At 64.7% G+C, this 56,157-nt stretch carries 54 protein-coding genes (2 of these 54 only partly in view); 28 read left to right on the top strand and 26 right to left on the bottom strand.

Features of this window, described 5'->3' with window-relative positions; translation table 11 throughout:
* The 5 genes in view from O3299_RS27110 to O3299_RS27090 are tightly spaced (at most 27 nt apart) and all read right to left on the bottom strand, a layout consistent with a single transcriptional unit that may run on beyond the window.
* Positions 1-197, bottom strand: partial view of an ABC transporter ATP-binding protein gene (locus tag O3299_RS27110; RefSeq protein ID WP_305063614.1) — the 5' portion only. Its footprint begins 844 nt before the window's first position; only the first 197 of its 1,041 coding nucleotides appear in the window; the start codon lies at positions 195-197; the stop codon falls past the left edge of the window.
* A gap of 1 nt (position 198) precedes the next feature.
* Complete coding sequence (locus O3299_RS27105) at positions 199-1,572, bottom strand: GH1 family beta-glucosidase (protein ID WP_305063613.1); 1,374 nt, start codon at positions 1,570-1,572, stop codon at positions 199-201.
* A gap of 27 nt (positions 1,573-1,599) precedes the next feature.
* The gene (locus O3299_RS27100; RefSeq protein WP_305054455.1) at positions 1,600-2,418 is read right to left on the bottom strand and encodes a carbohydrate ABC transporter permease; all 819 of its coding nucleotides are present in this window, start codon (positions 2,416-2,418) and stop codon (positions 1,600-1,602) included.
* Positions 2,415-3,404, bottom strand: a complete 990-nt coding sequence (locus O3299_RS27095) for a carbohydrate ABC transporter permease (RefSeq protein WP_305063612.1) — start codon at positions 3,402-3,404, stop codon at positions 2,415-2,417. Before O3299_RS27095 ends, O3299_RS27100 begins: the two co-directional genes overlap by 4 nt.
* A 7-nt stretch (positions 3,405-3,411) precedes the next feature.
* Positions 3,412-4,701 (bottom strand): extracellular solute-binding protein, encoded by a 1,290-nt coding sequence (locus tag O3299_RS27090; RefSeq protein WP_305063611.1) that lies wholly within the window; start codon positions 4,699-4,701, stop codon positions 3,412-3,414.
* Between the two features lie 420 nt (positions 4,702-5,121).
* Between O3299_RS27090 and O3299_RS27085 the strand changes: the two genes are divergently transcribed.
* From O3299_RS27085 to O3299_RS27065, 5 genes are all read left to right on the top strand, one after another.
* On the top strand, positions 5,122-6,141 hold the full coding sequence (locus tag O3299_RS27085) for a LacI family DNA-binding transcriptional regulator (RefSeq protein ID WP_034751748.1): 1,020 nt from the start codon (positions 5,122-5,124) through the stop codon (positions 6,139-6,141).
* Positions 6,142-6,353: 212 nt separating this feature from the next.
* On the top strand, positions 6,354-6,932 hold the full coding sequence (locus tag O3299_RS27080) for a superoxide dismutase (RefSeq protein ID WP_099665109.1): 579 nt from the start codon (positions 6,354-6,356) through the stop codon (positions 6,930-6,932).
* Between the two features lie 119 nt (positions 6,933-7,051).
* Positions 7,052-10,024 carry a sensor histidine kinase gene (locus O3299_RS27075; RefSeq protein ID WP_305063610.1) on the top strand — a complete coding sequence of 991 codons (2,973 nt, stop codon included), beginning with the start codon at positions 7,052-7,054 and terminating at the stop codon, positions 10,022-10,024.
* A gap of 116 nt (positions 10,025-10,140) precedes the next feature.
* Positions 10,141-10,512 carry a lysozyme inhibitor LprI family protein gene (locus tag O3299_RS27070; RefSeq protein ID WP_305063609.1) on the top strand — a complete coding sequence of 124 codons (372 nt, stop codon included), beginning with the start codon at positions 10,141-10,143 and terminating at the stop codon, positions 10,510-10,512.
* 78 nt (positions 10,513-10,590) lie between these two features.
* The gene (locus tag O3299_RS27065; protein ID WP_305054450.1) at positions 10,591-11,466 is read left to right on the top strand and encodes a Kdo hydroxylase family protein; all 876 of its coding nucleotides are present in this window, start codon (positions 10,591-10,593) and stop codon (positions 11,464-11,466) included.
* A gap of 48 nt (positions 11,467-11,514) precedes the next feature.
* On the opposite strand, the gene O3299_RS27060 is transcribed toward O3299_RS27065, so the two are convergent.
* Positions 11,515-13,095 carry a CYTH and CHAD domain-containing protein gene (locus O3299_RS27060; protein ID WP_305063608.1) on the bottom strand — a complete coding sequence of 527 codons (1,581 nt, stop codon included), beginning with the start codon at positions 13,093-13,095 and terminating at the stop codon, positions 11,515-11,517.
* Between the two features lie 121 nt (positions 13,096-13,216).
* On the opposite strand from O3299_RS27060, the gene mgrA reads away from it, so the two are divergent.
* Together mgrA and O3299_RS27050 are read left to right on the top strand one after the other, a co-directional pair.
* Positions 13,217-14,257, top strand: a complete 1,041-nt coding sequence (gene mgrA / locus O3299_RS27055) for an L-glyceraldehyde 3-phosphate reductase (RefSeq protein WP_305054448.1) — start codon at positions 13,217-13,219, stop codon at positions 14,255-14,257.
* An 84-nt stretch (positions 14,258-14,341) separates the two neighbouring features.
* Entirely contained in the window at positions 14,342-14,824 is a 483-nt protein-coding gene (locus tag O3299_RS27050) for a hypothetical protein (protein WP_305063607.1), read from the top strand.
* Positions 14,825-14,837: 13 nt separating this feature from the next.
* Here the strand turns inward: O3299_RS27050 and O3299_RS27045 are convergent, their stop codons facing one another.
* The 3 genes from O3299_RS27045 to O3299_RS27035 form a co-directional block, all read right to left on the bottom strand.
* On the bottom strand, positions 14,838-15,302 hold the full coding sequence (locus tag O3299_RS27045; protein ID WP_305063606.1) for a DUF2244 domain-containing protein: 465 nt from the start codon (positions 15,300-15,302) through the stop codon (positions 14,838-14,840).
* A 74-nt stretch (positions 15,303-15,376) separates the two neighbouring features.
* Positions 15,377-15,694 carry a hypothetical protein gene (locus O3299_RS27040; RefSeq protein ID WP_077400845.1) on the bottom strand — a complete coding sequence of 106 codons (318 nt, stop codon included), beginning with the start codon at positions 15,692-15,694 and terminating at the stop codon, positions 15,377-15,379.
* A gap of 96 nt (positions 15,695-15,790) precedes the next feature.
* The gene (locus O3299_RS27035; protein WP_305063605.1) at positions 15,791-16,096 is read right to left on the bottom strand and encodes a hypothetical protein; all 306 of its coding nucleotides are present in this window, start codon (positions 16,094-16,096) and stop codon (positions 15,791-15,793) included.
* Between the two features lie 284 nt (positions 16,097-16,380).
* Between O3299_RS27035 and O3299_RS27030 the strand changes: the two genes are divergently transcribed.
* The 7 genes from O3299_RS27030 (at position 16,381) to O3299_RS27000 (ending at position 23,025) form a co-directional block, all read left to right on the top strand.
* Positions 16,381-16,698, top strand: a complete 318-nt coding sequence (locus tag O3299_RS27030) for a DUF4148 domain-containing protein (RefSeq protein WP_305063604.1) — start codon at positions 16,381-16,383, stop codon at positions 16,696-16,698.
* Positions 16,699-16,829: 131 nt separating this feature from the next.
* A complete protein-coding gene (locus tag O3299_RS27025) occupies positions 16,830-18,242 on the top strand; it encodes an efflux transporter outer membrane subunit (protein WP_289918331.1) in 1,413 nt (470 codons plus the stop codon).
* Between the two features lie 73 nt (positions 18,243-18,315).
* On the top strand, positions 18,316-18,822 hold the full coding sequence (locus O3299_RS27020) for a MarR family winged helix-turn-helix transcriptional regulator (RefSeq protein ID WP_034782299.1): 507 nt from the start codon (positions 18,316-18,318) through the stop codon (positions 18,820-18,822).
* Between the two features lie 10 nt (positions 18,823-18,832).
* The gene (locus O3299_RS27015; RefSeq protein ID WP_305063603.1) at positions 18,833-20,977 is read left to right on the top strand and encodes an FUSC family protein; all 2,145 of its coding nucleotides are present in this window, start codon (positions 18,833-18,835) and stop codon (positions 20,975-20,977) included.
* A complete protein-coding gene (locus tag O3299_RS27010) occupies positions 20,967-21,167 on the top strand; it encodes a DUF1656 domain-containing protein (protein WP_070224633.1) in 201 nt (66 codons plus the stop codon). Before O3299_RS27015 ends, O3299_RS27010 begins: the two co-directional genes overlap by 11 nt.
* Before the next feature lie 38 nt (positions 21,168-21,205).
* The gene (locus tag O3299_RS27005; RefSeq protein WP_251349973.1) at positions 21,206-22,111 is read left to right on the top strand and encodes an efflux RND transporter periplasmic adaptor subunit; all 906 of its coding nucleotides are present in this window, start codon (positions 21,206-21,208) and stop codon (positions 22,109-22,111) included.
* Positions 22,108-23,025, top strand: a complete 918-nt coding sequence (locus tag O3299_RS27000) for a LysR substrate-binding domain-containing protein (RefSeq protein WP_305063602.1) — start codon at positions 22,108-22,110, stop codon at positions 23,023-23,025. The genes O3299_RS27005 and O3299_RS27000 overlap by 4 nt, the downstream gene beginning before the upstream one ends.
* Before the next feature lie 10 nt (positions 23,026-23,035).
* Here the strand turns inward: O3299_RS27000 and O3299_RS26995 are convergent, their stop codons facing one another.
* From O3299_RS26995 to O3299_RS26975, 5 genes are all read right to left on the bottom strand, one after another.
* The gene (locus O3299_RS26995; protein ID WP_305063601.1) at positions 23,036-23,572 is read right to left on the bottom strand and encodes an ester cyclase; all 537 of its coding nucleotides are present in this window, start codon (positions 23,570-23,572) and stop codon (positions 23,036-23,038) included.
* 121 nt (positions 23,573-23,693) lie between these two features.
* Positions 23,694-24,440 (bottom strand): SDR family oxidoreductase, encoded by a 747-nt coding sequence (locus O3299_RS26990; RefSeq protein ID WP_305063600.1) that lies wholly within the window; start codon positions 24,438-24,440, stop codon positions 23,694-23,696.
* Positions 24,441-24,674: 234 nt separating this feature from the next.
* On the bottom strand, positions 24,675-24,899 hold the full coding sequence (locus O3299_RS26985) for a hypothetical protein (RefSeq protein ID WP_305063599.1): 225 nt from the start codon (positions 24,897-24,899) through the stop codon (positions 24,675-24,677).
* A 14-nt stretch (positions 24,900-24,913) separates the two neighbouring features.
* Complete coding sequence (locus O3299_RS26980) at positions 24,914-25,585, bottom strand: thiol:disulfide interchange protein DsbA/DsbL (RefSeq protein WP_289913469.1); 672 nt, start codon at positions 25,583-25,585, stop codon at positions 24,914-24,916.
* 147 nt (positions 25,586-25,732) lie between these two features.
* Entirely contained in the window at positions 25,733-27,268 is a 1,536-nt protein-coding gene (locus tag O3299_RS26975; protein WP_305063598.1) for a TonB-dependent receptor, read from the bottom strand.
* A gap of 245 nt (positions 27,269-27,513) precedes the next feature.
* Here O3299_RS26975 and O3299_RS26970 point away from each other — a divergent pair, with 245 nt between their 5' ends.
* Both O3299_RS26970 and O3299_RS26965 read left to right on the top strand, forming a co-directional pair.
* A complete protein-coding gene (locus tag O3299_RS26970) occupies positions 27,514-29,802 on the top strand; it encodes a M1 family metallopeptidase (protein ID WP_305063597.1) in 2,289 nt (762 codons plus the stop codon).
* The gene (locus O3299_RS26965; protein WP_305063596.1) at positions 29,799-30,683 is read left to right on the top strand and encodes a hypothetical protein; all 885 of its coding nucleotides are present in this window, start codon (positions 29,799-29,801) and stop codon (positions 30,681-30,683) included. The genes O3299_RS26970 and O3299_RS26965 overlap by 4 nt, the downstream gene beginning before the upstream one ends.
* Here O3299_RS26965 and O3299_RS26960 read toward each other — a convergent pair whose 3' ends face one another.
* Positions 30,684-31,574, bottom strand: a complete 891-nt coding sequence (locus O3299_RS26960; RefSeq protein ID WP_305063595.1) for a LysR family transcriptional regulator — start codon at positions 31,572-31,574, stop codon at positions 30,684-30,686.
* A gap of 114 nt (positions 31,575-31,688) precedes the next feature.
* On the opposite strand from O3299_RS26960, the gene O3299_RS26955 reads away from it, so the two are divergent.
* Complete coding sequence (locus O3299_RS26955) at positions 31,689-32,492, top strand: class III extradiol ring-cleavage dioxygenase (protein WP_305063594.1); 804 nt, start codon at positions 31,689-31,691, stop codon at positions 32,490-32,492.
* 69 nt (positions 32,493-32,561) lie between these two features.
* On the opposite strand, the gene ylqF is transcribed toward O3299_RS26955, so the two are convergent.
* Positions 32,562-33,482: a ribosome biogenesis GTPase YlqF gene (ylqF, locus tag O3299_RS26950; RefSeq protein ID WP_071324898.1), complete on the bottom strand. Its 921-nt coding sequence runs from the start codon at positions 33,480-33,482 to the stop codon at positions 32,562-32,564.
* Between the two features lie 227 nt (positions 33,483-33,709).
* Between ylqF and O3299_RS26945 the strand changes: the two genes are divergently transcribed.
* Both O3299_RS26945 and O3299_RS26940 read left to right on the top strand, forming a co-directional pair.
* The gene (locus O3299_RS26945; RefSeq protein WP_099665133.1) at positions 33,710-34,507 is read left to right on the top strand and encodes a hypothetical protein; all 798 of its coding nucleotides are present in this window, start codon (positions 33,710-33,712) and stop codon (positions 34,505-34,507) included.
* Positions 34,508-34,676: 169 nt separating this feature from the next.
* Positions 34,677-35,063 (top strand): hypothetical protein, encoded by a 387-nt coding sequence (locus O3299_RS26940; RefSeq protein WP_305063593.1) that lies wholly within the window; start codon positions 34,677-34,679, stop codon positions 35,061-35,063.
* A gap of 14 nt (positions 35,064-35,077) precedes the next feature.
* On the opposite strand, the gene O3299_RS26935 is transcribed toward O3299_RS26940, so the two are convergent.
* Positions 35,078-36,004: a histone deacetylase family protein gene (locus tag O3299_RS26935; protein WP_099665135.1), complete on the bottom strand. Its 927-nt coding sequence runs from the start codon at positions 36,002-36,004 to the stop codon at positions 35,078-35,080.
* Between the two features lie 244 nt (positions 36,005-36,248).
* Between O3299_RS26935 and O3299_RS26930 the strand changes: the two genes are divergently transcribed.
* The 5 genes from O3299_RS26930 to O3299_RS26910 all read left to right on the top strand — a co-directional run bounded on the left by O3299_RS26930 (position 36,249) and on the right by O3299_RS26910 (position 42,131).
* A complete protein-coding gene (locus O3299_RS26930) occupies positions 36,249-37,157 on the top strand; it encodes a MoxR family ATPase (protein WP_099665136.1) in 909 nt (302 codons plus the stop codon).
* A gap of 5 nt (positions 37,158-37,162) precedes the next feature.
* Positions 37,163-38,173 carry a DUF58 domain-containing protein gene (locus O3299_RS26925; RefSeq protein WP_305054435.1) on the top strand — a complete coding sequence of 337 codons (1,011 nt, stop codon included), beginning with the start codon at positions 37,163-37,165 and terminating at the stop codon, positions 38,171-38,173.
* Entirely contained in the window at positions 38,170-40,191 is a 2,022-nt protein-coding gene (locus tag O3299_RS26920) for a DUF3488 and transglutaminase-like domain-containing protein (RefSeq protein WP_305063592.1), read from the top strand. The genes O3299_RS26925 and O3299_RS26920 overlap by 4 nt, the downstream gene beginning before the upstream one ends.
* Complete coding sequence (gene mltB, locus O3299_RS26915; protein WP_370385316.1) at positions 40,182-41,360, top strand: lytic murein transglycosylase B; 1,179 nt, start codon at positions 40,182-40,184, stop codon at positions 41,358-41,360. The genes O3299_RS26920 and mltB overlap by 10 nt, the downstream gene beginning before the upstream one ends.
* Positions 41,361-41,798: 438 nt before the next feature.
* Entirely contained in the window at positions 41,799-42,131 is a 333-nt protein-coding gene (locus tag O3299_RS26910) for a hypothetical protein (RefSeq protein WP_034751784.1), read from the top strand.
* A 100-nt stretch (positions 42,132-42,231) separates the two neighbouring features.
* Here O3299_RS26910 and cysM read toward each other — a convergent pair whose 3' ends face one another.
* A complete protein-coding gene (gene cysM / locus O3299_RS26905; protein WP_035825682.1) occupies positions 42,232-43,134 on the bottom strand; it encodes a cysteine synthase CysM in 903 nt (300 codons plus the stop codon).
* A gap of 252 nt (positions 43,135-43,386) precedes the next feature.
* Between cysM and O3299_RS26900 the strand changes: the two genes are divergently transcribed.
* The 4 genes from O3299_RS26900 to O3299_RS26885 all read left to right on the top strand — a co-directional run bounded on the left by O3299_RS26900 (position 43,387) and on the right by O3299_RS26885 (position 48,761).
* Positions 43,387-45,156 carry an FAD-dependent oxidoreductase gene (locus O3299_RS26900; RefSeq protein WP_305063590.1) on the top strand — a complete coding sequence of 590 codons (1,770 nt, stop codon included), beginning with the start codon at positions 43,387-43,389 and terminating at the stop codon, positions 45,154-45,156.
* A gap of 125 nt (positions 45,157-45,281) precedes the next feature.
* Positions 45,282-46,847: a phospholipase D family protein gene (locus tag O3299_RS26895; RefSeq protein WP_305063589.1), complete on the top strand. Its 1,566-nt coding sequence runs from the start codon at positions 45,282-45,284 to the stop codon at positions 46,845-46,847.
* A 232-nt stretch (positions 46,848-47,079) separates the two neighbouring features.
* Complete coding sequence (locus tag O3299_RS26890) at positions 47,080-47,838, top strand: PEPxxWA-CTERM sorting domain-containing protein (RefSeq protein WP_305054430.1); 759 nt, start codon at positions 47,080-47,082, stop codon at positions 47,836-47,838.
* A gap of 77 nt (positions 47,839-47,915) precedes the next feature.
* Entirely contained in the window at positions 47,916-48,761 is an 846-nt protein-coding gene (locus O3299_RS26885; RefSeq protein ID WP_305054429.1) for a sterol desaturase family protein, read from the top strand.
* Positions 48,762-48,847: 86 nt separating this feature from the next.
* Here O3299_RS26885 and O3299_RS26880 read toward each other — a convergent pair whose 3' ends face one another.
* The 8 genes from O3299_RS26880 to cmk all read right to left on the bottom strand — a co-directional run.
* Positions 48,848-49,558 (bottom strand): helix-hairpin-helix domain-containing protein, encoded by a 711-nt coding sequence (locus O3299_RS26880; protein WP_305054428.1) that lies wholly within the window; start codon positions 49,556-49,558, stop codon positions 48,848-48,850.
* A 164-nt stretch (positions 49,559-49,722) separates the two neighbouring features.
* The gene (gene rfaE1 / locus O3299_RS26875) at positions 49,723-50,676 is read right to left on the bottom strand and encodes a D-glycero-beta-D-manno-heptose-7-phosphate kinase (RefSeq protein WP_251349952.1); all 954 of its coding nucleotides are present in this window, start codon (positions 50,674-50,676) and stop codon (positions 49,723-49,725) included.
* A complete protein-coding gene (locus tag O3299_RS26870) occupies positions 50,673-52,040 on the bottom strand; it encodes a UDP-glucose/GDP-mannose dehydrogenase family protein (RefSeq protein WP_099665144.1) in 1,368 nt (455 codons plus the stop codon). Before O3299_RS26870 ends, rfaE1 begins: the two co-directional genes overlap by 4 nt.
* Positions 52,041-52,142: 102 nt before the next feature.
* A complete protein-coding gene (gene lapB, locus O3299_RS26865) occupies positions 52,143-53,318 on the bottom strand; it encodes a lipopolysaccharide assembly protein LapB (protein WP_077400762.1) in 1,176 nt (391 codons plus the stop codon).
* A 46-nt stretch (positions 53,319-53,364) separates the two neighbouring features.
* Entirely contained in the window at positions 53,365-53,667 is a 303-nt protein-coding gene (locus O3299_RS26860; RefSeq protein WP_077400759.1) for a lipopolysaccharide assembly LapA domain-containing protein, read from the bottom strand.
* Between the two features lie 248 nt (positions 53,668-53,915).
* Complete coding sequence (locus O3299_RS26855) at positions 53,916-54,221, bottom strand: integration host factor subunit beta (RefSeq protein ID WP_008446215.1); 306 nt, start codon at positions 54,219-54,221, stop codon at positions 53,916-53,918.
* Positions 54,222-54,238: 17 nt separating this feature from the next.
* Positions 54,239-55,951: a 30S ribosomal protein S1 gene (rpsA, locus tag O3299_RS26850; RefSeq protein ID WP_071650172.1), complete on the bottom strand. Its 1,713-nt coding sequence runs from the start codon at positions 55,949-55,951 to the stop codon at positions 54,239-54,241.
* Between the two features lie 141 nt (positions 55,952-56,092).
* Positions 56,093-56,157 carry the 3' portion of a (d)CMP kinase gene (gene cmk / locus O3299_RS26845; RefSeq protein ID WP_305063588.1) on the bottom strand. 604 nt of this gene lie beyond the right edge of the window, so 65 of the gene's 669 nt are visible here — the last part of the coding sequence; the start codon falls outside the window, past its right edge; it ends in the stop codon at positions 56,093-56,095.

Below are 56,157 nucleotides of genomic sequence, written 5' to 3'. Positions count from 1 at the left end.
AAGTCGCCGATGCGCAGCTGGCCCGCGCTGATGTCTTCCAGTCCCGCGATCATGCGCAACAGGGTCGACTTGCCGCAGCCGGACGGTCCGACGAAGACCATGAATTCGCCGTCATGGATATCGAGGTCCAGGCCCTTGACGATTTCCGGGCCGTCGCCGTAGGTCTTGCGGATGCCGCGCAGGGAGATGGCGGCCATGTCAGTGCTCCCCGGCCAGGACGGCCGCATCGGCATGCGCGGCGCGCTGGGCGGCGATGAAGTCGCGGTACCACAGGGCGCTGTCCTTGAAGCTGCGCTGCTGCGTGGCGTAATCGACGTACAACATGCCGAAACGCTTGGCGTAGCCCGAATTCCACTCGAAGTTGTCCATCAAACTCCAGTAGAAATAGCCGCGCACATCGATGCCCTGCGCGATCACGGCGCGCAAGGCGTCCAAGTGCAGCTGCACGTATTCGATGCGCGCCTCATCGTGGATCTTGCCGCCGACGGGCTTGTCGGCGACGGCCATGCCGTTTTCCGTGATGTAGATCGGCGGCAGACGGTATTCGCGGTGCAGGCCGACCAGCAGCTCCGTCAAGCCTTGCGGATAGGTTTCCCAGCCCATGTCGTTGACGCCAAGCTTGCATTCGGGCTTGCGCGGCGGCGTCTCGGCGCTCATGAAGGCGCGCGTGTAATAGTTCACGCCGAGGAAATCGATGGGCTGCTTGATATCTATGAAATCGTTTTCAAAGATGGATAAAGCGGAAGCGTCGGCGTGTTTCAGGGCCAGGGCCGGATAGCGGCCCTTGAAGATGGCGTCCATATACCACTGCACCGAGCGCGCATATTCGAGTTCGGCCAGCTCGCGGTCCTGGGCGCTGTCGGTGGCCGGCGTGGCCGTCCACTGATTGAGCACGATGCCCAGCTTGGCCGGTGCATTCACCGTGCGCATGGTCTGCATGGCCAGGCCGTGCGACAGCAGCAGATGGTGCGACACCTGCACGGCGGCGGCCGGATCGGCCATGCCGGGCGCAAACTGGCCCGTGCCGTGGCCCAGCACGGCCGTGCACCACGGTTCGTTGTGGGTGGCGATGCTGGCGACCTTGTGGCCGAAGCGGCGCGCCACCTCGGCCGCATAGGCGGCGAAGTGGTAGCAGGTGGCGCGATTGAGCCAGCCGCCCTCGTCCTGCAAGGCTTGCGGCAAGTCCCAGTGGTACAGGGTCAGGTGAGCGTCGAGGCCCTTGGCGGCCAGGGCGTCGAGCAGGCGCGCATAGAAGGCAAAGCCGGCCTCGTTCCAGGCGCCGGAACCCGTGGGCTGCACGCGCGACCAGGACATGGAAAAGCGGTAGGCGTTCACGCCCAGGTTGGCGATCAGCTCCACGTCCTCGGCATAGCGGTGATAGTGGTCGCAGGCCACGTCGCCATTGCTGCCGTCGATGATCTTGCCATCCGTGTGGCTGAAGGTATCCCAGATGGATGGGCCGCGGCCATCGATGGTGGCGGCGCCCTCGATCTGGTAGGCGCTGGTGGCCACGCCCCAGGTGAAAGTGGCGGGAAAGTTGATATCAATGTCGTCGTTATGCATGGTGGTCATGTCAGTGTGAGTGGATTAAAGAGAGTGCTAGCCTTTGACGGCGCCTTGCGTGAGGCCCTCGATCAGGCGCTTCGAGGCGACAAAGAACATCAGCAGCAGCGGCAGCACGGCAATGGCGGCGCCCGTCATCAGCGCGCCCCACTCCGTGTTGTTCGGCGCCTGCATGCTGCGCAGGGCCAGCGGGATCGTGTAGTTCTCGACCGAACGCATGACGACCAGCGGCGTGATGAAATTGTTCCACGAGTTGATGAAGGTGATCAGGCCCAGGGTGCCCATGGCGGGGCCGATCAGCGGCAGCACGACCCGCCAGTAGATGGCGAATTCACCGCAGCCGTCGATGCGCGCCGCCTCGATCAAATCCTTCGGAATCGCCGTGCCGATGTACTGGCGCATGAGGAAAATCCCCAGCGCGCCGGCCGCTCCCGGCACGTACAGGGCGCGCGGCTGGTCCAGCCATCCGAGGAAATCCATCAGCATGAAGGTGGGAATCATGTTCATGAAGGACGGGATGATCATCGACGCCATCACCAGCGTAAACAGGGGCCGCTTGAAGCGGAATTCGTACATGGCGAAGGCATAGCCGCCCAGCGAGCAAAAGAACAAAGTCAGCGCTGTGGTCATCAGGGCCACGTACAGGCTGATGCCGATATTGCGCCAGAACGGCAGGCGCTCCTGCAGCAATTCCAGGTTGTTGAGCAGGGCCGTGCCGAACCAGCGTGGCGGCGGCAGGCTGTAGATCTCGGCGCTCGTGTGCGTGGCGAAGACGAACATGAAGTAGAACGGCGCGACCATGATCAGGGCGCCGGTGGCCACCATGGCGTAGGCCGTCCAGCGGGTGGTTTTCATCGGACCTCCTTGCGTTCATTGCGGCTGAAGATGCGGTTGTTGACCCAGGTGGTGCTGGCGATGATGAGGAACAGCAGCCAGGAAATGGCCGACGCCGTGCCGAAGTCGCCCGAGGAAAACGCCGTCTTGTAGACGAAGATGGCCGTCGTCATCACGGACTGGCTCACGCCGCTCGATTCGGCCACCAGCACGAACGGTTCCTCGAACAGCTGCAAATTACCCATGATGGTCAAGGTGACGGCCAGGTAGATCATGGGGCGCAGCTGTGGCAGGGTGATGTACCAGAATTGCTGGCGTTTCGAGGCGCCGTCGATGGTGGCCGCTTCATACAAATCCTTCGGAATCACCTGCAGCGCGGACAGGTACAGCACCAGGTTCCAGCCCAGGTAGCGCCAGAAGATGACGAAGGCGACGGCCGGCTTGATGAACAGCGAGCTGCCCAGCCAGTCGATCGACTCCGCAGGGAACAAGCCGCCGACCAGCGGCAGGCTGGTGCACCATCCGATCAGCACATTGATCTGCCCATAGTCGCGCGAAAACAGGGTGTTGAACACCATGGCGATGGCCACGCTGGAGGTGATGAACGGTAAAAAGTAAATGCCGATCACGAGGTTGCGCGAGCGCTTGAAGCTGTTGTGGATGAAGGCAGCCAGCGGAATGGCCACCAGGTGCTGCGGCACGCCCGAAGCCAGCGCCAGCCAGACCGTATTGCCCAACGAGCGCAAGAACCACGGGTCGCTCAAGGCGTACTTGTAGTTATCCAGCCCCACCCACTGCATGGCTTCCACGCCGCTGGCCGCTTCCCACTGGTTGAACGACAAATAGATGGAAAACAGCAGCGGGAACAGGCTGAAGACGGCGAACAGGATGAAGAAGGGGCTGATGAAAATGTACGGCGCCCACTTCTTCATGTTGAAGCGTTTCCTGGCGGGCCGCGCTGCAGCGGCAGCGGGCGCGCCCTCGGTACAAGGCATGGAGGTAGTCATGCTGCTCCTAGCGCCGCGCGCGGTGGGTGATCAGGGCCTTGGCGTCGGCCAGCGCCGTCTTGATATCCTTGTTTTGCGCCAGCACGCTTTCCAGTTCCATGTTGACGATGTCGCGCGCCACGGCGTCGAACTTGTCGACGCGGATGACGGGGATCTTCGCCGCCGTGTCGCGCGCCAGCAAGCGCGTCTTCTGGCCGCCGAAGTACGGCTGCGGCTCGTCCATCATGGGGTCCGCATAGGCTGCCTTCAGGGCCGGGAAGGCACCGATTTCCTTCAGCGAGTGCAGCTGGATATCCTTGTTGACGGTCATGAACTTGATGAATTCCCAGGCCTGGGCTTTGTTCGTCGCCTTTTTCGGGATGCCGTAGAAGGAGCCGCCGTACGACGCCAGCGCACCGGCCGGCAGGTTCGCCGCGCGCCACTGGCCTTTCGAATCGGGCGCCAGCCACTTGGCCAGGTGGCCGCTGAGCCATGAACCCATCATCTGGCTGGCCACCTTGTCACGTTTGAAGCCTTCGGCCCACTCGCCCGTCCAGGCCACGGTGCGCGCATCGATGCCGGCCACCCGCGCCGCCTTGGCCAGCTCGAACGCCTTGACGAAGCGGGGCGAATCGACCAGCACCTGGCCCTTGTCGCCAAAGTAAATGCCTTCGCCATCTTTCAAATTGGCGCGGATGACGATGTCGGCCAGGTCGCTGGCACCGGCCAGCAGATAGGTGCCGGTGGCGGCCTTGAGCTTCTTGCCGGCGGCGATGTACGATTCCCACGATTGCGTCAGGTCGGCTTCCTTGATGCCCGCCTTGTCCATCAGGTCCTTGCGGTAGAACAAGGTGCCCGGTCCCAGGTCGGCCGGCATGGCGCCCAGGGTGCCGCGCGAACTGGTGGCCTGCACGAAGGTGAACGGCACGAACTGGGCGCGGTACTGCCCTGCCCCGTACGGCGGCTGCAAGAGGTCTTCCATGCCCTTCGATTCGGCGAAGCTGCCGACATAGCGGAAGTCGATGGCCATCACGTCGGGCAGGCGCGCACCGGCCGCCAGCGCCGTCGTCATCGAGTTATGGTGGTCGTCGATCTGCAGGCTGACCAGCTTGACCTTCACTTGCGGATACAGTTTTTCCCACAGGGGCAAGGCCGTCTTGACGGCGCGGTCCAAGTCGGGGAACGAGGCGACGGTGATCGTGGCGGGGGCCAGCGTCGGCAGGGCTGCAGCCGGCGGAGCGGCTGCGGGCGCGGCGGCCACGCCACAGGCCAGGGTCAGCGCTGCCAGCGGGGCGGCGCCAAGGATGCTTGACTTCATTATTTCATCTCCGATTATTGAGCGTCTTCTATCTTGAAAACGTTTTCACAACATGTGTCCATTTAACACCGCAAAGAAAATCAAGTCAACCGAAAAAGTTGTCATTTTTATTGAGGGAAGCGTCGCAAGCGGCATGCCGCGGCGCCTGTTCCCCTATGACAGAGGCGAAAATACGGGTTGTCTCGGCCGCTGTTGTTTTTTGTGAAAACGTTTTCAAGCAATGTACTATCAGCAGGCCCGCCCAGGTGCGCCGGCATCATCCGACGTGCACGGCCCAGAATCTGTCGGCTTGCGCCCTGCGGGCCAAGCCGCGCTGCGCCCGACCCGCTGCGCTATCAGCTATGGCCATTTATGGTAATCTTTCGATGAAAAGGTTTTCAGAGCACTGACAACCAGCCATCTTGATACCCAGGAATCACCTTGAACGATAGCGCCCACGCTGCTCCCCCTTCCACCCTGCTCGACGTGGCCCGCCAGGCCGGCGTGTCGCCCAGCACCGTCTCGCGCATCCTGAATGGCACGGCCAGGGTCTCCGACGACAAGCGCGACGCCGTGCTAGCCGCGATCGCGCACATGAAATTCGCGCCCAACCAGATGGCACAGGGGCTGAAGAAGGGCCGCTCGATGACCATCGGCATCGTGGTGCAGGATATTTCCAGCCCCTTCTTCGACGAAAGCCTGCGCGGCGTGGACGATGGCTTGAAGGACACGGGCTATGCCTCCGTCATCGTCAGCGGGCACTGGAATGCGCAGGAAGAGGCGGATCGCATCCGCCTGCTGCTGGCAAGAAAGGTTGACGGCATCATTTTGCTGTCGGGGCGCATCTCGGACGAGAGCGTGCTTGATTTCTCGCAGCAGCGGCCCATCGTCTCGACGGGCCGCCTGCTGGCCACGAAAAGCGCCATCGGCTTCAAGCTCGACAACGAATACGGCGCCTACCTGGCCGTGCGCCACCTGGTGGAACTGGGCCACCGCCGCATCGCCTTCGTGGCCGGCCCCGCCAACAACACGGATGCGGCCGAGCGCCTGACGGGCTACCAGCGCGCACTGCGCGAAGCGGACATCGCCATCGACCCGAAGCTGATGGTGGAAGGTGATTTCCACGAGGCAAGCGGGATGCTGGCCATGAACCATTTGTTCGATACGCAGCAGCAGTTCAGCGCCGTCTTCGCCGCCAACGACCTGTCCGCCTACGGCGTGCGCCTGTGCCTCTACCGCAAGGGGATCCGCGTGCCCGACGATATCTCGCTCGTCGGCTTCGATGACTTGCCCGGCTCGTCCTACACGACGCCGCCGCTGACCACCATCCACCAGCCCCTGTACGACATCGGCCGCATCGCCACCGAAGCGCTGCTGGGGCTGATCAATGGCGAAGCCGTGCAGGCGGCCATTCCGCCTTTGGAACTGATCGTCAGGGAAACCACCCGACGCATCCGCTGAGGCTTGCGGCTGGGAACTTTTCCGCCCGATTTAGGCTGAACGAGAATCACTACGCAAACGGCATCCGCAACGCGTGCCGGAATCTGCAGCAATGGCGCATCCGCTTTACAATAGTGGCTCGTTCAGCAAGAATGCCTGCTTCAAGCAAGCTTGGCTCAACCCTCCGGCCGCAGGCTGGAAGACTCCGAACATTCACCACAAAGGGACATCACATGGAACATACTCTGCCACCACTGCCGTATGAAATGGACGCTCTGGCGCCGCATATTTCGAAAGAAACCCTGGAATACCACTATGCCAAGCATCACCAGGCGTATGTCACCAACTTGAACAACCTGATCAAGGGTACCGAGTTCGAGAACCTGTCGCTGGAAGACATCATCAAGAAATCGTCGGGCGGCATCTTCAACAATGCAGCGCAAGTATGGAACCACACCTTCTACTGGAACGGCATGAAGCCGGCCGGCGGCGGCGCGCCTGCGGGTGCCGTGGCTGACGCGATCAACGCCAAATGGTCGTCGTTCGACAAGTTCAAGGAAGAATTCACCAAGTCGTGCGTGGGCAACTTCGGTTCGGGCTGGACCTGGCTGGTGCAAAAAGCCGACGGCTCCGTCGACATCGTCAACACCTCGAACGCCGGCTGCCCGCTGACCACCGGCGACAAGCCGCTGCTGACCTGCGACGTCTGGGAACACGCCTACTACATCGACTACCGCAACCTGCGCGCCAAGTACGTGGAAACGTTCTGGGGCCTGGTCAACTGGGACTTCGTTGCCAAGAACTTCGCGTAAGCAATTCTTGTCAACGTAGGGCGAAAAGAAGCCTGCGCCACTCGCGCAGGCTTTTTTTTGCCTGCTGAAAAGCAAGGCGCTGCGCTACAATCAGCGTCCCGCCACCCCACCCTGCCCCGATGTCCGCTCGCCTGCTGCGCCGCCTGTCGATTTTGCCCCTGCTGGCGCTGCACCTGCACGCATACGCTGCAGCCCCATCGCCCCTGCTGTCCGACTACACGCATAACGCCTGGGGCGCCCTGCAAGGCGCGCCCGTCGACGTGCTGAAATTCGCCCAGGGCCAGGATGGCTGGCTGTGGATCGCCACGGCCACCGGCTTGTACCGCTACGATGGCGTGCGCTTCGACCGCGTCGACAGCGTGTACGGCCACCGTCTGCCGTCGAGCAATGTGCTGGGCCTGGCCACGCCGCCGGATGGCGCCGTGTGGGTCGGCTACCGCTTGGGCGGCGTCACCGTCTTTCGCCAGGGTGGCGCGCGCACCTACCGGGAAGCGGACGGCTTGCCGTCAGGCGCCGTGTTCCATATCGAGGCGGCGCCCGACGGCGCCATCTGGGTCGGCACGCGCGATGGCGCGGCGCGCCTGGCGCCGGGCGCGGACCGCTTCGAAGCGCAGGCCGCCAACGTGGGCCTGCCCGACAAGCGCGTGTACCAGATCCTGTTCGGGCGCGATGGCACGCAGTGGATGGGCACCATGCATGGCGTGTTTTTCCGCAAGCCGGGCCAGGCGCGCTTTTCCCATGCCTGGCCGCGCACCATGCTCACCAGTATGGATGAAGCACCAGATGGCGCCATCTGGGCCGTCGACAACCAGAGCAATTACTACCGCGTGCGCACCAGCGCGCCGCACGGCGATGCGCCCATCCGTCCCGACGCCACGGGCAACGGCATCCGCTTCGACCGCGCCGGCACCATGTGGCTGATGCAGCCCGATGGCCTTGAGCGCAAGTTCGCCCCTTCCGGCCCCAGCCTGCCGGCCCAGCGCCTGACGCGCCAGAACGGCATCAGCGGCCCGCTGCCGCAATCGTCGTTCCAGGACCGCGAAGGCAATCTGTGGTTCGGCACGTCGACGGGCCTGGACCGGCTGCGGCCGAACCGCCTGCAGACCCTGCCCGTCGCCGTGCCCTTCGACCATCCCGGCATGCTGCCGGGACCCGATGGCGACGTGTGGATCGGCGACTATGTGGGCGACGTGCGCAGCTTTACCGCCGACGGCGTCAAAAAAGTGGTATTCAAAGGAGCGCTGGCGGCCAGCCACTGGGCGCCCGACGGCACGCTGTGGCTGGGCAACGAACAGGAACTGCAGCATCGCGCGCGCAACGGCGCCATGACGCGCGTGGTGCCGCCCGTGCTGGGACTCGACCCGCAGGCGCTGCTGCAGGACCGCTCCGGCGCCCTGTGGGCCTCGTTTTCCGGCGGCGGCCTGTTTCGCCTGAGCGAAGGGAAATGGATCGCCAATGGCGGCCTGTCCGGCCTGCCGGCGGTGCTGACCACGGCCATGGCGATCGATGGCGCCGGCACCATCTGGCTGGGCCATGCCGACAATACAGTCAGCCTGGTGGCCGATGGCCAGCGCGCGGGCGCCGTCAGGCGGCTCGGCGCGCCCGAGGGCCTGCAGGTGGGCACGGTGCTGCAGCTGTACCGCGATGGCGACATGATGTGGGCCGGCGGCGAAAACGGCGTGGCCCTGTACCGCGCCGGACGCTTCCAGATGCTGCGCGGCGCGCGCGGCGCGGCGTTTCGCGGCGTGTCGGGCATCGTGCGCCTGCCGGACGGCGACCTGTGGCTGCATGGCGCGGACGGCATCGAGCATATCGCCGCCGCCAGCCTGGCCGCGTGGATGCGCGACGGCAGCGCCGTCGTCTCGGAACGCTTCGACGCGCTCGACGGCTTGCAGGGCCATGCCTCGCAGCTGCGCCCCGTGCCGTCGCTGATCCATGCGCCCGATGGCAAGCTGTGGTTCTCCACCTCGGCCACCATCGCCATGCTCGACCCGCTGCATATCCGCCGCAATCGCCTGCCGCCGCCCGTGCAGATCCACAGCTTGCTGGCCGATGGCGTGCGTTACACGCTGGACGACGGCAAGCCGCTGCACCTGCCGCAGGGCAGCCGGAACCTGCAGATCGGCTTCACGGCCCTTAGCCTGTCGATGCCGGAACGCGTGCGCCTGCGCTACCGGCTGGCGGGCGTGGACGCCGGCTGGCAGGAGGCGGTGGGTCGCCGCGAAGCGTACTACACCAACCTGGCGCCCGGCAGCTACCGCTTCGACGTCACGGCCGCCAACGAAGACGGCGTGTGGAACACGCAGGGGACAGGGCTCGACATCGTCATCGCGCCCGCCTTCGTGCAAACGCCGTGGTTCGTGCTGCTGCTGGCGCTGGGCGCCGCGCTGCTGCTGTATGGCGGCTATGTGCTGCGCATCCGCCACCTGACGCGCAATATGCAGGAACGGCTGCAGGAACGCTTGCAGGAGCGCCTGGCCGAACGCTCGCGCATCGCCCGTTCGCTGCACGACACCCTGCTGCAAAGCGTGCAGGGCCTGATCCTGTCGTTCCATGCGCATGCGGACATGCTGCCCAAGGGTACGCGCGAACGGGCGCGCCTCGATGGCACGCTCAACCTGGCCGACCAGTTGCTGATCGAAGGCCGCGACCAGATCATGGACTTGCGCGCCTCGGCCGAACCCGACGAACTGCGGCTGGCGCTGCAGCAATTCGGCAAAGGCCTGGCCGAACACCGCGCGCACGCCTTCACGGTGCATGTCAGCGGCATCTGCCGGCGCCTGCAGCCGCGCGTGCATGACGAAATCTACGCCATCGCGCGCGAAGCGCTGTTCAACGCCTCGCGCTATGCCGAAGCGGCAAACATCGTGCTGGAACTCGACTATGCGGAGCAGGCCTTCACCCTGCGCGTGCGCGACGACGGCTGCGGCCTCGATGACGCCGTGGCGCAAACGGGCCAGCGGCCCGGCCACTGGGGCCTGGTCGGCATGCGCGAGCGCGCCGCCGCCATCGATGCCAGCCTGCGCATCGACAGCCGCCCCGGCGCCGGCACGCAGATCGAAGTGAGCGTGCCGGGCCGCCTGGCCTATTGACGGCACGGCGCCGGCGGACGGGCAAGCGTCTGCGGCCTCGATGAAAAATGTTATACGATACGCAAGAGCGCTGCCTGGCTCGCCTATCCCGCCACACCACTTCCTGAAAGCACTCCATGAAAAAATGCCTGCTCGCCCTGCTGCTCTGCGCCTCCGCTTCCGCCTTCGCCAACTCGGCCTGCGACACGCCCCGCAACGACTTCGACGGCCTGTATTGCCTCAACAAGGTGTACCAGGAAGCGGACAAGGAACTCAACGCCAACTACAAGAAACTGAGCTCCCAGCTCGATGCCGGCGGCAAGCAAAAGCTGAAAACGGGCCAGCTGGCGTGGATCAGCGCACGCAACCAGAATTGCTCGAAACGCGAATCGTCGGGCTTCTATGTGAACCTCGATTGCGCCACCCAGACCACCATCGAACGCGCGAAATTCCTGCAGGACCGCGTGCGCGAATGCGTGAGCGCCGGCTGCCAGAACAGCAAACTGTGAGCTGAAGCTGCGCCAGCGCAAACGCGAGCGGGCGGTAATCACCCATACTGGCCACTCGGAGGTCTTTCCGTTTATGCCATGAGCAAACTCATCGATATTTCCCTGGATCAATGGGACGCCAGCGGCAGCGCCACGCAGCAGGCGGCGGCGCTGCAAGCCCTCGAAGACGGGCAAGTACTGCTGCTGCCCCGCCTGGGATTCTCGCTGCACCCGGAAGAGCATGGGCTGCTGAACGGCGCGGCGGGTAACGCCAGCGGCGCCAAGAACATCAGCTGGGAACCGGTACGCGGCGTGCGCGGCCAGGGTGACGCCTGCGATGCGGCCCTGCTGGCGGCGCTGATGCAGCGTTATGCGCGGCACACGCGCAGCCTGCTGGCCGGCCTGCTGCCCAGCTACCAGGCGCATCTGCAGCAAGGCAAGGGCAGCTTTCGCCCCGTGGAAATCGCCGGCAGGGTAACGTCCTGGCGCAAGGACGATACGCGCCTGCATATCGACAGTTTCCCCTCCTCGCCCACGCAGGGCCGGCGCATCCTGCGCGTCTTCACCAACATCCATCCGCGCGACGCGCCCCGCGTGTGGAAACTGGGCCCGCCCTTCGAGCAGGTGGCGCAGCATTTTTTACCCGTCGCGCAGCGTCCGCAACCCGTGCTGGCGGCCCTGCTGCAGTGGCTGCACGTCACCAAGTCGCGGCGCACAGCCTACGATCACTACATGCTGCAGCTGCACGACGCCATGAAGGCCGACCTGGCCTACCAGGCGCAGGTGGAACAGCACACGCATGCCTTCGCGCCGGGCCAGACGTGGATCATCTTCAGCGACGCCGTATCGCACGCGGCCCTGCGGGGACAGCATGCGCTGGAGCAAACCTGGCTGCTGCCCGTGCGCGCCATGGCCGCCCCCGACAAGTCGCCGCTGGCCATCCTCGAGCGCCAGTTGCAACGCCCGCTGGCCTAGCCTGGCCAGGCACTGCGCCCCGGCAAAGCCAGGCTCAGGCAAACCGCCTCAGGCCGGCAAACGGGCCGCCTTGAAGCGCCGCCAGGCCTTGTGCATGCGGCCATCGCTGCCCTGCGCCTGCGCGCGCGCCGCCAGGTAGCCGCGCACGAAGGCCGCGTGCTGCCGCAACCCGTCCTGGGCGGACTGGTCAGCCTGGCCAGTCTGAACATCGGGCAATTGCTGCAACAGCCGGTCCGCCACCTGCACATCGTTGAGCCAGCCCAGTTCATCCTGCAGCACCGACAGCCGCCCCACATACGGTTGCACGGCGCGCGCGGCAAACAGCGAGGCAAAAAATTCCGTCGCATAGCGCGTCTTCTTGGCCGCGATGCGCACCCGGTGGCGCTGCAGCGGCGTGGCATGCAGCAGGCGCTTGCCGCGCTTCACCAGGCGGCGCTGGTCCTTGCGCAGGGTGGCGCGGGCAAACGGCGGGACGTGCGCATCCAGGCGCCGCACCTGGCGCGCGGAGCAACTGTCGCGCCAGGCGCGCGCCTGCAGCCAGCGCTGCAAGCCCAGCATGCAAGCCGTGTAGCGCGCCGATGTAACGGCCTGGGCCGCTTGTGCATGCTTGAGGCGCGCCTGCGCGTGCGCCGCCTCTGCCAGCGCCGCCGCATCCGCCTGCGCCTCGCCATCGAGCTGCGCCAGGGTATTGCCAGCCAACACATCCCAGTCGCGCGCCTCGCCCAGCGCGCCGCCCAGCCAGTCGAGTTCGGCCTTCAAGGCCTCGGGCAGCGCCAGCAAGGACTTGAACATGCCCAGCGCCGAGCGCAGACGGCGCAGGCCCACGCGCATCTGGTGCACGCTTTCCACATCCTCGCCCGCCGCCACGCCATCCTGGTTGCCGCTGACCTGCTCCAGGCAATTGCCAGCGATGGCCAGGAACACTTGCTCCACCGACATCGCCGCGTCCAGCGCCAGGGGCTGCGCCTTGACCGCCTGCAGAGGCTGTGACGCCGCGAGGCGGTAGCCACGTTCCGCCTTGCTCATGTGGCCCAGCTGCAGCGGCACGTCCTGCAGCAGGGCCAGCGCCACGTCGAACAGGCTGGCCGCTTGCCCCTGCTTCAATTCCAGTTCGATCTCGCTGACGGGCACGCTGCGGACGGCGCCATTCGCCCCATCCGCGCCGCTTTCGATGACACCCTGGTCCAGCACGCATTCGATCTCGTCGCCCTGCGGCGTGCGCAGCTGCCATACGGTGCGCTCCATGCGCGTGGTAAACACGGGCTGCAAGGCGTCGCGGACGGCGTCCTGGCGCAGCAGCGCGCGGATGGGCTGCTTGCGGCCGATGGCCGAGTCCAGCGCGGCGAGGTCCGGTTGCGGACCGGAAACTTCGCCCTCCCATTCGTGGCGGCTGTGCAAGCCGCTGTTGACGCTGCCACCGGCCTTCAGGGTCTGCACCCAGCGCCCGTCCACCTGGCGCACGCGCAAGCCCGCCTGGTGGCGGCACAGCTGCAAATCGGGCGTATCGACATAGATATCGTGCATCTGCAGCAACTGCACCTCTCCTTGCGCCTGTTGCGCCAGCAACGGGTGCGCGCGCAGGCGCGCTACATCTTGCTGCGCCAGCAACAATTTCAATTCGATTTCCATGACCGCTCCTCGCGAGACTCCTGAACGCCCATTGTAAGGCGCGTCCAGCCACATACAAGGAGCACGCGCACCGACCTTGATTTTGCGCGAAAATAGGCGCTTCATTCAACCAGGAGATGCCATGACCTACCACGCCGCCGAAAACCGCTACGACACCATGCAATACCGCACGTGCGGGCGCAGCGGGCTGAAACTGCCGCTGTTGTCCCTGGGACTGTGGCACAATTTTGGCGACAGCAACAGCCTGGCCTCGCAGCGCGACATGCTGCGCACGGCCTTCGACCTGGGCATCACGCATTTCGACCTGGCAAACAACTACGGCCCGCCGTATGGCAGCGCGGAAAGCAATTTCGGCAAGCTGCTGCGCGACGATTTCTTACCGTACCGCGATGAACTGATCATTTCCACCAAGGCAGGCTGGGACATGTGGCCGGGCCCGTACGGCCAGGGCGGCGGCTCGCGCAAATACGTGCTGGCCAGCCTGGACCAGAGCTTGCAGCGCCTGGGCCTCGACTACGTCGACATCTTTTACTCGCACCGCTACGACGCCGACACGCCGCTGGAAGAAACCATGGGCGCGCTGGCCACCGCCGTGCAGCAGGGCAAGGCGCTGTACGTGGGCCTGTCCTCGTATTCGCCGCAAAAGACGGCTGAGGCGGCCAAACTGCTGAAAGAGTGGAAAGTGCCGTGTCTGATCCACCAGCCAGCCTACAATATGCTCAACCGCTGGATCGAGGAAGACGGCTTGCTCGATACCCTGCAGCAAGAAGGCATGGGCTGCATCACGTTCACGGCGCTGGCGCAGGGCTTGCTTAGCGACAAATACCTCGATGGCGTGCCGCAGGATGCCCGCGTCAACCGCCCCGGCGGCGGCTCGCTGCTGCAAAAACACCTGAGCGCGGAAAACCTGGCCCGCGTGCGCGCGCTGAACCAGATCGCCGCGCAGCGGGGACAAACCCTGGCGCAGATGGCGCTGGCCTGGGTGCTGCGCGATCCGCGCGTCACCTCGACCCTGATCGGCGCCAGCAGCAGCGCGCAAATCCGCGAAAACGTGGCCGCGCTGCAGCAATTGTCGTTCACGGCCGACGAGCTGGCCGCCATCGACGTGCAGGCGCGCGAAGGCCATATCAATCTGTGGGAAGGTCCGTCGCGGGCCGTCTGAGCACGCGCTCCCCGGTGCTTGTGAAGCCGGCGGTCTGGCGCTAGACTGCCGGCTTCACAACATCCCTGCCCGCGACCAGACACCATGAAGACCATCACTGCCACGACCCTTTGCCTGCTGCTGTGCGCGGCCAACGCCAGCGCGGCCAATTATTGCGACGCGCCGTCGTGGTCGATTACGCATGGCAAGAGCTACGACGAGGTCATGCAGATCGCCACGAAGCGCGACAAGATCCGCGACGCCGAATGCAGCTTTACGGATGTGATCCTCAGGATCCAGAACGAGGAGGCGGGCATCAGCCGCTATCCGGGCATCCTGCTCATCGCCGACGAGCGCGATGAACGCTTCGTCGTCACCAGCCGCGTCGGCGCCTACACCATCTTCAGCTACCGCTACAACGACAAGCGCCTGCTGCAGTTTGCCATGAAGGATCACAGCTGGGAGGAAGGCGAAGCGTTCCAGGCCGGCGCCTACAAGATCACGGGTGCGAAGGAATTCAAGACGCTCACCGGCTTTCCCACCACCTTGCTGGTGGTACAGACGTTCCAGTTTTACGGCCCGAAGTAAAGGCCAGCTTCCCTCACGGTTCCAGCGGCGGCAGCCAGGCCAGCAACTCCTGCGCCACCTGCCGCCGCCGTTCCGGCGTGGCAAAGGCGCCCACCTCCACATGCGTGCTGCCGCAGCTGATGCATATCAGCTGGCGCGGCCCCTCCGGCACGACGATATGCGTGCACCAGGGGCGAAAGCTGCTGCACTGGCGCCGGCCGGCACTCACCTGTTCGACGACCAGCACGCCGTCGCGCAGGGCCAGATGCTCGTAGTCGCGGGCATGGCGCAGGTAATACAGCAGGGAAATGGCCACCAAGACCAGTTCGGCAAATGAAAAGACGGGGATGTACCAGTAGCCGCGCAGCGCAAAGGCGGCGGCGATGGCGGTGGAAAACAGGCACAGCACACCATAGGCGCGCAGCAACTGGCGCACCGTCAAGGCACTGTGGCGCGTAAACAGCCATTGCGGCTGTTCCCGTGCAGTATCGCGTGGCATCTCGCCTCCCGCAACAGGAAGGGCGCCGGCGTCATCGCTGCAGCGGCGCGTCCTTCAGGATATGCTTGCGCCGCTCAGGCGCCCATCCGCACCAGCGCATGGCCCACGTGCTGCCACCAGTGATCGCGCGACTTGACCTGTTTCAGGCAAGACGTGTCGATTTCCGCGGGGAAGACGCGATCCTGGCACACCTTCGTTTCCAGCGCGTAACGCTGATTCTCCGCCGCCGCCAGGGCCACGACGAGCCAGAACGCCAGCGCCAGCAAGACCACGAGCGAACTCCAGGCCAGGTGATTGGTGTTACTTTTTTCGCCAAAAAACTCGCGCGGCCGCGTCTCGCGGTACATCGACATCAAGTCTTTTTCTTTCTCTTCCGACATCTGCGTTTGCATCCTCTGACATCCTATCCTGTGCCGGCCGGCTGGCCATGGCGGCGCGCACGCCGCCTTGCCTGCATTTTACGCCGATGGCGCAGGAGAGGCGGTAATTCATGGAGGCAATTCGCCACCATCACCCTGCGCCGGCTGCACGGGCGCCACGCTTTCCACATGATCGACGTCGATGTCGCCGCCGTCGGGCGCCGTATTGCGCGGCTCCACGCCGGCCCGCTCGCCCGTGCCGGCCGCATCGCTGTCGTTCTCCAGCGCTTCCGCATCCTGGCCCGGCACGCCCTGCATGTCGCTGCCGCTGTCGGAACTGTCGCTGGGACCGAGCGCCCCCTTGCCATGGCCGCTGCCCAGAACGCGGTCAGGCGTGACGGGCAAATTGTCCGGATCGAGTGTGCTGCTGCTCATGGCGGCCTCCCGTTCATAAAAAACCAGCTTACTCCGCTGGCCTGGCCTGCGGCGCACGCCTGCACGGCATTTCCGTGGGAAGAATGCGGCGGCGCACAACTATTTTCAGAAATTACTTCACAAATGTACTATTCATTGCTATAGTTAATTCAAGTAAGCATCTTCTCATCCAGAAACTGCTTCATCGGCGGCACGGCGCCCACCAGCGCCATGCCGCCGAACCGACCGGTACGTGGCGAGCCGGCCCATCCACCCAGCCATCATGCACATATTGGAGTTTTATCATGCAAGCCAAATCACTCATCGCAGCATTGTTTGCCATCACCGCCGCCACGTCGGCTTTCGCCCAAAGCGGCGCGCCTGCCGCTGCCAGCCAGCAACTCACGCGCGCTGACGTCACGGCCGAATACATCCGTGCCCGCAACGCCGGCGAAATCGCCACCAGCGAAGTCGACTACCCGAAAACGCCGGCCACCGCCGCCAGCAAAGTGACGCGCGAAGAAGTCATGGCCGAGTTCTACGCCGCCCGCAAGGCTGGCCTGATCCCGCAAACGGAAGCGGACTTTGATGTCGCGCAAACGACAAAACACGTCGTGAAATAAGAAACCAGTCAGCCGGTTTCAGTCAGTCAGTAACACACCTCAGTTGCGGCGCAGCACTCGGGCCACTCCCGAAGCTCACCGCGGCGAGCTGTCAGCAGCACCCCCAACACGATCTTTCCCGGAGTCCCTGCATGTCCCTGCACCGCCGTTTGCTTGCCGCCAGCCTGATCCTTGCCTTGAGCGCCTGTGCCGACATGGGCCATATCGCGCCGCAATCGGCCATGCTCGACGCCAACAAGCTGCAGGCGAGCCAGGCCATGGATGCCGCCGCCAGCGCCGCCATACAATGGCCGCGCACGCAATGGTGGCAAGACTTGCACGACCCCCAATTGAACCGCCTGATGGAGCAGGCGCTCGCCGATAGCCCCACCCTGCGCGGGGCCCAGGCGCGCGTGCGTCAGGCCGAGGCGCTGGCCGGCGCGGCGGAAGACAAGACCCGCCCGCAAGCCGACGCAGCCGTCTCCATCAACCGCGAACTGTATTCGCAGCATGGCAGCACGCCGGCGCCCCTGGCCGGCAATTACGCCTGGCGCAACCAGGCCACCGTCACGGCTTCGTACGACCTGGACCTGTGGGGCCGCAACCGCGCCGCCCTGTCGGCCGCCCTGGGCGACGTGCAGATGGCCTCGGCCGAATCGCAGATGGCCCGCCTGGCGCTGGAAACGGCGCTGGTGCGCACCTACATCCAGCTGTCGTATGAATTCCAGCTGCAGGACGTGATCGAACGCAGCCTGGCGCAGCGCGCCCGCATCCTCGACATCACGCGCCAGCGCAAGCAAGCCGGTATCGGCACCGATATTGATGTAGCGCAAATAGAAACCACCTTGCCCGCCGGCCGGCGCCAGCTGGAACAGTCGGCCGAGTCACTGGCCCTGCTGCGCAACCAGCTGGCGGCCCTGTCGGGCAAGGGGCCGGCGGCCGGTGCGGCGCTTACGCGGCCCGTGCTGCGCCTGGACCAGCCGCTGGCCATTCCCGCCGCCCTGCCGGCCGACCTGATCGGTCGCCGCCCCGACATCGCCGCCCAACGCTGGAGAGTGGAAGCGGCGGCGCAGCGCATCGACGCCGCCAAGGCCGAGTTCTACCCGAACGTCAACCTGGTGGCCTTTGCCGGCTTCCAGGCCTTCGGCTTCAGCCACTTTCTCGATGCCAACTCGGACATCCGCGGCGTCTCGCCCGCGCTGAGCCTGCCCATCTTCGCCGGCGCCCGCCTGCGCGCCCAGCTGGGCAGCCAGACGGCCGTGTACGACGGCGCCGTGGAACAGTACAACGCCACCGTCATCAACGCCATGTCGGACGTGGCCAACGCCGTCACCCGCGCCCAGTCGCTGGCCAAACAGCACCAGCTGACCGTGCAGGCGCTGGCCACGGCGCAGCGCGCGCGCGACCTGGCGGAAAAGGCCTACAAGGCGGGCATGAGCGACGCCATCAACATGCTCAACACGCAAGTGGCGCTGCTGGCGGAAGAACAGCAGCAGGCGCAAAATGGGGCGCGCGAGCTCGATCTGTACGTTTCCTTGATGAATGCACTGGGAGGCGGCATCTGAGCTTGCAATCCTGGCATTGCCCTAGCCCAACAAGATACAATCGGAACTTTATTCACACATGAAGGAATATGACATGACCGCTTTTGACGCCACCTCCAAGCGGCTGCAAAACATCCGCACGCGCATGCCAGGCTTCCCCATGGAACTGATGCGCCTGTTGCGCATGACGTACCACATTCAAAAAGGCATGAAGGATCTGACCAATGCCGCGCTGAAAAAGCACGACCTGGTCGATGCCAGCTACATGGTGCTGGCCGTGCTGTACGGCACGGACGACGAAACCTCGAACGCCTGCACCCTGGGCATGGCGTGCCATGAAAAGCCGGCCAACCTGACGCGCGTGTGCAACGACCTGGAAACGCGCGGCCTGATCCACCGCGGCACGCGCCCCGGCGACCGCCGCTCCGTGATGATCTCGCTGACCGACAAGGGCCGCGCCCTGATCGAAACGGCGCTGCCGGACGTGTACCAGGAAACCTCGGCCCTGTACGAAGGCTTCACGGACGAAGAGCTGCAAGTGCTCGACAAGCTGTACATGCGCCAGTTGCGCAACCTCAACAATCTCAACAACCAGAACTGATAGCCTATCGATGACGCCAGCCACAGCAACAAAACCTATATACGGCCCCCTGACCCGGGCGGCCCACTGGCTGGCGCTGGCGCTGCAGGACTGGCGCTCGACGGAAGGCGAACGCTGGATCTACGTCGGCAAGACCCTCATCGCCTCGTTCTGCGCGCTGTGGCTGGCCTACCGCCTAGGCCTCGATTCGCCCAGCACGGCGATGACCACCACCATCATCCTGGCCCTGCCCAGCAGCGGCATGGTGCTGGAAAAAAGCTTTTACCGCCTGTGCGGCACCCTGCTCGGATGCACGGCCGCGCTGACCCTGATCGGCCTGTTCCCGCAGCAACCCGTGCTGCTGTTCGCCGGCCTGGCCCTGTGGGTGGGACTGTGCACGAGCGGCTCGGCCCTGCACCGCAACGCCCAATCGTATGTGTACGTGCTGGCCGGCTACACGGCCTGCATGATCGTGCTGCCCGCCATCGAGCAGCCGATGCAGGTGTTCGCGCTGGCCGTCACGCGCGTGGCCGAAGTGAGCCTGGGCATCATCTGCTCGGCGGCCGTGTCCAGCGTGCTGCTGCCGCGCCACCAGGGCACGCAGGTGATGCGCACGGTGCAAGCGCGCTACGGCAAATTCCTCGCCTTTTGCCAGGACGTGCTGCAGCAAAAACTCACGCCGGCGCAGGTGGAACTGACGCATTTGCAGTTTGCCGCCGACGTGGCGGCGCTGGAGCTGGGCCGCTCGGCCGCCCTGTTCGAAGTCACCAGCAAAGTGAGCCACGTGCGCGCGCAAAACCGCAAGCTGCACGCCTTCAACGCTACCTTCATGACGGCGCTGACCACCTTCTATACCTTCCACCGCCTGTTCGACCGCCTGCAGCGCGACGACGAGACGCAAGTCATGCAGGCTTGCGCGCCCCTGTACGCCATCGTCGCCGAAGCGCTGCAAACGACGCCGTCGCAAGACTCGCTCGACACCATGCAGCAGCACCTGCAAACGGCGCTGGCGCAGGCCCGCGCGGACATCGACGGCGCCCCCATCGCGCATGCGCAGCGCATCGATTTCGACACCGTGTGCGAGCTGCTCGAGCGCTTCGCGCGCGACATGAGCCGCTTTCACGAAGTGTATTTCAGCCTGGCGCACGACACGCCGCTGGAAATCAGCACGCCGCAGGCCTATGCGCCGAAGACGCCGCCCGCGCTGGTGATCGCCAGCGGCGCGCGTGCGGCCATCAGCCTGGCCCTGCTGGCGCTGGGCGCCTACTTCCTCGCCTGGCCCTATGCCAGCACGGCGATGCTGATGGCGGCCGTGTTCTGCGCGCTGGCCTCGTCCTCGCCGCGCCCCATCATGATGGTCCGGCAAGTGCTGGCGGGATTTTTGATCGCCATGCCGCTGTCGCTCGTCTGCGTGTACTTCGTGCTGGTGCACGGCGACGGCTTCCCCATGCTGGTACTCAGTTTTGCACCCTTCCTCGCCGTGGGCCTGTATCTGATGACGAATCCGGCCAAGCTGGGCGTGGGCCTGGGCGTGTCGACCTTCATCACGCAGATGGCGCCGACGAATCTGATGCATGTCGACGGCGCTGCTTTTCTCAACACGGGCATGGCGCTGATCGTCGGCCTGATGCTGGCCGCCCTCGTGTTTGCCGTGCTGCTGCCCGAACACACGATGGGCCACAAGGACCATATCGGCCGCGCCCTGTGGCGCGAAGCGCTGCATGCGTGCACGGCGCCGGCGCGGCGCGTGAAACACCGTTTCGACAACCGCGTGCGCGACCTGCTCAGCCAGCTCAACGCGGCGGCCGGCCCGGCGCCTGGCGAGGCCACGCGCGCCGTCGTGCGCCAGGCATTGACCCTGCTGGAAATCGGCCACTCGGTGATCGAATTGCGCGAACTGATCGCGACCGCCCGGCCAGGCGCCACGCGCCACGCGCTGCAGCAATGCGTCGACCACATCGCCGGTTGGCTGCGCACGCGCGGCGACACGGCACTGCAGGCGGCCCTGGCGGCCACCCTGCAGGCGGGCGCCGTGGTGCGCGCGGCGCAGAACGAAGCCGGCGTCACGCCCGAGCGCAGCGCGCGCCTGCAGACGGCGCTGGCCGACCTGCATTCGATCTACACCTCTTTACTCGACCACATGGCGCCTGGCGCCGGAGACCACCATGCCGCGTGAATTCGCCCTGTTCGGAATTCTGATTCCTACCCTGCTGCCCCTGTTCATCCTCAGCATCGGCCTGCAAACCCTGCTCGACCGCGTGCTGGGCTGGCTGGGCGTGTACCGCATGGTGTGGCACCCGTCGCTGGCGCGACTGTGCATCTTCATCGCCATCTTCGGCGCGCTGGCCTTATCGCTTTACAAATAAAAAAAACTGTTCAACCCAATCAAGGAAAGGCTGCCGACATGGTAAGCAAACTGACCCGCTATGCAATCACCCTGCTGCTATTGGCCGCAGCCCTGTGGATAGGCAAGACCGTCTGGGACCGCTACATGGAGTCGCCGTGGACGCGCGACGGCCGCATCAAGGCCGACATCGTCAACATCAGCGCCGACGTGGCCGGCACCGTCACGGACGTGCTGGTGCGCGACAACCAGGTGGTGCAAAAGGGCGACGTGCTGTTCGTCGTCGACAAGGAACGCTACACGAGCGCGCTGGCCCAGGCCGACGCCGTGCTGGCAGCGCAAAAAACGGAGATGGGCCGCCGCGGCAAGGAGGCCCAGCGCCGCGCAGGCCTCGACGCCAGCATCATCTCGACGGAAAGCCGCGAAAGCGCCGCCTTTGCCGCCAGCTCGGCCTCGTCGCAAGTGCAGGCCGCCGTGGCCGCCCGCGCGCTGGCGCAATTGAACCTGGAGCGCACCACCGTGCGCGCCCCCGTCAGCGGCTACGTGACGAACCTGAACGTGCACAAGGGCGATTTCGCCGCCGTCGGCGCGGCCAAGCTGGCCGTCATCGACAGCGCCTCGTACTACGTCGTCGGCTACTTCGAAGAGACCAAGCTGGGCATGCTGGCGCAGGACGACAAGGCGGAAATGAATCTGATGAGCGGCGGCACCCTGCACGGCCATATCGAGAGCATCGCGCGCGGCATCACCGACCGCGACGCCGCCACGGGCCGCGAATTGCTGGCCGACGTCAATCCCACATTCAACTGGGTTCGCCTGGCGCAGCGCGTGCCCGTGCGCATCCACATCGACGAGCAGCCGAAGGGGCAATTGCTGGTGGCCGGCACCACTTGCACCGTGGTGATCACGCCCCACTCGGCGCATTCCGCACCGGCGCCGAAGCCAGCGGCCGCGCACCCGGCATGAGCCGCGGCGGCGCCGGACGCCTGGCGGAAATCGCCCTGTTCCTCGACGCCGCGGCGCTGGGCAGCTTTTCCGCGGCCGGCCGCAAGCACGGCCTGTCGCCGGCCGCCGCCAGCGCCGCCATCGCGCGCCTGGAAACGGCGCTGGGCGTCACCCTGTTCGAGCGCACCACGCGCCAGCTGCGCCTGACGGAAGAAGGTGTGCACTACCGCCACTACAGCGAACAGGCGCTGGACTTGCTGGCGCAGGCGGAAGACGGCTTGCCTGCGGGCGGCGCCGCCGTGCGCGGCATGGTGCGCATCTCGGCGCCGTCCGACATCGGCCGCCAGTTGCTGCTGCCGATGCTCGACCGCTTTGCCGCGCTGCACCCGCAGGTGCGCCATGCGCTGACCCTGACGGATACCACGGCCAGGCTGGTGCAGGACGATATCGACCTGGCCATCCGCTACGGCGAGCTGCCCGACAGCGACATGGTGGCGCGCCTGCTGCACCCGGGCCGGCGCGTCGTGTGCGTGGCACCCGCGCTGGCCGCCAAAGTGGGCGTGCCGGCCACGCCGCGCGACCTGGCGCTGCTGCCGACGCTCGTGCTCACGGCGGGCGACGGCGCGCCGCAGGAGTGGCGCTACCGCGAAGACGGCAAGCGCCATAGCCTGCGCCCGCAAGGCGCCTGGCACAGCAACGATGGCGAAATCATCCGCCGCTGGGCCGTGGCCGGCCATGGCTATGCCTACAAATCCCTGCTCGACATCGGCGACGACCTGCGCGCAGGACGCCTGCACACGGTGCTCGACGATTACTTTGCCGACAGCGTCCCCCTGAACCTGCTGTACCGGCGCAGCCGCTTCCAGCCGCCGCGCGTGGCCCTGCTGGCCGACTTCCTGCTGCAGCAATTCGCCGCCCTGCCGGCGCAGCGCTAGCGGGCCACGGTCATGGCGCCAGCACGCCCAGCTGGCGCAGCAGGGTCAAATTATCTTCCAGGTGCCAGTTGTCGCTGATGCGCCCCTGCGCATTCACGCGGTACAAATCGAACGCGTAAAAGTCGATGGCCTGGCCCTGCCCCTGCAAGGAGCCCTGCGGCGTGGGGAAGACGCCCGTGAAGCGCCCCGTGAAATGCAGGCGCAAGGTGACACGGTCGCCCGCCACCAGCATGTCTTCGATGGCCACCTGCAAATCCGGCACGGCCGCATGAAACACGTCAGATGCCTGCAGCGGACCGGCCAATCCCTGCGCACGCCCGGCGGGCAAGCTGCGGTCGGTGAAATCGTCGGCCAGCGCCTGGCGCGCCAGGGCCGGGTCGCCGCTCTGCCAGAACGCGGCGTAGCGGCGCGCGGCCAGCACCACCTTGTCGGTGGCGGCGGCGCCGGCTAGGTGGCCCGGCATGGGCAGGTGCGTGGCGGATTGGGCGGGCGCGGCGGCCAGCAGAGAAAGGGCCAGGATGGCGGGGGCAAGAACAGGTGCGGGCATAATGAATCCAGGTGGGTTGATCGGCGTGCCTGCTGCATAGGGCACCCCGCCATTCTGGACTCGCTTGCCCTATTTGATAATTGGCCCCGCGCTTGAATCACTTGCTTGCAGTAGTTGAAAATCAGCGGCCGCCCGCCACGTCGAGGATGCTGCCCGTCACATAGCTCGCGCCTGGCCCCAGCAGGTACAGGATGGCGTCGGCGATTTCTTCCGGCTGGCCGCCCCGCTGCATGGGCACGCCGGACGCCAGGCGCGCCACCCGTCCCGGTTCGCCGCCCGACGCGTGGATGTCCGTGTAGATGATGCCGGGGCGCACGCCGTTGACGCGGATGCCCTCGGCCGCCACTTCCTTCGCCAGGCCCAGGGTCAAGGTATCGACGGCGCCTTTCGAGGCCGCGTAGTCGATGTATTCGCCCGGGGAACCGAGGCGCGCGGCGGCCGACGAGACGTTCACGATGCGCCCGCCCTGCCCGCCATTGGCCGTCGACATACGCCGCACGGCTTGCTGGCAGCACAGGAAATAACTGATCACGTTGGTGCGCAGCACGCGTTCGAGGCGCTGCACGGAAATGTCGGCCAGCCGGCATTTCTGCTCCAGCACGCCCACATTGTTGACCAGCGCCGTCAAGGTCCCCAGGCGCGCGTCGACTTCGCCAAACAAGCGTTCCACGTCCGCTTCATCGCTGACGTCAGCCTGCACGGCGATGGCCTCGCCTCCGCCGGCGACGATGCGCGCGCACAGCGCCTCGGCCGCCTGCGCATCGCGCACATAGTTGACGCAAACGGCATAGCCTTGGCGCGCCGCCAGCAGGGCCGTCGCCGCGCCGATGCCGCGGCTGCTACCGGTAATCAAGATCACTTCCTTCATTATCCCTCCTGGATGGTTGTGGCTTCATGATACCCGTAAGCTGCAGGCGTAAAAAAGCCCGCGCAAGGCGGGTTTTTTGTCTGTCTATTCCTTATCGTCACAACGCCGGAGAAAATCGTAGCGAGCGGCAGTGATTTGTGGCCGAGAAGCGCAACCGTACTCTGTACGGGGGCGCCGAGCCGGTGAGCATCGCCGGCCGCAAAGCGCGACGCGCAGTAGATTTTATCCGGCGTTCTATGGCCTGAAATGCGTCATGGCATAAGTGAGGTGCTGCCACCAGTGCTCGCGCGACTGCACGGACGCCAGGCATTTCGCGTCGACCTCATTCTTGAATGCGGGGTCCACGCACGCCTTGGTGGCCAGCGCATTGCGCTGGTTTTCCACGCTGACGACGGCAATCGCCAGCCAGGCCACGAGGGCAAGAGCCAGCGCACACAGGGTCCAGGGCAGCTGTTTCATGACATTCTCCAGTATTACTTCTTCGCTGGCGCCGGGGCGCGCTCTTTCAGCACGCGCGCCACCAGTTCATCCATCACGCGCAGGGTCGCTGTCTGGGTTTGCGGCTCGGACTGCCCCGGACGCGACAGCTGCGCCGGCGACGTCACGAAGCGGCCATCGATGACGATGGTCGGCGCGCTGTCGATCTTGCTGGCGGTGATCAGCTGTTCATTGCGTTTCAGCTTGGTCTGCACGCCGAAGGAATTGAACATGTCCAGGTATTTCGCCTTGTCGATGCCGTTCTTGACCAGCAGCTCGAGAATGGCGTCATCGCGGTTCAGGCGGTTGCGCTCGACGTGGATGGCGCGGAAGATCTTGTCGTGGAACTGGTCCAGCTGGCCCATCGCTTCCAGCGTGGCGTAGGCGTGCGCCTGCGCATCTTTCGGGCCATTGAAGGCCAGGTGGATGCGGCGGAAGGCGATCTTGTCGCCCTGCTTCTTGACCCAGTCGTGCATCAGCGGATCGAGCGCGTAGCAATGCGGGCAGGAATACATGAAGTACTCCACCACTTCCACCTTCTTGCCCGTGTCCGTGCGCACTGGCGTCGGGAGCGTGGTAAAGCCGGTATCGGCCGCCATGGCGCCGCCGGTGGCCGCCACCAGGGTGACGGCGGCAAGCAGGGGACGCAAGAAACGCAGAAAACGCATAATAATCCTTCATCATAAAGTGGTCGTGAACGGGGCGAGATTACCACTTTTTGCGCCGGCCGATGAGGCCCGGGCGGAAAAAATCCATGTTTATCGCCCCGGTTTGCGCCAGCTTAAGCCGTATTTAAGCCCCGCTGCACCCGCGCCTCAAAAATGGTAGCGCGCCGACACGCGCAGCTGGCGCGCATCCTTGAGGTAAATGCTGGAACGGCAGCCGGGCGCATCGCCGTAATGGCGGCGGTTGGCCAGGTTGCTGCCGGCCAGTTCCAGCTCCCAGGCGCCCAGCTTGTGCGCGTAGCGCCCGTCCATGGTGGCAAACGCGGGCACCTGCGCCAGGCAGCTGCCGGCGAAATCGGGGCCATAGCGCAGCGCGCGCAGCCATTGCACGCCCACGTCGGCACTGGCGCCGCCCTGCCCCGTCCAGTACAGGCGCAGGCTGGCCAGGGTTTTCGGCACGAGGGCGATATCCGGGCCGTCATAGGCGTAATCGTCGTAGCGCGCATGCACTTGCCGCAGTTGCCCGTCGAGGCGCCAGTCGCGCGCCAGCGCCATGCTGGCCTCGATGGCGATGCCGTCGCGGCGCGAGGGGTCGAGGTTGCCCGCAAAGCCCAGCTGGCCCAGGCTTTGGTCGAAAACGATCTGGTTGCTCAGGCGCTCGCTGAATACGCGCACGGAAGCGCTGCGCGCCGCGTCGCCGACGGTGGCGCCCACTTCCATTTCGCGCCGCAACTGGCCCGCCAGGGGGCGGTAGCCGGCGCGGGTATAGCCATCGTCGTCGATGCGGTAGCTGCGCGCGGCCTTGGCGTACACGCTCAGTTGCGGGCGCAATTGCAGGCTGCCCTGCAAGTCCCAGGCATTCTGGTTTTCCCAGTCGCTGCCGCCGGCGGGCAGGTCGGCCGGATCGAGCTGGAACTGCTCATGCCGCAGCCCCAGCAGCAGGCGCGGCGCATACGGGCCGCCGAAGGCCAGCTCTTCGCGCAGCAGCAGCGCGCGCGAATACTGGCGGCGCTGCCCGTCGCCATCGCGGTCCGAGCGCCGCTGCCACTGCATCAGGTCCAGGCCCACTTCCGTATCCGTGCCCACGCCGCCCACCTTGCCGTAATGGCGCAGGCGGGGCGCCAGCTGCCGGCGGCGGCTGCTGTACCTCGATTCGCTGCTGCCGTCCTCGCCCGCATAGTGGGCCGTGGCGCGCTTTTCCCGCTGCGACAGTTCCACGCCCAGCTCGAAACTGCCCACATAACGCTGCACGAAGGCGCTGGCGCGCCGCACCTCATAGCGGTACAGGTCTTCCGGGCGGGCCGCCAGCAAGGCCAGGAACGGCGCCTCGGGCGCGGGATAGCGGGTCTCCTGGTTCAGCTGGTCGGCGCTGAAGCCGAAGCGGCCCTGGCGCGCCTTCCATTCCGCGCCGCCGTTGAAGCCGCGCTGGTGAAACACGCTGCCATCGCGGTAATTGCCGTTGCGCAGCCCATCCATGGCCACATCGAGCGTCATGCCGTCCTGCTCGCGCGACAGGGAGCCGCGCACGCTGTGCTGGCCGCCCTGCGCCAGCTCGGCGGACACGTCGCCATGCGTGACGCCAGCCGCGCCGGCATCCACGCCTTCCTGCGCGCACGCCGGCATGGCCAGGACGCACAGCAGCAAGGCGCGCGTGGCGATGATCAGGACGGGAGGGGCAGGCATCATGGCGGCAGGCTGGAGGCGTCACCGCGGCGCAGACGCGCGCTGGTGGAACGGAGGGATGGCAAAAGCGAATCATTATACGCACGGCGCACGGCGCCGCAAGCGCCAGCCCGGCGGTACTTTCCTTATGCCAATATTTTATTGGTGATTTGGCATTTTTGTAGGTATATTAAGGTGCGCCCGGCGATCCTGGGCGCAGCCGACTGCATTTAAAAATCAACAATAAGAAGTCACTGTGGGAGTCACGCATGGAAAGTCGTAGCACAACGCGCCGGGGGCCGCCAAGTCCCCGCGGCACGCGCCGCAGCATTGGTTTTTTCCCCATCTCGGGCAAGCTCAAAGCCCTTTCCATCACCGCCATGCTGCTGGCCGGCCTTGCTTTGCAGGCCGACCTGTTCGCCCAGCCGGGCCAAGGCAAGCCGGCCAGCGCGCCCACGCCGCTGGCGCCGTCCGCCGACGGCATCGCCCTGGCGTCGCCGCATGCGTCGGCCGTCAGCACGCCCAGCGCCAGCAATGCCTGGGGCGGTGCGCGCACGGGCGCGCAAGCGACCCTGTCGGACCGCGTCGTCGATTATCAGATCGAAGCGACGCTCGATCCCGTCAAGCACACGATAGACGGCCAGCAGAAACTGCGCTGGCGCAACCGCAGCGCGCAAGCCGTCAGCAGCGTGTACCTGCACCTGTACCTGAATGCCTTCGAAGGCGAACATTCGACCTTCTTCACCGAAAAGCGCAAGCTCGACACGGGCTTCCGCTCGGGCGTCGACACGCGCGACGGCGAGTGGGGCTACATCGAACTGCGCAGCATGACGCAGAACGGCGCCAAGGCGCCCTGGCATTTCGTCCAGCCGGACAACGGCCCGGCCACCGACCGCACGGTCGTGCGCGTCGATTTGCCGCAGGCCGTCGCGCCGGGCGCCGAGACGACGCTCGACATCCGCTTCTTCGACCAGTTGCCGCGCGTCATCGCGCGCACCGGCTATTTCGGCAGCTTCCACCTGGTGGGCCAGTGGTTCCCCAAGATCGCCGTGCTGGAACTGCCCGGCGAACGGGGCGCCACCGCGCCGCGCTGGAACGCGCATGAATTCCACCTCAATTCGGAGTTCTACGCCGATTTCGGCAACTACGACGTAAAGCTGACCGTGCCCAAGGAGTACACGGTGGGCGCCACGGGCGAACTGCAGGGCGCGCCGCAGGAAAAGAACGGCATGCTCACGCATCACTATGTGCAGGGCGACGTGCACGATTTCGCCTGGACGGCCGACAAGCGCAGCGCGCAGCCGTTGACGGGCAGCTGGAGCGGTCCTGGCAGCCCGCCGGTGGCCATCAAGGTGCTGTACCCGCCCGAATACGCGTCGAACGCGGCGCCCGCGCTGCAGGCGGCGAAGGATTCGCTCACGTATTTCTCGCGCACCCTGGGCCCGTATCCGTACAAGACGCTGACGGTGGTGATTCCGCCGTTTAACGCGGCCGAAGCAGGCGGCATGGAATACCCGACCTTCATCACGGCGTCGAGCTACGCCAACCTGCAGCCGAAGACCATTCCCGAATTCGGCCTCGATTTCGTCACCATCCATGAATTCGGCCATGGCTATTTCTATGGCATCCTGGCGTCGAACGAGTTCGAGGAACCCCTCCTCGACGAAGGCTTGAACGAGTACTGGGACCAGCGCATGCTGCGCGCGCGCGGCCAGGACATCCACGCCACCACGCCCCTGCTCAAGCGCCTGGGCTTCGATCCCGTCTTCAAGGTCTTCGAATTCGAGCGCATGGCCGCGCCGCGCCAGGATGCGGCCGATCCGCTGGGCCAGAACGCGTGGAACCGCCTGCAGGGCGTGGGCCCCGTCTACAGCCGCACGGCCATCACCATGCGCGACCTGGAAGCGCGCATCGGCAGCGACGCCATGGAACGGGGCTTCAAGGCCTATTACGAACAGTGGAAATTCCGCCACCCGAGCGTGGCCGACCTGCGTGAAACGCTGGCCGAGGCGACGGGCCAGCGCCGCATCGTGGAACAGGTCTTCGCGCAGCAAGTCTATGCCAGCGCGAATATCGACGACCGCATCGGCACCTTCACCAGCGAAGAGCAGACGCCGCTGGCCGGCATGGCGGTGGTGAACGGCAAGCGCGTGGAACATACGGCCGAAGCGCTGGAAAAAGAGGAGAAAAAGGTACGCGAGGCGTGGGACAAGGCGCATCCGGACGCCAAGCCCGGCACGGGACCGTATCCTTATCTCACCAGCGTGGTCTTGCGCCGCCGCGGCGCGCCCGTGCCGCAGGTGCTGCTGGTGAAATTCGCCGACGGCAGCTCCGAACGCGTGGTGTGGGATAACGAGCAGCTGTGGCAGCGCTACACCTGGAGCAAGCCCGTGAAGGCCGTCTCGGCCGAACTCGATCCCGACCGCGTGCACTACCTCGACGTCAACAAGCTCGATGACAGCCGCACCCTGAAAGCCGACACCTCGGCCGCGCGGCGCTGGAGCTTCGACCTTGCCGCCGCCTTCCAATACCTCCTTTCCCTGATTGCCACCGTATGAGCGCCACTTCCACGACACGGGCCAGCGGCCTGACCCTGACCACGCGCGCCAGCCGCGCCGCCCTGCAATGGCGCTTGCTGCTGCTGTGGGCGGGCCTGCTGCTGATCCCCGCCATCCTTGCCGTCATTCCCCTCTGGCGCACCTTGAGCGCCAGCCTCGATAACGCCGTGCATGCGGCGGCCCTGGCGCACAAGCTCGACCTGATGACCCTGGCCGACCTGGTGGCCAATACGGGACGCAACGGCGCCGCCATCAGCCAGGCGGCCATCACCGGCGTCGTGCTGGCCCTGCTGCTGTCGCCGCTGCTGAGCGGCCTGGTGGTGACGGCCGCGCGCGCGCCTGCGCCACCCGGCTTCGGCCCCCTGCTGACGGGTGCCTTCAGCGAATACGGCCGCATGCTGCGCATGTTGCTGTGGAGCATCGTGCCGCTGGGCGTGGCGCTGGCGATCGGTGCCGGCGCGCTGAAACTGGCCGACAAGCACGCGGCAAAGGCCATCCTGGAAGCCGATGCCGACCTGGCCCGCCACCTGGCCTTGCTGCTCACGGGCTTGCTGTTCCTGCTGGCCTGCGCCACGCTCGACGCGGGCCGCGCGGCGCTGGCCGTCGACCGCCGCCGCACGTCGGCCGTCAAGGCCTGGTGGCGGGGACTGGGCATGCTGCGCCGGCGTCCGCTGGCCACCCTGGCCATCTACCTCGTCATCACCCTGCTGGGGCTGGCGCTGTATGCGCTGCTGGGCGTGGCGCGCCTGAACCTGGCAGCGCCCGGCCCGCTGGCCATCGTGGCCGGCTTGCTGGTGACGCAGCTGGCCGCGCTGGTGCTGGCGTGGATGCGCAGCGCGCGCCTGTTCGCCTTGATCGACGTCAAGCGCTCGCTCGCGTAATCACGCCCCCAGGCGCCCTTCATCGGCCAGGAAGTCGATGAAGGTGCGCACTTTCGACGACAGGTAGCGGCGGCTCGTGTAGACGGCGTACACCTTGCCGTCCGCCAGCTTGAAATCATCGAAGAGGCGCACCAGCCGTCCCGCCGCCAGGTCCGCATCCGTTTGCCACGACGGCAGCAGCGCGATGCCCATGCCGTCGAGCGCGGCCGCGTGCAGCAGGCTTTCGTTATTGCATTGCAGGACGGGCGAAAACTTCACCGTCTCGCGCCCCTGTACCCCGTCGAAGGCCAGTTCATTGCCGTTCGCCAACAAGGAATAGCTGATCATGGCGTGCTGCGCCAGGTCCTGCGGCAGGTGCGGGTGGCCCGCGCGCGCCAGATAGGCGGGCGCGGCCACCAGGTGGAATTCGATGCTGCCGATGGGCCGCGCGATCAGGGCCGGCGATGGCGCCTGGCTCACGCGCAGGGCCAGGTCGAAACCCTCTTCCACCAGGTTCACCACACGGCCGCTGAGGTCGATGTCGAAGGTCACTTCCGGAAAGCGCGCGCGATAGGCCGCCAGGGTGCGCGTAAAGATGGCGTTGGCGAACCAGACGGGCGCGCTCAGGCGCAGCATGCCGCGCGGCACCACCGTCGTGCGGCCGACGGTGGCTTCCACCTCGTCGAGATTGTCGAGCATGTCGCGGCACTGTTCGAAATACACCTTGCCGATTTCCGTCAGGCTCAGGTGGCGGCTGCTGCGGTTCAGCAGGCGCGCGCCCAGGTGGCGCTCCAGGTGCATCACGTGCTTGCTGACCATGGCCGGCGACAGGTCCAGGCGCTCGCTGGCGCGCACAAAACTGTCCAGCTCCACCACGGCGCGAAACACGCGCATGCTGCGCAAGGTATCCATGACGACCCAATCATCAACAAAATGGAAATGATATATCAATAATAGCGATCTTGATCAACTGACTGCGCATGACTATCATGGTTCCATCGTTAGCCATTCCCACCAGGAGCCGCCATGCAAGAGCACACCTTCCCCACTTACTTCCTGTCGCACGGCGGCGGCCCGTGGCCGTTCATGAAAGACCAGTTCGGCGGCCGCTACGACGTGCTGGAGGCGTCGCTGCAGGCTATCCCGCGCCAGATCGGCGCGCGTCCCAAGGCCGTGCTGGTCGTCACGGCGCACTGGGAAGGGCCACAATTTCTCGTCTCGGCCAACCCCCGTCCGGGCATGATCTACGATTATTCGGGCTTTCCGCCGCATACGTACCAGATCCAGTACCCGGCACCGGGCGCGCCGGAACTGGCGGCGCAAGTCAAACAGTTGCTCGACGCGGCAGGCCATCCGGCGCGCCTGGACCACGAGCGGGGTTTCGACCACGGCACCTTCAGCGCCCTGTTCCCCATCTACCCGCAGGCGGACATGCCGCTGGTGCAACTGTCGCTGAAACACGGCTACGACCCGCTCACGCACGTCGAAGTGGGCCGCGCGCTGGCCAGCCTGCGCCGCCAGGGCGTGCTGATACTCGGCAGCGGCCTCAGTTATCACAACCTGCGCCAGTTCGGCCAGGCGGGCGCCGTCGCCTCGCACCAGTTCGACGCCTGGCTGCGCCAGGCCATGGCCCTGCCGCCAGAACAAAGGCTGGAGCAATTGCTGGCCTGGGACCAGGCGCCGGGCGCGCGCCAGGCCCATCCGCAGGAAGACCATCTGCTGCCGCTGATGGTGGCGCTGGGCGCGGCCGAGCGTGAAGCGGCGCACGTCGTGTACCACGAGGAGGATTTCTTTGGCGCGCTGGCCGTGACCAGCTTCAAATTCGGCTAATCGGCCAGCGCATGAAAAAAGCGCCGCGACATTGCTGTCGCGGCGCTTTTTTCATGGTGGAGCGGTAACTTACGTGCCGCGCTTGCCGCGCGCCGCATTCCTGGCCTTCTCGGCGGCGATTTCCGCCGCCTTGGCCGCTTTTTCCGCCATCTCGGCCGCGTGCTGGGCCAGCAGGGCCGCGCGCGTGTCCGGCGTTTCCAGCGAAATGCGTCCCAGGATCCCGCTGCGGTAGTCGAGCAGCAGGGTATGCGAGGCTTTCTCGAAATCGTAGTCGCCGCCCTTGATGCGGAAGCCGCGCTTGGCGGCGATGCCCTCGACCACGCCGATGGCGTCGACTTCATCGACCTTGGTGCCGTAGCGGGCCGCCAGCAAGTCCGGATAGCGCTTGAGCAATTCCTCGGCCAGGAACACGGCCACTTCCTCTTCGATCAGCGCGTTCGAGCCAATGGCGTGGCTGGCCGCCAGCATCAGGCCGTCGCTGGGGATGGCGATCTTCGGCCACAGCATGCCGGGCGTGTCGACCAAAATCGTGTTCTTGTCCAGGTACAACTTTTGCTGCATCTTGGTGACGGCCGGCTCGTCGCCCACCTTGGCCACGCGCTTTTTCAGCAGCGCATTCATCAGGGTCGACTTGCCCACGTTGGGGATGCCCATGATCATGATGCGCAGCGGCTTCGTCGGCACGCCGCGGTGCGGCGCCAGCGATTTCGCCAGTTCCGGGATGCGCGCCACGTCGCCCGGCTTCTTGGTCGTCATCGCATACGCGGTCACGCCTTCCTGGGCATTGAAATAGGCCACCCAGGCGGCGGTGGCGGCAGGATCGGCCAGGTCGGTCTTGTTGAGGATTTTCAGGCAAGGGCGCTGGCGGAACAGGCGCAGCTCGTCCACCATGGGATTGCAGCTGGCTGCCGGCAGGCGCGCGTCCACCACTTCAATCACCAGATCGGTGTTTTCCATGGTCTCGGCCGCTTTCTTGCGGGCCGCGTTCATGTGTCCTGGGTACCATTGTATCGCCATGCTCTTGCTTTCAAAATCGTTCGGTCAATCCGCTATTTTACGTGGTTGCCGCCGCGACGTCCCATTTTCCGCCGCCAACGCCAGCCGTGCGACACGAACGAGACAATTGGTGATAATTTGGCAGTTACATGAATGATAAGATTCGCAGTCCGTCCAGCCTGGACGGTTTCCCATCGCAAGCTTAACCTGGCACGCAATCCATGCACTTTCCCCGCTTTTGCCTCCTCGCCTCCCTTTATGCCAGCCTGCTGCCCGCCATGGCCCAGGAACAAGCGGCGGCGCCGGGCGATGCGGCAAGCCAGGAAATGCAGCAGATTGTCGACGTGCAAAGCACGCGCGATCCCGACCTGCGCCCCTACCGCACCATGCTCAAGGGACTCGATGCGTATGCCGACCACCAGCGCCTGGCGCCGGGCGCGCCGCTGCGCTTCATGCTGATTCCCGCCACGCCGCAGGCCAGGCTCGATGGCGTGACCCTGCACTTGTCAGCCGACAACCTGTCCATCCCCGTGCCGCTGGCGGCGGACGGCGGCTTCACCTTGTCGCGCGACAAGACCGCCTACGATGCGAATGCCGACCTGGTCAGCAACAAGAAGCGCGACACCCTGCGCTGGCGCGCCGACATCCATACGCCGGGCTTGCCCCAGAACGTGCGCCGCCTGGGCGACCTGCGCCTGGAATGCGAAATCCGCTGGGCCGTCGAGCAGGATGAGTTGTCCTTTGTCCGGCGCAACCTGTTCCGCCTGGCAGGCGGGCCGTGCCACTCGTCGCTGATCCACGTGCCGTTTCCCGTGGTGCACAAGCTGCTTGCCGTGCAGGCGCGCTCGGGCGAGCGCACGCTGGACATCCGCGTCACGCAAGACCGGCAACGCTTCGTGCCGCCGCTGCATGACCTGAACTGGGACGACAATACCCTGCTGACCCTGACCTACGCCGACGACGGAAAAATGGCGGGAGCCGCCCCGGCAGCGCCCTCGCAGGCAGCGCAGCGCCAGTAAGGCGCCGCCCGCGCAGCCAGGTCAAATATTTCCACATGGATTCTTATATTTACTGAAAGAAATAAAGAAGTATGTTCTAATATCGCCTCTTAAATGAAAAGCAATTATTTTCCAGGCTGGCTAGCGCCGGGTGCAGGGAGATAGGCGATAGGGATGGCTCGATATGGTGATGGAACACACTGGCAAGGCGCCAGCGGCACACGTGGAATGCCAACGTGGCAGCGCGCGCCCGGCCAAGGCGGCGGCCAAGCGCGTGCCGCGCAATGGCAGCCTGTTGCAGTGGAAGAAGGAATGCCGGCAATTGCAGGGGCAAGTGGCGCAGCTGGAAGAGCGCCTGAAGCGCCAGAGCGCCGACAGCTATGGCTTGCAAGTGCTGTATGACCAATTGGTCAATGAAATCAAGCACCACCGCGACATGTTGCAGCTCAACAGTTTTGACGCGGATAAATCATCGCTCGTCTACACGCAAGCCTGGCGCCGCTTCATGGCTGGCGACGCGCTCGACTACCAGACGCACCGCCACACGAATTCCCGCAGCCGCCCCAGCCTGCTGTAGTTCAAGCTCCCCCCTTACAGCTCCGCCAGCGCCTTCACGTGCGCAGCCACGCTGCGGCCCAGCGACGACAGGTTGTAGCCCCCTTCGAGGCAACTGACGATGCGGCCCTTGCCATACTGATGGGCCACGGCCATCATTTGCTGCGTCATCCACGTGTAGTCGGCCTCCACCAGGCCCATGCCGCCCACGTCGTCTTCGCGGTGGGCGTCGAAACCGGCGGAAATGAAAATCATCTGCGGCTGCTGCCGGTGCAGCGCGGGCAGCCAGTGGTCGAGCACTAGCTGGCGCACGGCGTCGCCTTTCGAGCGGGCCGGCACGGGCACGTTGACGCGCGTGTCCGTGTACGATTCCACGTCGCTGTACGGATAGAACGGGTGCTGGAAAAAGCTGACCATCAGGATGCGCGGATCGTGCGCCACGGATTCGGCCGTGCCATTGCCATGATGTACGTCAAAGTCGACGATGGCGACCCGTTCGAGCCCGCGCACGTCGAGCGCATGCTTGGCGGCGATGGCGATATTGTTGAACAGGCAAAAGCCCATGGGCTCGCTGGGCCGCGCATGGTGGCCGGGCGGGCGGATCGCGCAAAACGCGTTGCTGATCTCGCCGTCGATGACGGCGTCCGTGGCTGCCACGGCCGAGCCAGCGGCGGCCAGCGCCGCATCGTAGCTGTGCGCGTTGAGCAAGGTGTCGCCGTCGAGCGGGTAATAGTCGCCCGCGGGCGGCACGTTGTCGCGCACGAGGCCGATGGCCGTGGCGCTGTGGTTGCGCTCGATATCAGACAATTGCGCGCGCACGCCGTCGCGGTGCTCGACCAGGTCGCTGATGTGCGCCAGGATCAATTGATCGTTGATGGCCTGCAAGCGGGCCGGCGATTCGGGATGCCAGTCGCCCATTTCGTGGCGCTGGCAATCGGGATGGGTATAAATGGCTGTGCTCATGCGCTGTACTGGTTACCTCTGTCTCTGCTCTCTATCCATACCGGGAACGCGTGCCGGAATCACTGCAGAGCATTCCTGCCTGCCTGGCCCGTTCTCGCATAAAATCACTGGCTGGTCTGTGCCGCCCTTGCCGCCTTTGCTGTCACGCTAATCTACCACGAGCGCGCAGGCGGCGGGCGGCGCGGTTTGACCTGGCCAAAGCGATTGTAAATTAAATAATCCGTCTCACTGTGATAGAAATAGCATGTTTTCGAAAATACACCAGGCCGCACGGCAGATCGGCGAAGTTCTCGTCGGCAAACAGTTACAGATCCGCCAGACCCTCGCCTGCGTGCTGGCCGGCGGCCACCTGCTGATCGAGGACGTGCCCGGCGTGGGCAAGACGACCCTGGCGCATGCGCTGGCCATCTCGCTGGGCCTGCAATGGAAGCGCCAGCAGTTTACCAGCGACCTGCTGCCCGCCGACGTGGCCGGCATGAGCGTGTATGACCGTGGCAGTGGCAGTTTCATCTTTCATCCTGGCCCCCTGTTTACCCAGGTGCTGCTGGCCGACGAAATCAACCGCGCCACGCCGAAGACGCAATCGGGCTTGCTGGAAGCGATGGAAGAGCGGCAAGTGACGCTCGATGGCGTCACGCGCGCGCTGCCGCAGCCGTTTTTCGTCATCGCCACGCAAAACTGCGCGCACCAGCTGGGCACCTTCCCGCTGCCCGAATCGCAGCTGGACCGTTTTCTCATGTGCGTCACCCTGGGCTACCCCGATGCGGCCGCCGAACGGGAGCTGCTGCTGGGCGCCGACCGCCGCGCCATGCTGCAAACCTTGCCGGCCGTCATGAACGCGGAAGAGTTGCTGCAGGCGCAAGCGGGCTTGCGCGCCATCCACGCCTCACCTGCCGTCGTCGACTACGTGCTGTCCCTCGTGCATGCCACCCGCGTGCCGGGCGTGTTTGCCGATGGCCTGAGCCCGCGCGCCGCGCTGGCCTTGCTGCAGGCGGCGCGCGCCTGGGCTGCCCTGGCCGGACGCGACCACGTCACGCCCGACGATGTGCAAGCCGTACTCATTCCCGTCTGCGCCCACCGCCTGCACGCCGCGCAAGGGGTCACGGACAGCCGCATGCTGCTGCAGCAATTGCTGCTGGCGACACCCGTCTGACAGCCGTGCGCCTGCGCACCATCCGCTGGCTGCCGGCGCGCCCCTGGCTGGGCGCGCAGCGCGTGCACATCCGTCCCTCGCGCGCGGGCCTGGCCTTTGCCGCGCTGCTGCTGGCGCTGTGGATCGCCGCCGTCAACTACCGCCTGGGCCTGGGCTACGCGCTGACCTGTTTCGCGGCCGCCTGCGCCATCGCCGACATGCTGTTTGCCAGCCGTAACCTGGCGGGCCTGGCGTTGGCCGCCACGCCGGGCAATCCCGTGTTCGCGGGCAGTCAGGCCACGTTCACCTTGCGCCTGATCAACCGCAGCGCCCGCCCGCGCCATGCGATCCACCTGGCCATGCGCGATTCGGCGGCGGCGCCCGGCCCGGTCGACATCGCCGCCCACGGGGAAACGGCCGTCACCATCGTCGTGGCGGCGCGGCAACGTGGATGGGTGATTGCCCCGCCGGTGCGCCTGTCCGGCAGTTTCCCGCTGGGCCTGTTTATCGCCTGGTGCCATTGGCAGCCCGAGGCGCGCGTGCTCGTGTATCCGCAACCCGAGCACAACGCGCCGCCGCTGCCCTTGCCGGCAGGCACGGTACAGCAGACACGGCAACAAACACGACCACGCACGTCCGATGGCGCCCTGGAACTGGCAGTGGAACTGGCGGGCGTGCGCGCCTACCAAGCGGGCGACCCCTTGCGGCGCCTGGCCTGGCGCCAGATCGCCCGCCATGACGGCGAGCATTTATTCAGCAAGCAATTCCAGCCAGCCGCCGACGCGCCAACGGGAGCCGTCCCTGACAGCATCGTGCTCGAGCACGCCGCCCTGCACGCGCTGGCGCCGGAAGCGCGGTTGTCGCGCCTGGCCGCCTGGGTGTTGCAGGCGGAACGCACGGGCCTGCCATACGGCTTGCGCCTGGGCACGCTGACCGTGGCGCCGGCCTTGGGCGCCCGCCAGCGCGACGCCTGCCTGCGCGCGCTGGCCCTGCACGATTTGCCGCACGATTTGCCACAGGATGAGGCCTTGGCATGAGGCAATGGCTAGCCAACTTGCCGCGCGACAAGGCCGACATCCTGCTGCTGTTGCTGGCCGCCGCCATGGTGCTGGCGCCGCACGCGCTGCACCTGCCCCCATGGCTGTCGGCCGCCGCCGCCGCGCCCCTGCTGTGGCGCGCCTTCATCACCGTACGGGGCCGGCGCCAGCCGCGGCTGGCCGTGCTCGCGCCGCTGGCCTTGCTCGGCATCGCCGCCGTCTATGTCAGCTACGGCACTGTGCTGGGACGCGATGCGGGCGTAGCCATGCTGGCCTTGCTGCTGGCCTTGAAATCGCTGGAAATGCATGGCCGGCGCGACATCTTCGTGTTCGTCTTCCTCAGTTTTTTCCTCCTGTTGGCGAACTTCTTTCATGCGCAAGGCATCGTCAGCGCCGCCTGGATGCTGGCCACCGTCATCGTCCTGCTGGCCGGCCTGCTGTCGTCCCAGTATGGCGCCGTGCAACCGCGCCTGGCGCACAGACTGGGCTTGCTGGGGCACATGCTGGCGCTGGCCCTTCCCCTGTCGGCCGTGATGTTTCTTGCCGTGCCACGCGTCGACGGCCCCCTGTGGGGCGCGGCACCAGAAGGCACGCAGGCGCGCACGGGCTTGTCCGACAGCATGCAGCCGGGCGCCATCGCCTCGCTGGCCCTGTCAAGCGACCCCGTCTTCACAGCCCGTTTCAGCACGCCGCTCCCGCCGCAAGACCAGCTGTATTGGCGCGGCGTGGTGCTGGGCGACTTCGACGGCACCACCTGGACGCGCAGGGGCGCTGGCCAGCGCACGCCTGCCAGCGACAGCCGGATAGACATCGCCCTGGAAGGCCAGCCCAGCCAATACGAAGTGACGTTGCAAGCGAGCGGCCAGCGGCGCATCTTCGCGCTCGACGTGCCGCGCAGCATCGAACGCTTGCCCGGCAATCCGTATGTCGTGTCGTCCGCGCTGGAAGTGCTGACCATACAGCCCATTACTTCGACCGTACGTTACCGCGTCAGTTCCCAGCCCCGCTACCGCTTGCAGGCCAGCCTGACTTTTGCCCAGCAGCAGCCCTGGCTGGCATTGCCTGCCGGCAGCAATCCGCGCAGCGTGGCCTGGGCCCGCGCATTGCGCGGCCATGGCGCGCAGGCGCTGGCGCCCGCCGACGCCATCGCCGCCGTGCTCGAACACTTCCGCCGCGCCCCCTTCCGCTACACCCTGCAGCCGCCGCTGCTGGGCAAGCATGGCGTCGACGACTTCCTGTTTGCCACGCAAGCGGGCTTTTGCGAACATTACGCGGGCAGCTTTGTCGTGCTGATGCGCGCCATGGGCATTCCCGCGCGCGTCGTCACCGGTTACCAGGGCGGCCTGCATGGCGCGGCAGACAACAGCCTGAGCGTGCGCCAGTCCGACGCCCATGCGTGGAGCGAAGTGTGGCTGGCGGGCCGGGGCTGGGTGCGCGTCGATCCCACCAGCGCCGTCGCGCCCCTGCGCACGGAGCGCAACCTCGATGCCGCCCTGCCGCCGGCCCCGTCCCCGCTGACGGCATGGCGCGCCCTGGCCGGCCTCGACGGCGGCGCGCACGGAGCGCTGGCCGCGTGGCGCCAGCAATGGCAGCAAGCCGAGCAAGCCTGGAGCCGCTGGGTGCTCGACACCACGCCGCAACGCCGGCGCGCCATGCTCGATGGCTTGAAAAATGTGCCGGCAAAGAAACTGGCAGTCGCTTGCGCCGTGCTGGCCCTGCTGTCCGCCCTGGCCGGCGCACTGGTCTGGTGGCGGCAGACACGGCAAGGCGATCCGCTCGACGCCCTGTACGCGCAGTTTTGCCACCGGCAGGCGCGGCGCGGCTACAGCCGTGCGCCGCATGAAGGCCCGCACGGTTATGCTGCCCGGTTGGCCGCAGGCAAGGCCACACAAGAAGCGCACGCCGCCATCGCACAGTTTCTGGCAATCTATGCCGCGATGAAGTATGGTAATGCCAACCCAGACGAACAACTCCGCGCGCGGCGCAGCTTGCGCCGCCTGTTAACCCAATGCCGATGAGACGCTCCTTGTTACCGATCAAAACCTCCGCCCTGACCCTGCTCCTCTCCCTTCCCCTGTGCCTGTCCACCGCGCACGCAGGCGAAAACAGCAATATTTCCGACGCCGACCGCGCCCGTGCCGTGCGCGCGGCCAAGGCCCAGCCCGTCAAGAAGGTCGCCGGCAAGCCGGCGGCGAAGAAAGCGCCGGCGAAATTCGACTTCGAGGGCGAATTTGTCGACTATGCCAACTGGAAAGAAGTACGCGCCTTCCTCGACGACATGTCCGCCAAGCATGGCTTTAACCGCGCCGAACTCGATACCCTGATCGGCAAGGTGCGTTATGTCGAATCGACCGTGCAACTGATGAAGCCGGCTCCGCCGGGCAAGCCGAAGAACTGGCAAGCGTACAGCGCCCGCTTCATCGAGCCGGTGCGCATCAATGCGGGCGTGAAATTCTGGGAAGAAAATGCGGAAGCGCTGGCGCGTGCCGAACGCGAGTATGGTGTGCCGGCCGAAATCATCGTCGGCATCATCGGCGTGGAAACGGTGTATGGACGCAACACGGGCCGCTTCCGCGTGCTCGACGCGCTGACCACCCTGGCGTTTTCCTATCCGGAAAGCCCGACCCGCGCCGCGCGCATGGAGTTTTTCAAGGGGGAACTGGAAAACGCGCTGCTGTATGCGCGCAAGGATGGCATCGATCCCTTGACCCTGCTCGGCTCGTATGCGGGCGCCATCGGCTTGCCCCAGTTCATGCCTAGCAGCATCATGAAATATGCGGTGGACTTCGATGGCGATAGTCACATCGACCTGCGCAATTCCACGGCCGACGCCATCGGCAGCGTCGCGCATTTCCTCGTCGAGCACGGCTGGCGGCGCGACGATCCGGCCATCAGCACCTATCCCGTCACCGTCTCGGCCAGCCGCGCCTGGGAAAAATTCATCGGCCAGGGCTTGCAAGCCAAGTACCGGCTGGCGGAATTGCAGGAGGCCGGCGTGAGCGCCGGCCCGTCCACGCCGCAAAACATGTTGTTCGGCCTGATCGATCTGCAAAATGGTTCAGAAGCAACTGAGTATCACTTGGCAACCAATAACTTCTTTGCTATAACTCAGTACAACAGAAGTTATTTTTATGCCATGTCAGTGATCGACTTGGGCAAGGCCATCAGTCAAGTGCGCGCACGCTAACTGAAAGTCGGTGTAAAGTTATAATATTACTTGTAAGAAAGCGTAAGGGATGTTGAAGCGACCAGAAAACAAGTCTATGGTAGGGCCGATAACATGTGCCAGCCTTGCTCGCCAGCCTTTGTACGGCACGGAATACGGAAATGGTTTTATACTTAACTTTTGTCAAAGTACAATTTTTGTTCTATCATAGAGCATAATAAAGAATAAATAGGTGTTGCAACAAGACAACACCTATTTTGTACAAAGCAAGATTACTGGGCTTTCCGGCCTGAAATTGAATCCTGTTGTACAATTGTGTATATATTACGAAAAACTGTATCCCGGATCGTACCGTGTGTGAATTCGTTCCTTTTAGTAAAGAATGAACATGAACGCAGCAAGAGCGAGCTCCGAGTGTTTTTTACTTTGCAGTGCAACTACAGAAGGAACAATAACATCATGACAAACCAAGTCGGCATTGATATGAACAGCGATTCGGACTCCGACGATCTGCTTCAATACAACCCAAACAGATTGCTCGATACCCTGATCGAAAACCTGCGCCTGAAAAACGACGCAGCCCTGTCCCGCGCGCTGGAAGTAGCGCCACCAGTCATCAGCAAAATCCGCCACCACCGCCTGCCGGTCGGCGCATCGCTGCTGATCCGCATGCACGAAGTCAGCGACCTGAGCATCCGCGACCTGCGTTACCTGATGGGTGACCGTCGCAACAAATTCCGCATCAGCGACAAGCAATTCAAGCCAAAAGAAGGCGAAACGCCACAAGGCTGATCCTGCCAGTTGCGCAGGTTTTCCCTCCCCGCCGTGGGGAGGGGGTATTTCCAGCAGTTCTCAGGCCGTTCTGGCCGATATTATTTTCCCGTATCAACTATCAAGCAGGAAACACGCCGGTCGACAGATAGCGGTCGCCACGGTCGCAGACGACGAACACGATCGTCGCGTTTTCCACCGTTTGCGAGATGCGCAGCGCGATCTCGCATGCGCCGGCGGCCGAGATGCCGCAGAACAAGCCCTCTTCCGCCGCCAGGCTGCGCGCCATGCGTTCGGCCACGCCCTGGCTCACGTATTCCACCTGGTCCACGCGCGACTTGTCATAGATTTTCGGCAAGTACGCTTCCGGCCACTTGCGGATGCCGGGAATCTGCGAACCTTCCTCGGGCTGGGCGCCGATGATCTGGATGGCGGGATTCTGCTCTTTCAAATAGCGCGACACACCCATGATGGTGCCCGTCGTGCCCATGGCGCTGACGAAATGCGTGACCTGGCCATTGGTATCGCGCCAGATTTCCGGCCCCGTGCTTTCATAGTGGGCGCGCGAATTGTCTTCGTTGGCGAACTGGTCGAGGATCACGCCACGGCCATCCTTCTGCATCTGCTCGGCCAGGTCGCGCGCATATTCCATGCCGCCCGTCTTCGGCGTCAACAGGATGTCGGCGCCGTAGGCGGCCATGCTCTGGCGGCGCTCCACGCTGAGATTATCGGGCATCAGGAGCAGCATCTTGTAGCCGCGCAAGGCGGCGGCCATGGCCAGCGCGATGCCCGTATTGCCGCTGGTCGCCTCGATCAGGGTATCGCCCGGCTTGATGACGCCGCGCTCTTCAGCGCGCTTGAGCATGGACATGGCGGCGCGATCCTTCACGGAGCCGGCCGGATTATTGCCCTCCAGCTTGCCAAGGATGACGTTGTTGCGCGCAAGCGCATCGGCACCCGGCAAGCGCGTCAGCTGCACCAGCGGGGTATTGCCTATCGTATCTTCAAGTGTCTTGTAAGCCATCGTGTCTGTTTGAGTAGATTCAACAAAGACCCATTCTAATATGAGATGCTGGGCGGCGTATCGCTCATCGGCGCCTGCATCCGGGCCTGCGTGCGCGTCCGGCTGCGCCGCCGCATGCCGCACGGCGCCTGCCGCGCTGCCGTTTCCGGGCGTGTACAAGGGCGATTGCGGCAGGCGCGCGCCGCATGCGCTAGACTCGCCACTGTTAGTTATTTTTGTTATTTGCTTATTCAGCCTCCGAACGGACTCGCCATGGCCAGCAACACACCCGAATTCATTCCCGAAACGACGCAGGACGATCCCGTCCAGTTTGCCACGCTCGACTTGCAGGGCCGCAGCCACCAGATCTCGCCCGTCTTCACCGCGCTCGAACTGCAGCGCTTGCAGCGCTATGGCACGCGGCGGCGCTTTGCCGATGGCGATACGCTGTTCGAGGCGGGCAGCAGCAGCTTCGGCATGCTGGTGATATTGTCCGGGCGGGTCAGCATCAAGCGTCATGAGGTGCTGGGGCAGGCGTCGCAGCTGCGCGAAGTGGGCGTCGGCCACTTCATTGCCGAAGTGGCGCAATTGTCCGGCCGCCCCACCCTCGTCAACGGCAGCGCCGTGGGCGCCGTGGAATTGCTCGACATCAGCTCGGAATCCTTGCGCGCGCTGATCGTGGCCGAGGCGGAGATGGGCGAACGCATCGTGCGCGCCCTGATCCTGCGCCGCGTGGCGCTGATCGAATCCAACTCGGGCGGCCCCGTGCTGGTGGGACCGCGCGGCAACGGCAATCTGTTCCACCTGCAAAGTTTTCTGTCTAGCAATGGCCATCCGCACACGGTGCTCGATCCGGCCACGGATGCGGCCGCCGCCGCGCTGGCCGGGCGCTACCAACCCACGTCGCAGGAGTGGCCGCTGGTGGTCTGTCCGGACGGCAAGATCATGAAGAATCCCGGCAATGCGGAACTGGGGCGCTGTCTGGGCATGCTGCCCGATTTGTCCGGCGACAAGATCTTCGACGTGCTGGTGGTGGGCGCCGGCCCTGCCGGCCTGGCCACGGCCGTGTATGCGGCGTCCGAAGGTCTCACCGTGCTGGCGCTGGAGCAGCGCGCGTACGGCGGCCAGGCAGGCGCCAGCGCGCGCATCGAAAATTATTTGGGCTTTCCCACCGGCATCTCTGGCCGCGCCCTGGCGGGACGCGCCTATGTGCAGGCGCAAAAATTCGGCGTCGAGATCGCCACGCCGGCCAGCGCCGCCAACTTGCTGTGCGACACCTGGCCACTGCGCGTCAACCTGTGCGACGGCACGCAGGTGCGGGCCCGCACGGTGGTGCTGTCGTGCGGCGCGCGCTATCGCCGCCCCTCGCTGGCGAACCTGAAAACGTATGAGGGACGGGGCGTGTATTACTGGGCTTCGCCCATCGAAGCCAAGCTGTGCCGGCAGGAAGAGATCATCCTGGTCGGCGGCGGCAATTCGGCCGGCCAGGCGGCCGTGTTTCTCTCCGGCCACGCCGCCAAGGTCCACATGGTGATCCGCGGCGAAGGGCTGGCGGCCAGCATGTCGAGCTATTTGATCGAGCGCATCGCCGCCACACCCAACATCACCTTGCACACGCACACGGAAATCATCGCCCTCGAAGGCGACGACGATGGCTTGACGGAGGTGCGCTGGCGCAACAACCGCACGGGCGAGGAAGCCGCTTGCGCCGTGCGCCGCGTGTTTCTCTTCGTCGGCGCCGATCCGAACACGGACTGGCTGCACGACTGCGCCGTGGCCGTCGATGAACAGGGCTTCATCCGCACGGGCTTCGACGTCACGCGCGCCGAATGCCGCGCGCACGGCCATGCGGCGCATTTAGCCTACCCGCCGCCGGACTTGCCGGAGCGGGCTGCCCTGGAAACGAGCGTGCCGGGCGTGTTCGCCATCGGCGACGTGCGGGCCGGTTCCACCAAGCGCGTGGCCGCCGCCGTCGGTGAAGGGGCGGCCGTGGTGTCGCAGATTCACGGCTTCCTGGCGCGGCTGCCGGCTGGCTCCGCCTGAAAATCGTGCATTGTAGAAACTGCTACAATCGGCTGTTGCCATCCAGCTGAAAGAGTCCGCATGCCCCACACCGCCAAGCTTTCCTCGCGCCGCAACATGCCCGCGGTCCGCTGACGGTGCGCCGCATGCTCGTCAAACTGTTGCTGCTGGCCACCTTGTTTACCGTGCTCAGCATCGCTGCCCTGTACAGCTATGGGCGTTTCGCCGAGCGGTCGCTGGGTGTGCCAGGAATGGCCTTGCCCGTGGCGATGGATGCCACCCTGCTCGACCGCGTGCTGGCGCCGCAACTGGCGCAACGCCCGGGCCACAGCGGCACGGCGCTGATCGACGACAACCTGGAAGCGTTCGCCCTGCGCGCCCTGAGCGCGCGCGAAGCGGGCCGCAGCATCGACCTGCAATACTACATCTGGCATAACGACGTCACGGGACGCCTGCTCGTGCGCGAACTGCTGCGCGCGGCCGACCGTGGCGTGCGCGTGCGCGTGTTGCTCGACGATATCAACGCGCGGGGCCAGGACGCCGCCATCCTGGCGCTCGACAGCCACCCGCTGATCGACGTGCGCATCTTCAATCCGGGCCGCAACCGCGACGGCATCTGGTTGCGCGCCATGGAAATGGCCTTGCGCGCCGTCAGCCTGAACCGGCGCATGCACAACAAGGCCTGGATCGTCGACGGCAGGGTCGCCCTCGTCGGCGGGCGCAATATCGGCGATGAATACTTCGATGCCGCAGAACAAGTCAATTTCCAGGATGCGGACTTGCTGCTGGTGGGACCCGCCGTGCAGCAGACGAGCGACATCTTCGACCGCTTCTGGAACAGCCGCGCCGTCATTCCCATCAGCGCCTTGCACGCTGGCAAGAACACGGGCGCATCGGAGCTACAGGCCGTGCGCACCCGCCTCGACGCGCTGACCGGAGAACTGGACGCCTCGCCCTACCTGCGCCAGCTGACCGATGCGGGCCAGCTGCAAGCCCACCTCGATGGCCGGCTGCGCCTGCACTGGAGCACGCACGTGCAAGTATTGTCGGACCCGCCGGAAAAAGCCGCGCCCGTGGCCAGTTTGCAGCGCAGCGAGCACTGGCTCATGCACAACTTGCTGCCCCTGCTGACGGACGCGCGCGAGGAAGCGCTGCTGACCTCGCCATACTTCGTGCCCGGCGCGGAACTGACGCAGACCCTGGGTGAAAAGGTTGCCGCCGGCGTCCAGGTCCGGGTGCTGACCAACTCGCTGGCCGCCACCGACGTTGCCCTCGTGCATGCAGGCTATGCGCGCTACCGCCAGGCGCTGCTGGGCGGCGGCATCGAGCTGTATGAATTGAAGACCCTGCACCGCAAGCGCATCAGCCTGATGGGGTCGAGCCGCGCCAGCCTGCATACCAAGGCCGTCGTGGTGGATGGCCAGCGGGGTTTCGTCGGCTCCTTCAACCTCGATCCCCGCTCGGCCCAGCTGAATACGGAGATGGGCGTGCTGTTCGACGATGCCGCACTGGCGGCCGACATGCGCGCGCTGTTCCAGCATTCGACGGCCAGCGACACCAGCTACCGCGTATTCCTCGACAAGGGCGCCCTGCGCTGGTCCGACGCTACCGAGGAGCCCGCCAAGGTGTGGACGCACGATCCCGAAGCTGGCTTCTGGCGCCGCACGCTGGTGTCCGTGATGCGCTGGCTGCCGATCGAATCGCAGCTGTAGGTGTGCGCGGCATGCAAAAACTTTTTAATCCTGGCAAAATTGCCATCTAAAAATATTTGTTGTTTTCGAGACATGTTAGATGCTGTTTTGGCAAACGCTGCTATAATCGTTGCAACGGGACACCACCGCTGTCCCTGAAGTACCCTTCTCGCCCCTTCCGCGATTGAATAAACGTTGGCCAAAAGCTCGCCGACAGACTGCAACACTACCCTGTCACTTTTGGAGCTTTATCATGCGTAAAACATCTACCTTGCTGGTGCTGGCCGCCGCTTCCCTGTGCGTCACCACCGCCCAGGCCGCCACGACCAACCTGGTCAAGAATGGCGATTTCGAACTGACCAGCAACGGCACCTCGAAACAGCTGAACGAAGGCACGTACGCGCGCGCGGACCGCACCTACCTGAGCGACTGGTCCAGCAAAGGCTATAACTTCGTCTTGAACGGCAACAACATCGACGACACCAACGCCGCGACGGCGCTGGCCTTGTGGGGTCCGAATTCGTACAGCGGCCACGGCCCGCAAAACGGCCTGGGCGCCAGCCCTACGGGCGGCAACGTACTGGCGGCCGACTGGGATTACTTTCCCGGCCCCGTCACGCAGCAAGTCAGCGGCCTGATCCCCGGCCAGGCCTACACCCTGAGCTTTTCCTACGGCGCGGCCCAGCAAGTGGGCTTCCGTGGCGATAACCTGGTCAATTACTGGGATGTGTCGCTGGGCAACAGCAAACAGCAGACCGCATCCCTGGCCAACGTCAGCCAGGGTTTCACGGGCTGGCACCAGGCCAGCATGACCTTCACGGCCACGGACAGCAGCGAATTGCTGTCGTTCATGGCCAAGGGCAGCCCGTCCGGCGCGCCGCCATTCATGCTGCTCGACGGCGTCTCGCTGGTGTCGGCCGTGCCGGAACCGTCGACCTGGGGCATGCTGATCGGCGGCCTGGGCCTTCTGGGGTTCATGGCACGCCGCCGCAAGGCTGCTGTAGCAGTCTGAGCCGCCAGCGCGCGTGACAGAATCCGGACCAGCCCAGCCTTGTCCGGATTTTTTTGCTTCTTACCTGACGGAATGAAATGAGCCTGCTACACACCCTGCAAACCCACCTGCCCGGCATCGCCATCGATGTGCTGCGCCTGAGCCTGTGGCTGGTGCTGCTGGCCGTGATCTTCGTGCCGCTCGAGCGCTTGTTTGGCGAACGCCACGCGGGACGTTCCCGCACGGAACTGTTCAGCGACCTGGGCTTTTATTTCATCAGCAGCCTGCTGCCGGCCGCCTTGCTGGCCGCGCCGCTGGCCCTGCTCGCCGTCGCCGGCCAGCACCTGCTGCCGGACGCCATCCCCGCCACCATGTCTACCCTGCCCCTGTGGGGCAAGCTTCTGCTGGGCTTGCTGATCGGCGAAGTCGGCACTTACTGGGGGCATAGGCTCAGCCATGAAATTCCATGGCTGTGGCGCTACCATGCCGTGCACCACAGCACGGAACAGCTGTATTTCCTCGCCAATACGCGCACCCATCCCGTCGACATGGTCGTCACGCGCCTGTTCGGCCTGACGCCGCTGTATCTGCTGGGCCTGGCCGGCCCCGGCGCGGCAGGCAGCGCGGCGCCCGTGCTCTTGCTGCTGATCGGCACCGTCTGGGGTTTCTTCATCCACGCCAACCTGCGTTGGCGCTTCGGCCCGCTGGAATGGCTGGTGGCCACGCCCGCCTTCCACCACTGGCACCACAGCAAATTCGAACACATCAACCGCAACTATGCGTCGACCCTGCCCGTGCTGGACCGGGTGTTCGGCACCCATCACTTGCCGCGCACATGGCCCGATGCCTGCGGCATCGAGGCGCACATGCCGAAGACGCTGGCCGGGCAACTGGCTGCGCCATTCCGGCCCACCGGCAAGCGGGAAATTCCGGCCGCGGAATAAAAAAAACCCCGCGCGGCCGGTACCACGCGGGGTTTTCTTCTCGTGCTGCGCGGCACCACCACGCAACACGCTTTACAGCAACACGCTTACTTTTTCTCGGCTTCTGCCTTCTTCGCGTCGGCAGCAGCCAGTTTAGCTTCCTTCTTCGCAGCCGCTTCCGCAGCCTTGGCTTCTTTCTTGGCCGCCGTTGCCGCTTTCTTCGCGGCAGCGGCTTCCTTCTTCGTCTCGGCAGCCGTTTTCACAGGGGCGGCATCGGCCGCGGCAGCAGCGGGAGCCGGCGCGGCAGCAGGCACTGCCTTGGCGGCGGCGGCTTCCTTCTTGGCGGCAGCGGCGGCGGCCTTGGCTTCTTTCTTGGCTGCAGCAGCTTCCTTCTTCGCTTCAGCGGCCGACTTGGCTGGTGCCGCAGCGGTGTCGGTCGCAGCAGCTGGCTTCGGTGCGGCTTCTTTCGCTGCAACTTCCTTCACTGCAGCATCCTTTTTTGCCGGGGCAGCTTTCGCCGCCGGAGCGGGTGCCGCTGGCGCGCCGGACTTGGCCTGGCCATTCACTTGCAAGCCCGCTTCCGACAGTTTCACGGAACTTTTCGGGCCGATACCTTTTACGCGGCTTTCGAAATCGGCCCAATCCTTGAAGGCGCCGCCCTTGGCGCGTTCATCGACGATGGCTTTCGACGTGACGGGGCCGATGCCCTTGACGCTGTCGAGTGCCGCCTGGTCCGCCTTGTTAACATCGACCTGGGCAAAGGCAAAGCCCATCGTCGCGATCAGGGTGGCGATGGCCAGCAGTATTTTTTTGAACATGGGTATCTCTCCGTGATGTGGTTTCAAGATGACTCGAACGCAAGGGAGGAACAGCGCCTTAACGGCTTAACGGCTGTAGCGTGATACGGTTGACAAGATGGGACTGCGGAACTGCGGGAAAACCTGCGCCAGATCAAACGGTCCGGCGCAGGCGATACAACATATTACTGCGAAAACAGCTCGTCGCGGGTGACGGTGGCAGTGCCCAGCTTGCCGACGACGATGCCGCCGGCGCGGTTGGCCGTGCGCACGGCGTCGCCCAGGGCCATGCCGGCCCCCAGCATGGCTGCCATGGTGGCGATCACCGTGTCGCCGGCGCCCGAGACGTCGAACACTTCGCGCGCATCGGTCGGCATGTGCAGCACCTCATCGGCCGTGTACAAGCTCATGCCTTCTTCGGAACGGGTCAGCAGCAAGGCGTCCAGCCCCAGTTGCGCGCGCATCTGCTGCGCGCGCTCCGTGAGTTGCTCCTCCGTATTCCAGCTGCCGATCACGCGGCGCAGTTCGGACTTGTTCGGAGTGAGCACTGACGCACCTGAATAGCGGCTGAAATCATCGCCTTTCGGGTCGACCATGACGATCTTGCCGGCGGCCCGGGCCGCCTTGATCATCTCTGCCACGTTCACCAGGCTGCCCTTGGCGTAGTCGGACAGGATCACCACGTCATAATGGGGCAGCAGCGCGTTGAACTGCGCCAGCTTGTCGCGCAGCACCGTATCGCTGGGCGCATCCTCGAAGTCGATGCGCAGCATCTGCTGCTGGCGGCCGATCACGCGCAGCTTGATGATGGTGGAAATGGCTGCGTCGCGCTGCAGATAGCTGTGGATGCCGCCGCCTTCGAGCAGGCGCTCGACCTGGCTGCCGGCCTCGTCATCGCCCACCACGCCGAGCAAGCTCGTCTTCGCGCCCAGCGCGGCCGCGTTGCGCGCCACGTTGGCCGCACCGCCCAGGCGTTCCTCGCGCTTTTCGATGCGCACGATGGGCACGGGCGCTTCCGGCGAAATACGGCTGACGTCGCCGAACCAGTAGCGGTCCAGCATCACATCGCCCACCACCAGCAGGCGTACCTGGGCCAACGCGGCCGGCGCCGTCAAGGCGACCACCTCGTGGGCGCTCATGCGCGCGTCAGGATCGAGCGGCCGATCCCGTGGTATTCGATGCCATTCTCGGCCATGACGGCCGGCTCGAACAGGTTGCGCCCGTCAAAGACGACGGCCTGCTTCAGGCGCGCCTTGACCTGCTCGAAGTCGGGGCTGCGGAAGGCTTTCCATTCCGTCACGATGACCAGCGCATCGGCATCCTGCAGCGCATCCTTCGGGCTGTCGGCAAAGCGCACCTTGGCCAATTGCTCAGGCGTCAAGTCCAGTTGCAGCACGCGGCGCGCCTCGGCCATGGCGACGGGGTCATACACGGCCACCGTGGCGCCGCGCCCCAGCAAGTCAGCCAGCAGCACGCGGGCCGACGCTTCGCGCATGTCGTCCGTATTCGGCTTGAAGGCCAGGCCCCACACGGCAAAATGCCGGCCCGTCAAGTCTTCGCCGAAGCGAGCGACCACTTTGCGGCCCAGCACCTGCTTTTGCTGGTCGTTGACGGCTTCGACGGCGCGCAGGATCAGCAATTCCTGGCCGTGGCCGCGCGCCGTGCGCTCGAGCGCCTGCACGTCTTTCGGGAAGCAGGAACCGCCGTAGCCGCAACCGGCATACAGGAAGCTGTGGCCGATACGCGGGTCGGAACCGATGCCGTGGCGCACGGCTTCGATATCGACGCCCACCTTGTCGGCCAGGTTCGCCAGCTCATTCATGAACGAGATGCGCGTGGCCAGCATGGCGTTGGCCGCATATTTCGTGAATTCGGCCGAGCGCACGTCCATCCAGTAGGTGCGCTCGTGGTTGCGGTTGAACGGCGCGTACAGGCTTTTCAGCAATTCGCGCGCGCGTTCGCCGTCCGGCGTGGCGTCGACGCCGATGACGATGCGGTCAGGGCGCATGAAGTCTTCGACGGCCGCGCCTTCCTTGAGGAATTCCGGGTTCGACGCGACGGAGAACGTGGCGGCCACGCCGCGCGCATCGAGTTCGCCCTGGATGGCGGCGCGCACTTTTTCGGCCGTGCCGACGGGCACGGTGGACTTGTCGACGATGACCTTGAAGTCCGTCATGTACTTGCCGATGCCGCGCGCGGCGGCCAGCACGTATTGCAGGTCGGCCGAGCCGTCTTCATCGGGCGGTGTGCCGACGGCGATGAATTGCATCACGCCGTGCGCGGCGGCAGCCTCGACGTCGGTGGAAAAGGTCATGCGGCCGGCGGCGCGGTTGCGCGCCACGACTTCTTCCAGGCCCGGTTCATGGATGGGGATGCCGCCGCTGTTGAGCAAGGCGACCTTCTGTACATCGAGGTCGAGGCAAAAGACGTCATTGCCCAGCTCCGCCAGGCAGGCGCCCGTCACGAGGCCCACATAGCCCGTGCCGATAATGGTGATTTTCATGGTTGTGCCGTATTTGTAATATGGGTTCTGACCTGCAAGTGCACAGCACAGGGTTCAGGGCAAGGCGCTGCAACGCAGCCATGAGCCCTGTGCTGGGCACGACTAATTCATGACGTTGAGTTCTTCCGTGCGTCGTGGCGGATAGGTTTCCCACTTGTTGCAGCCCGGGCAATGCCAATAGAACTGGCGCGCCTTGAAGCCGCAGTGGCTGCACTGGTAGCGGGCCAGCTTCTGCGTATAGCCGTGCACGAGGTTTTTCACCATCGACAGCTCCGACCAGATGGCGGCCGGCGCATCCATCATGCGCGCTTCCAGCAGTTTATCCAGGCCCAGCAAGGTCGGCGTGCGGCGCAGCTCGGCGCTGACCAGCTGTTTCGCCGCTTCCACGCCGTCGAGCTCGATGACGGCCTTGAAGACGACTTCGATCAGGTCGATCGACGACGCCTCTTCCAGGTAGGAGCGCAGCAGGTTGACGCCTTCCTGTGGACGGCCCAGCTTGGTATAACCGTCCATCAGACGCTGCGCCACCAGGGCCACATGCGGCACGCTTTGCTGCTCCACGCGGCGCCAGGTGGTCAGCGCGCCTTCCACGTCGCCGCGCGCCAGCAGCACGTCGCCCGTCAGGATAGTGGCGCGCACGCTCTTGCGGTCCGTCTGCAAGGCTTTTTCCAGCAGCGGCATGGCTTCGTCCGGCTTCATGTGCACCAGCGCGTCATGCGCCAGTTCGCAATAGAACTGGGCGATTTCCTTCTGGCGCGCGCCGGCGCCCGATTCCTGCAAGCCCACGGCCGCTTCGATGGCGCGTGGCCATTCCTTTTCGCGCTGGTAGATTTCCAGCAGCGCGCGGCGCGCCTGGGCCGCATATTGCGTATCGACCAGGCTGTTGAAGGTTTCTTCGGCGCGGTCCAGCAGACCCGCCTTCAGGTAATCCATGCCCAGCTCATAGGCGGCATGGCCCTGCTGCTCCAGCGGCAAGTCCGGGCGCGCCAGCAAATTCTGGTGCACGCGGATGGCGCGCTCCGTCTCGCCGCGGCGGCGGAACAGGTTACCCAGGGCAAAGTGCATATCGGCCGATTCCGGGTCCAGCTTGACGACTTCGATGAAGGCATCGATGGCCTTGTCATGCTGCTCATTGAGCAAGAAATTCAAGCCCTTGAAGTAATTGCGCGGCAGGCTGCGCGATTCGGACACCAGTTGATGAATGTCAACACGCGCGGCAATCCAGCCCAGCGCGAAAAACACGGGGATACCCAAGAGCCACCAGAGTTCAAAATCCATGCGATTGTTTTTATTCGAGTAAGAGAGATAGGAGCGATGGCGCCGCTTACTGCGCGCTCACGCTGTCCGGTTGCGGCTGGACATTGCTGGCCACGCCAACGGTCTGCAGCGCGGCAATGGTGGTTTTTTGCTTGCTCGCTTCGCGGCGGTGACGGAACACGGTCGGCGTCAGGGCCAGTACGCCCAGGCTGGCGCCGGCGACAAAAAAGCCCAGCAGCATCAGGACCAGGGGGCCGCGAATTTCATAATTGAGGAAAACATGCAGGTCGACAACCTGCGCATTCTTCAACGCAAAACTGAAGAACAGGACGAAGAGAACACAGCCAACGATGGTGGAGATGATTTTCATCGATACGCCCAGAAAGTACAAAAAATGCCCGTATGGCACAACCTTGGAATGCCTGACAGAAGCGTAGCGAGCGTCAGCGAGGCTCGGCGCCCCCTTTGGTCCGAGAAGCGCAACCGTACTGAAGTACGGTGAGCATCGCAGGCCGCAAAGCGCGACGCGCAGTAGCTTATGTCAGGCATTCTCAGCATATTAACAAAAAAAAGCGGCATCCAAGGACGCCGCTCTTTGTGTCGCCTTCCAGCAGACGATTAATCCTCGATGATCGGTTGTCCGACCATCGCGTCCACCCGCTCGCGCAACTGTTTGCCCGGCTTGAAGTGGGGTACCCGTTTTTCGGGAACCATCACCTTGTCGCCGGATTTCGGGTTGCGGCCGATGCGCGGGGGCCTGCTGTTCAGGGCAAAACTGCCAAAACCGCGGATCTCGATACGCTGACCGGTCGCCAGGGCGTTGGTCATCGCATCGAGAATGGTCTTGACGGCATACTCCGCATCTTTCGCCACCAGCTGAGAATAACGCTCAGCGAGGCGGTTGATCAGCTCGGACTTTGTCATCTGCCGTATCCGCAGTCTTAGTTCTTGTTATCGAACTTAGCTTTCAACAAGGCGCCCAGGCTGGTGGTGCCCGAAGCTGCGTTGTTGTCGGTAGCTGCCATCTTCTGCATGGCTTCCTGGGTTTCAACGTTGTCTTTCGCTTTGATCGACAGTTGGATACCACGGGCTTTGCGGTCGATGTTCAACACCATTGCTTCGACGGTGTCGCCGACTTTCAGGTGCGTACCAGCATCTTCAACGCGGTCGCGCGAGATTTCGGAAGCGCGCAGGTAGCCTTCAACTTCTTCGGACAGTTGGATCACGGCGCCTTTAGGCTCAACCGATTTAACGGTACCGGTTACCAACGAGCCTTTGTCGTTCATGGCTGCGAAGTTGTTGAATGGGTCACCTTCCAGTTGCTTGACGCCCAGGGAAACGCGCTCGCGCTCAACGTCGATGGCCAGAACGATGGCTTCCAGTTCGTCACCTTTCTTGAAGCGACGCACGGCTTCTTCGCCGGTTTCGGTCCAGGACAGGTCGGACAGGTGCACCAGACCGTCGATGTTGCCGGCCAGGCCGATGAACACGCCGAAGTCGGTGATCGATTTGATCGCGCCGCGGACTTTGTCACCTTTCTTATGGGTAACACCGAAGTCGTCCCATGGGTTGGCTTTGCACTGTTTCATGCCCAGCGAAATACGACGACGCTCTTCGTCGATTTCCAGAACCATCACTTCTACTTCGTCGCCCAGTTGGACAACTTTGTTAGGAGCAACGTTTTTGTTCGTCCAGTCCATTTCGGAAACGTGTACCAGACCTTCGATACCCTGTTCCACTTCAACGAACGCGCCGTAGTCGGTCAGGTTCGTTACTTTACCGAACAGACGGGTGCTTTGTGGGTAACGACGGGACAGACCGGTCCAAGGATCGTCGCCCAGTTGTTTCACGCCCAGCGAAACACGGTTTTTCTCTTGATCGTATTTCAGGACTTTGGCGGTGATTTCCTGGCCAACCGTCAGAACTTCCGACGGGTGACGTACACGGCGCCATGCCAGGTCGGTGATGTGCAGCAGGCCATCGATACCGCCCAGATCCACGAACGCGCCGTAGTCGGTGATATTTTTGACGACGCCGGTCACGACCGTGCCTTCTTTCAGCGTTTCCATCAGTTTCTGACGCTCTTCGCCCATCGAAGCTTCGATGACGGCGCGGCGGGACAGAACCACGTTGTTACGCTTGCGATCCAGCTTGATCACTTTGAATTCGAGGGTTTTGCCTTCGAATGGGGTGGTGTCTTTGACAGGACGGGTATCAACCAGCGAGCCCGGCAGGAATGCGCGGATGCCGTTGGTCAACACGGTCAGACCGCCTTTGACTTTACCATTGACGGTACCGACGACGATTTCGCCCGATTCCATCGCTTTTTCCAGAGCCAGCCACGAAGCCAGACGCTTGGCTTTGTCGCGCGACAGGATGGTATCGCCGAAACCGTTTTCCAGCGATTCGATCGCCACGGAAACGAAGTCACCAACTTTGACTTCCAGTTCGCCGTGGTCGTTCTTGAATTCTTCGACAGGGATGAATGCTTCGGATTTGAGGCCAGCGTTCACGATCACGAAATTGTGGTCGAGGCGCACGACTTCAGCGGAAATAACTTCGCCGGAGCGCATATCTTGACGCGACAACGATTCCTCGAAGAGCGCAGCAAAACTTTCCATACCGGTAGATTCGTTAGTTGTAACAGTAGACATAGGGTTCACACAGGTTATCCAGCAGAGATCGCACGATGCGACTTAAACTGGGTTAGGTTTTTGACACACCCGGACAGGCCAGGAGCCGTCAACGGGCACCACATAGCACGCACTACACATTAATACACGCTATTTTGCTGCTTATTTTGCAACTGCGGCATACCATTTCAACACGATTTCGACAGCATCATCTGCCGTCATGGCCG

Source organism: Janthinobacterium sp. SUN176 (assembly GCF_030587335.1).
Taxonomy (GTDB): Bacteria; Pseudomonadota; Gammaproteobacteria; order Burkholderiales; family Burkholderiaceae_D; genus Janthinobacterium; species Janthinobacterium kumbetense.
Note: the sequence above shows the minus strand (reverse complement) of the source record. Positions and strands in the feature narration are given on the sequence as shown.

Excerpts from the sequence above, each read along its gene's own strand:
- O3299_RS27090 (WP_305063611.1), bottom strand. The coding sequence starts at position 4,701 with ATGAAGTCAAGCATCCTTGGCGCCGCCCCGCTGGCAGCGCTGACCCTG.
- O3299_RS26975 (WP_305063598.1), bottom strand. The coding sequence starts at position 27,268 with ATGATGCCTGCCCCTCCCGTCCTGATCATCGCCACGCGCGCCTTGCTG.
- O3299_RS26945 (WP_099665133.1), top strand. The coding sequence starts at position 33,710 with ATGCACTTTCCCCGCTTTTGCCTCCTCGCCTCCCTTTATGCCAGCCTG.
- O3299_RS27045 (WP_305063606.1), bottom strand. The coding sequence starts at position 15,302 with ATGCCACGCGATACTGCACGGGAACAGCCGCAATGGCTGTTTACGCGC.
- rpsA (WP_071650172.1), bottom strand. The coding sequence starts at position 55,951 with ATGTCTACTGTTACAACTAACGAATCTACCGGTATGGAAAGTTTTGCT.
- mgrA (WP_305054448.1), top strand. The coding sequence starts at position 13,217 with ATGACCTACCACGCCGCCGAAAACCGCTACGACACCATGCAATACCGC.
- O3299_RS27035 (WP_305063605.1), bottom strand. The coding sequence starts at position 16,096 with ATGAGCAGCAGCACACTCGATCCGGACAATTTGCCCGTCACGCCTGAC.
- O3299_RS26855 (WP_008446215.1), bottom strand. The coding sequence starts at position 54,221 with ATGACAAAGTCCGAGCTGATCAACCGCCTCGCTGAGCGTTATTCTCAG.
- O3299_RS26860 (WP_077400759.1), bottom strand. The coding sequence starts at position 53,667 with ATGAAAATCATCTCCACCATCGTTGGCTGTGTTCTCTTCGTCCTGTTC.
- O3299_RS26880 (WP_305054428.1), bottom strand. The coding sequence starts at position 49,558 with ATGTTCAAAAAAATACTGCTGGCCATCGCCACCCTGATCGCGACGATG.
- O3299_RS26885 (WP_305054429.1), top strand. The coding sequence starts at position 47,916 with ATGAGCCTGCTACACACCCTGCAAACCCACCTGCCCGGCATCGCCATC.
- O3299_RS26965 (WP_305063596.1), top strand. The coding sequence starts at position 29,799 with ATGAGCGCCACTTCCACGACACGGGCCAGCGGCCTGACCCTGACCACG.
- O3299_RS26900 (WP_305063590.1), top strand. The coding sequence starts at position 43,387 with ATGGCCAGCAACACACCCGAATTCATTCCCGAAACGACGCAGGACGAT.
- O3299_RS26910 (WP_034751784.1), top strand. The coding sequence starts at position 41,799 with ATGACAAACCAAGTCGGCATTGATATGAACAGCGATTCGGACTCCGAC.
- O3299_RS27095 (WP_305063612.1), bottom strand. The coding sequence starts at position 3,404 with ATGACTACCTCCATGCCTTGTACCGAGGGCGCGCCCGCTGCCGCTGCA.
- O3299_RS26890 (WP_305054430.1), top strand. The coding sequence starts at position 47,080 with ATGCGTAAAACATCTACCTTGCTGGTGCTGGCCGCCGCTTCCCTGTGC.
- O3299_RS27050 (WP_305063607.1), top strand. The coding sequence starts at position 14,342 with ATGAAGACCATCACTGCCACGACCCTTTGCCTGCTGCTGTGCGCGGCC.
- O3299_RS26920 (WP_305063592.1), top strand. The coding sequence starts at position 38,170 with ATGAGGCAATGGCTAGCCAACTTGCCGCGCGACAAGGCCGACATCCTG.
- O3299_RS26980 (WP_289913469.1), bottom strand. The coding sequence starts at position 25,585 with ATGCGTTTTCTGCGTTTCTTGCGTCCCCTGCTTGCCGCCGTCACCCTG.
- ylqF (WP_071324898.1), bottom strand. The coding sequence starts at position 33,482 with ATGAACGCGGCCCGCAAGAAAGCGGCCGAGACCATGGAAAACACCGAT.
- O3299_RS27020 (WP_034782299.1), top strand. The coding sequence starts at position 18,316 with ATGACCGCTTTTGACGCCACCTCCAAGCGGCTGCAAAACATCCGCACG.
- mltB (WP_370385316.1), top strand. The coding sequence starts at position 40,182 with ATGCCGATGAGACGCTCCTTGTTACCGATCAAAACCTCCGCCCTGACC.
- O3299_RS26985 (WP_305063599.1), bottom strand. The coding sequence starts at position 24,899 with ATGAAACAGCTGCCCTGGACCCTGTGTGCGCTGGCTCTTGCCCTCGTG.
- O3299_RS26930 (WP_099665136.1), top strand. The coding sequence starts at position 36,249 with ATGTTTTCGAAAATACACCAGGCCGCACGGCAGATCGGCGAAGTTCTC.
- O3299_RS27030 (WP_305063604.1), top strand. The coding sequence starts at position 16,381 with ATGCAAGCCAAATCACTCATCGCAGCATTGTTTGCCATCACCGCCGCC.
- O3299_RS26935 (WP_099665135.1), bottom strand. The coding sequence starts at position 36,004 with ATGAGCACAGCCATTTATACCCATCCCGATTGCCAGCGCCACGAAATG.
- O3299_RS26955 (WP_305063594.1), top strand. The coding sequence starts at position 31,689 with ATGCAAGAGCACACCTTCCCCACTTACTTCCTGTCGCACGGCGGCGGC.
- O3299_RS26990 (WP_305063600.1), bottom strand. The coding sequence starts at position 24,440 with ATGAAGGAAGTGATCTTGATTACCGGTAGCAGCCGCGGCATCGGCGCG.
- O3299_RS27100 (WP_305054455.1), bottom strand. The coding sequence starts at position 2,418 with ATGAAAACCACCCGCTGGACGGCCTACGCCATGGTGGCCACCGGCGCC.
- O3299_RS27010 (WP_070224633.1), top strand. The coding sequence starts at position 20,967 with ATGCCGCGTGAATTCGCCCTGTTCGGAATTCTGATTCCTACCCTGCTG.
- O3299_RS26970 (WP_305063597.1), top strand. The coding sequence starts at position 27,514 with ATGGAAAGTCGTAGCACAACGCGCCGGGGGCCGCCAAGTCCCCGCGGC.
- O3299_RS27070 (WP_305063609.1), top strand. The coding sequence starts at position 10,141 with ATGAAAAAATGCCTGCTCGCCCTGCTGCTCTGCGCCTCCGCTTCCGCC.
- O3299_RS27065 (WP_305054450.1), top strand. The coding sequence starts at position 10,591 with ATGAGCAAACTCATCGATATTTCCCTGGATCAATGGGACGCCAGCGGC.
- O3299_RS27075 (WP_305063610.1), top strand. The coding sequence starts at position 7,052 with ATGTCCGCTCGCCTGCTGCGCCGCCTGTCGATTTTGCCCCTGCTGGCG.
- O3299_RS27000 (WP_305063602.1), top strand. The coding sequence starts at position 22,108 with ATGAGCCGCGGCGGCGCCGGACGCCTGGCGGAAATCGCCCTGTTCCTC.
- O3299_RS26895 (WP_305063589.1), top strand. The coding sequence starts at position 45,282 with ATGCTCGTCAAACTGTTGCTGCTGGCCACCTTGTTTACCGTGCTCAGC.
- O3299_RS26940 (WP_305063593.1), top strand. The coding sequence starts at position 34,677 with ATGGAACACACTGGCAAGGCGCCAGCGGCACACGTGGAATGCCAACGT.
- O3299_RS27040 (WP_077400845.1), bottom strand. The coding sequence starts at position 15,694 with ATGCAAACGCAGATGTCGGAAGAGAAAGAAAAAGACTTGATGTCGATG.
- O3299_RS26995 (WP_305063601.1), bottom strand. The coding sequence starts at position 23,572 with ATGCCCGCACCTGTTCTTGCCCCCGCCATCCTGGCCCTTTCTCTGCTG.
- O3299_RS27105 (WP_305063613.1), bottom strand. The coding sequence starts at position 1,572 with ATGACCACCATGCATAACGACGACATTGATATCAACTTTCCCGCCACT.
- O3299_RS27015 (WP_305063603.1), top strand. The coding sequence starts at position 18,833 with ATGACGCCAGCCACAGCAACAAAACCTATATACGGCCCCCTGACCCGG.
- O3299_RS26870 (WP_099665144.1), bottom strand. The coding sequence starts at position 52,040 with ATGAAAATCACCATTATCGGCACGGGCTATGTGGGCCTCGTGACGGGC.
- O3299_RS26960 (WP_305063595.1), bottom strand. The coding sequence starts at position 31,574 with ATGGATACCTTGCGCAGCATGCGCGTGTTTCGCGCCGTGGTGGAGCTG.
- O3299_RS27060 (WP_305063608.1), bottom strand. The coding sequence starts at position 13,095 with ATGGAAATCGAATTGAAATTGTTGCTGGCGCAGCAAGATGTAGCGCGC.
- lapB (WP_077400762.1), bottom strand. The coding sequence starts at position 53,318 with ATGGATTTTGAACTCTGGTGGCTCTTGGGTATCCCCGTGTTTTTCGCG.
- O3299_RS27080 (WP_099665109.1), top strand. The coding sequence starts at position 6,354 with ATGGAACATACTCTGCCACCACTGCCGTATGAAATGGACGCTCTGGCG.
- rfaE1 (WP_251349952.1), bottom strand. The coding sequence starts at position 50,676 with ATGAGCGCCCACGAGGTGGTCGCCTTGACGGCGCCGGCCGCGTTGGCC.
- cysM (WP_035825682.1), bottom strand. The coding sequence starts at position 43,134 with ATGGCTTACAAGACACTTGAAGATACGATAGGCAATACCCCGCTGGTG.
- O3299_RS27025 (WP_289918331.1), top strand. The coding sequence starts at position 16,830 with ATGTCCCTGCACCGCCGTTTGCTTGCCGCCAGCCTGATCCTTGCCTTG.
- O3299_RS27005 (WP_251349973.1), top strand. The coding sequence starts at position 21,206 with ATGGTAAGCAAACTGACCCGCTATGCAATCACCCTGCTGCTATTGGCC.